Here is a 54,411-nt window from a genome sequence, read left to right on the forward strand (position 1 = left end):
TCGACCTCAATGCAAGCCAACGATAGGATGGCAAACTGTTCGCGATGTCCTCGCACAGCTGTTCGCGATGTCCCCGGTCCAAACAGGGGGAGGGGGACGTCCCGCCAATGGAACAACAGGCATGAGCACCATCACAGTACGCCGTTGCAATGCTGGCTCCCCCTTCTCCCCTTGTGGGGTCCGAAGGACGGGGCGAGACCAGTGGCTCGCCCCCGGGCGGTGTCGCCGAAGGCGACGGATGAGGGGTGCTCCAGCTTGGCACCCACGGCGATCCGTCCAACACCCCTCATCCGTCTCGGCGCTGCGCGCCGATCCACCTTCTCCCACAAGGGGAGAAGGGAAGGCGAGCGGCCAGCCATGACCACCATCGCAGCAATCTCCGCCCCGACGCGCCCGCGCAAACTCGTTGGCGCCGGCCGCCGGCAGTGGATCGGCCTGCTCTATGTCGCGCCGGCCGTTGCGCTTGTCGTCGTCTTCTTCATCGTGCCGCTTTGCATGACCGCCTGGATGTCGCTGCACAATTGGCCGCTGATGGGCGCGCACAGCTTTATCGGCCTCGACAATTACTGGGCGATCCTGCGCGACACCCGCTTCTGGAACGCGCTGCGGTTCACCGGCTACTACACGGTGGTGGTCACGATCGCGATCTTCGCCGTCGCTTTTCCGCTGGCGCTGTTCATCGAAAGGCCGCGGCAGCTGACGGGCTTCTACCGCACGTCATTCTTCATGCCGGCGGTCATCGGTTTTGCCTCGGCCAGCCTTTTGTGGTCTTGGCTGCTCAATGTCGATTCCGGCCTGTTCAGCCCGGCCGCCTTCGAGCTTGGCCTGACCGAGAAGAAATTCAATCTTTTGGCGACCTTCCAGCCGGCCTTCTGGTCGATCATCGCCATGGTGGTGTGGAAGGTGGCGGGCTTCACCATGATCATCCTGATGACCGGCCTGCAATCAATCCCGCCGGATCTGCAGGAAGCGGCGATGATCGACGGGGCAGGGCCATTCGCGCGGTTCCGGGCGATTACCTTGCCCTTGATGCGCCGCACGCTGGCGCTGGCGCTGATCCTGTCGGTGGCCGGCTCGATCCTCGCCTTCGACCAGTTCTACATCATCCTGCGCGGCGGCCCGCGCAACCAGACGCTGACCGCCGTCTACTGGATCTTCAACCAGTCCTTCGTGTCGTTCAAGCTCGGCTATGGCGCGGCACTTTCGATGGTCCTGCTGGTCATCCTGGTGGCGCTCAGCCTTATCCAGCTGCGGCTGCTGCGCCAGCCCGAGGGGGTCGACTGATGGCGCAGGCAAGGAGCCGCAAACGCCGCATCGGCATGCAGATTGCCGAGCACTCGACCGGCATCATCGCCTCCATTCTGTTCCTGGCGCCGATCGCCTGGACGGTGCTTTCGGCCTTCAAGCCGGCGCAGGAAGCGCGCCAGCCGCCGCTGCCGCCCTGGCCGACCAGCGGCATCTCGCTCGAGAACTACGCCACACTCAACACCTTCGGCGATGGCCTCTGGCTGCCGGCGCAAAACAGCATCTACGTCTCGGTCATGACCGTGGTGCTGTCGGTGATCGTCAGCGTGCTCGCCGGCTACGGTTTCTCGCGCTTCCGTTTTCCGCTGAAGAACCTGCTCTTCGCCGTCATCCTGTCGACGATCATGATCCCGTTCCAGTCGATTCTGACGCCGATCTTCTTGGTGCTGACAAAAATCGGCCTGCACAACACGCTGACCGGGCTGGTCTGCGTCTATGTCACGCTGCAGCTGCCGTTCTCGATCTTCATGATGCGCAACGCCTTCGACGCGGTGCCGCGCGAGATCGAGGAGGCCGCGCGCATGGACGGCGCCAACAATGTCACCATGCTGTTGAGGGTGATGCTGCCGCTGGTCTGGCCGGGCATCGTCACCATCGCGCTGTTCGCCTTCCTCGGCGCCTGGAACGAGTTTCTGGCGGCCCTCGTGCTGATGACAGACCAGTCCAAATTCACGCTGCCGATCATGATGACCGCACTCCAGTCCGGCCGCTTCGGCGCCATCGACTGGGGCGCGGTGCAGGCCGGCGTCACCGTGATGATGGTGCCGTGCCTCGTGCTCTTCCTGCTGCTGCAGCGCTTCTACATCCGCGGCCTGATGGCAGGGGCCGTGAAGTGACCAATCGAACCGAACCGGAGTGAATTGATGACCGCATCGCAATCCGCCAGTCAGGGCGCCAAGCCGAAACTCGCCTTCCGCCCGCTGCCGGTGCCGCAGGTCGACGTGCGCGGCTTCTGGGGCGACCGCGTCGATGCCGTCGCCTCGAAGACCGCCGGCATCCTTTACGATCGCTGCGTCGAGGCGCGCATGCTCGAGCAGATCGACCCGGACCGGCCCTCGCCCGGCGTCGTCATTCCGTTCCACTCACCCTCGCCGGACGAGGCCGCCACCGCCGGCAACGAGTTCACCGGCTCGACGGTGACGACGCAGATGTTCTGGGATTCGGATTGGGGCAAGACCATCGAGACCGCCGCCTATTCGCTCTACCGCCGCCGCAACGAGGAGCTGGAGAAGAAGATCGACGCCGTCATCGATATGTACGGCAAGCTGCAGCAGCCCGACGGCTATCTGTCGAGCTGGTACCAACGCATCCAGCCCGGCCGGCGCTGGACCAATCTGCGCGACTGCCACGAGCTCTATTGCGCCGGCCATCTGATCGAAGGCGCCGTCGCCTACTACCAGGCCACCGGCAAGCGCAAGCTGCTCGACATCATGTGCCGTTATGTCGACCATATCGCCGAGACGTTCGGTCCCGAGCCCGGTAAGAAGAAGGGCTATTGCGGCCACGAGGAGATCGAGCTGGCGCTGGTCAAGCTGGCGCGGGTGACGGGCGAGCGCAAATACATGGAGCTAGCCAGATATTTCATCGACCAGCGCGGACTTGAGCCGCATTATTTCGACGAGGAGGCGCGCGCCCGCGGCGCCGACCCGAAGGCGTATCATTTCAAGACCTACGAATACAACCAGTCGCACAAACCGGTGCGCGAGCAGGACAAGGTCGTCGGCCATGCGGTGCGGGCGATGTATCTCTATTCGGGCATGGCCGACATCGCCACCGAATATGGCGACGACACGCTGCGGGTGGCGCTCGACCGGCTGTGGGACGATCTCATGACCAAGAACCTCTACGTCACCGGCGGCCTTGGGCCGTCCTCGCACAATGAGGGTTTCACCGTCGACTACGACCTGCCCAACGACACCGCCTATGCCGAGACCTGTGCTTCGGTCGGCCTGGTGTTCTGGGCGAGCCGCATGCTCGGCATGGGTCCCAATGCGCGCTACGCCGACATCATGGAGCGGGCGCTCTACAACGGCTCGATCTCGGGCCTGTCGCTCGACGGCTCGCTGTTCTTCTACGAGAATCCGCTCGAAAGCCGCGGCGCCCACCACCGCTGGAAATGGCATCGCTGCCCGTGCTGCCCGCCCAATGTCGGGCGCATGGTCGCCTCGATCGGCAGCTATTTCTACGGCCTGTCGGACGACGCACTCGCCGTCCATCTCTATGGAAACGGCACGGCTCGTTTCGATATCGCGGGCCGGCAAATAGAGCTGACCCAGACCAGCAATTATCCGTGGGACGGCGCGGTCTCGATCTGCGTCGAACCGGAAGCGCCGACCGCGTTCACCTTGCACCTGCGCCTGCCGGGCTGGTGCCGCAAGGCAACGCTCAAGGTGAACGGCGCCGATGTCGATCTGGCTGCTGTCACGAGCGACGGTTATGCCGCGATCCGCCGCGAATGGCGCAAGGGCGACCGCGTCGAGCTCGATCTCGAGATGGCGGTCGACCGTCTATACGCCAACCCGCAGGTGCGGCAGGATATCGGCCGTGTCGCACTGGCGCGCGGGCCGCTGATCTATTGCGTCGAGGAGACCGACAACTCCAGCCAGTTGCACCGCATCGCTCTGCCGCGCACGGCCGACATCGAGGCGCATCAGCAGCCGAACCTTCTGGGCGGCGTCGTGACACTTTCGGCGATCGCCAAAAAGGAGGCTTTCGAAAACTGGGAAGAGGGGCTCTACCGCACCGAACCGCCGGCGGTCGAGGAGGCAAAAGTCACCGCCGTGCCGTATTTCGCCTGGGACAACCGCGACCCAGGCGAGATGCTGGTCTGGCTCAGGGGCGAATGAAGCCCGACGGCAGCGCCCGACCGATCTCCTCGGCCACAAGTTCCTGCAGCTGCCAGAGATTGCGGTCGCGGATGCCACAGGCGTCGAGATGGCGAATGGTCTCGAACAGATATTCGGCGCCCGAACCCCAATGGCCGACGGCGTTGGCCAGGGTCGCCGCTATCGCTCGCTTGTCGAGTTTGCCGGCATAGCGCGGATTGGCGCGATCGACAACGAAACCAAGCGCTTGGCCCATGCCGTCGGCTGTCCTGACCTGCAGCCAGCGCGGCAGGTTGACGGAGGGCAGGATGGTCATCTCGCGGCGCAGCAGCGCTTCGAGATTGGCCGCCACGGGCTCGGCGATCTCGAACACCATGCCCTGGCATTGGCCGCCGCGGTCGAGCGCCATCATCAGGCCGGGCTGCTCGACGGTGCCCCTGAAGCGCTGCACCGTAAAACAGAACGAACGGTGCCAGCCCGTCGCCACGGCCCGTTCGCCACCCCTGACCTCGCCGGCCGGCTTCCACAGCAGCGAGCCATAGGCGAACAGCTTCACCGGCCCGGCCGGCGCGCCGGCCACCACCTCGTCGCGAATGCGCGCGTAATCGGCATCGGTCATGTAGACCATGCCCGGTGTCGGCCCGGCATCCTCGACCGCACGCAAGGTGCGGGCGACCAGCGCCTCGGTCAGCGCCATCGGTGTCTTGCGTGGCGAACGCCGTGATGCGGCGGAAATGACCTTGCTCATCCTCATGCTCTCAGCCTTGCCGCCATGTTGCCGAAGGCTGAAAGATTCTCAAGGGCCGAGTACACCAGCGCGGTATCAGGATTCGAACTGTCGTGTACAACAGCTTGACTGCACAAATACCTACGCGACGGGTTAAACGCGTCGACTGAACCCATTTCAACGTGATGCAGCGAGATGCTGGTCTGGCTCAGGGACGCCGGATCGCTGGTATCACCAATTTGAGCCGCCAAATGCATGCCTTGAATTCGCCCGGGCGCGCGTCATCTAGCTTTGAGTGGCGCCAGTCACTTGAACGGGTGGAGGCAGATTGTGGCGCTCGAAGCTGTCGCGCGTCCCGGCGGTCGCTATATTGCGGTCGCCGTCGTGGCGGTGCCATTGCTGTTCGTCGTCGGTGGACTGGCCATTCGCTATGCGGCATTTGCCTCGATCTCGGCGGAACCAGGCTTCGCAGCCTATGCCCAGGCGCTCTGCCGGTGGGATTGCGCGTGGTATGTCGACATTTCCGAACACGGTTATGAGCGCTTTCCCATTCCAGGCCAGAGCAATGTCGGACGCTGGGGCTTCTTTCCGCTCTATCCGATGCTGGTGGCGGCAATCCGGTCTGTTTTCCCTTTGCCGACGATACTGCTCGCGTCGATCGCATCGATTGCGTGCAGCTACGCGGCCTGTCTGGTGGCGTGGCCGCTGCTCGAGAAGAACATGCGCGCTTATGTGCTGTATTGCGCCTTTCTGCTCAGCGGCCCGTTCTCCTTTCACTTCACGACTTTCCTGACCGAACCTCTTTTCGTGCTCCTGACGTCGTGCGTTTTTCTGGCACTCAAACGCTCCAGCTATCTGACCGCGGGGCTGTCATCGGCTCTGCTGTCGGCAACCAGGCTCGTCGGAGTGCTTGTTGTATTTGCGACCGTCATTCAGATGTTCAGGGATTACCGCGCAAAGGGCGGATCGGCGCTTTCGTTCCCACGTTGGGTGCTTGGCCGACCGGATCTGCTCGTTGCAATTCTCATCTCGCCTGCCGGCTTGTTCGCCTACATCCTGTTCCTCTATCTGACGGTCGGGGACGGCTTTGCCTTCCTGCACGTCCAGCGCGCGTTTGGACGGGTGGCGGGCAATCCGCTCGCCTTCATATGGGATGGACTCTCGGCCGTTCCGACGACTGGATGGCTGCCTACGGCGCCGCAATGGAGCGCGCTCGCCGCACTCATAGGACTGGCATTATCGGCGGTTCTGGCGGTTCGCAGGCAATATGGCGCCGCGCTGTTCTGCGCCTGCTGCATCATCCTGCCGCTGATCACGAACCTGGCCTCCATGGTCAGATACGTCATTGGGCTTGCGCCTCTGACAATGTTGCTGACCACGTTGTTGTCGGCGTCGAAGCTGACTTTTCTTTCGGCTCTGGGTCTCTTCCTTGGCGCCTGCTATTTCATGACGGTGGCATGGATCGGGGGCTATCTTGCCCTGGTCTAGCACTCCGGGCCCGCATCGGCGCGCGGCCTCGCTTGGCGGCTACACGCTGGCGGCGGTTCTGGCCGGGGCGGAAGTCATCATCCTTGCGCTTGCTGTCAATCCAAACGTCAATGCCGACTATCGCGCCTATTACATCGACTGGATGACAACCTGCCTCAATCGCGATGCGGTCGGCAGCTACACCCTTGGCCAGACGGTGTCGTTCCGGTCCGACGGAGCCAAAAAGGCAGCCGGCATGAGGGTCTGCGGCTGGTCGGGACCGGTAGCCGACGGCACCCATTCGCTGGGCGAGACCTCGCGGCTTCGCCTGAAGATACCGCCGCTCCGCGACGGCCTGACGGCTACGCTGCAAATGGCCGCCGTCATTCGCCCGCCACAGGTCACGCAAAGGGTCGTGATCTCGGTAAACCGCGTTCGGGCGCATGCGGTCACGCTGTCCGGCAAAGAGCCACGAACGGTCTCGTTCGTTATCCCACCGGCGGCTCTCGCCGAGGCTAAAACACTCGACATCGCTTTCGACTACCTCGACGGCATTCCGCCAAGTCCGGCCGCCAGCAACATCTACAAGCGCTCCATCAAATTGTTGTCGCTCCGGCTCGATCCCATTGAGGCGGATTAGGGCAGGCGATCACGCTGCTGGCCGCGTCTTCGCTGCGCGAAAACCCAGCGGTCGAGCATGAGAAGATTGACCGCCGGAACAAGCAAGCATGTAACCAGGATGGCGATGATCGGTGGAAGGCCGAATTTCGCGGTCAAAAGTGCCGGCGCCGCGTAGGCAACGGCGAAGCCTGTCGCCGTCAACAACAGAAAACGCGGAGCCTCCGATCGATGCGATCCGCTCGACGCGAAGGTCACGAACTTATGCGCGAGATAAGAAAACAGGGCGGCAGCGGTATAAGCCGCGAGCGAGGCACCGACCGGCGAGAGGCCGAACCGTTGCCATTTGACCAAAGCGGTGGCCATCACTGCATATAGGATCGTTGCAGCAATGCCGACCGACCCGAAGCGCGCCAGCAGCCTCAGCCCAGCGTCGCCGGTCGAACGGCGCTCAGACATGCGCACTGCACGCATACTGCGCTCCAAGCGGCAGGGCGGAAAGCAGGCGCTCGACCTTTTTGGCCAAGGGCGTTGCCGAGGGTAGCAGCAGAAAATGCTCGGAGCGGATGTCCCTGAAGCCTGTTTCCTGAAAAAGGGACCTTGCTTTAGCGGCGTTGAGCAGGACTGCCTCGTGATCGAACGGACACCGAAACACCGCAAGACGCGTCAGTGGATTGTAGGGATTGTGCTCGATGATGCAGGCGACGCCGCCCGGCCGCACGACGCGGCGCAGTTCCAGGAAGAAATCCAGCCAGACAGCGGGCGAGACATGATGGACGACGCAGCTGGCGAAAGCCAGATCGAACGTGCCGTCCTCATAAGGCAGCCGCTGCGTGCTGCAGGTCCTGTAGGCCACACGCGAATTGTCTTGGCTGGCACGCAAGATCGATTCTTGCGAGACGTCGCAGCCATCCAGGCTGTCGAAAGCACCTTCGAGGTAGGGGTGGAGCGAACCGACGCCGCAGCCGACATCCAGCGCCCTTACGGTCGCCCCACCCTGTCCAAGCTTTCGCTCGACGAGCAGACGCCGCAGCAGGTCCGCCTTGGCGACAAGGAAGAAGTCGTGCCTGAGTCCGGAAAACCGGATGGACCCTTCGACCGCCTCGCCATAGTTGGAATTATAGCTGTCGAAGAGTTCGCCCATTGGCGGGGACTCCACTCCTGGGCTTGTGAAACGATCGGCGGCGCTCACCAGAGACGGCACGCATCGCCTCGTCGAAGCCGGTGAGCCGATCGATCACATACAGCGGGCGGCGTTTCACCTCGGCGTGGATGCTGCCGACATAGAGTCCGACCACGCCGGTCATGAAAAGGTTGATGCCGCACAGGAGCGACACGATCACCACGGTTGATGTCCAGCCGGCAATGATGCCGGTTTCAAAAAACCAGGCAAAGATGGCGTAGGCACCAAAGACCACCGCAAGCGCGGAAATGGCCAATCCGCCCCAGAGGGCCAGGCGCAACGGCTTCTCGGAGAAACTAACGATGCCGTGAACCGCAAGGTGCATCATCTTCCAGAATGGGTATTTGGTCTGGCCCAGGGTTCGGGCGTGGCGCTCAAATGGCACTGCCGTCTGCTTGAAGCCCATCCAGCCGAACATGCCCCTGACGAAGCGGTCATGTTCGGGCATATGCTTGAAGGTTTCCAGCGCCTTGCGGCCGACCAGGCGGAAGTCGCCGACGTCGCGCGGAATATCGACCGACGTCATTTTCTCCAGCAGGCGATAAAAAAGACTTGCCGTAAAGCGCTTGAACCAGGATTCGCCCTCGCGCTTGACTCGGCGGGCATAGACGATCTCGAAGCCTTCCTTCCACTTTGCCACCAGGTCGAGAACGACTTCCGGCGGGTCCTGCAGGTCTGCATCCATGACGATGACGGCATCGCCCGCAGCGGCGTCCATACCGGCGGTAATCGCCACCTGGTGACCGAAATTGCGGGAAAATTCGATCAGCCGAAAGCGCGGCTCGGCGGCAACCACCTTTTGGAGGTATTCGACGCTTCCATCGAGGCTTCCGTCATCGACGAAGATGGCCTCCGTTTCGCCGTCCAGCCGGCCGATAAGCGAACTGATCCGCTCGATCAGCCGAGGAAGCACCTGTTCTTCATTGTATACGGGCAGGACCAGCGAGTAGCGAGGCGGTGACCTGTTCACCGTCATTCCAGGGTCGTGGACCACAGACTCTCGCATGCGGTTGAAAATGGAACGAAAGCTACAAAGTTCCAAAGGCACTTAAGAAACTGCTAATTTATCTAGTTCTGGAGGGAGTACCGGTTCTCGATAAGCACTTGGAGGATGTCGTCGTGAGGTCGGACGTCCACATCGAGGCGTAAACTATCGGTGGCTGCCGGCGCGATCGGGCTGGCGAGAAGCAGTCGTTGAGGCATAACGCGTTGACCGCGAGGCCTACTCTCCCGGACTTGTCGGTTAAAGCGGGGCTACGGGTGACCCTAAGGGTGCGGGCCGACCGCTTTTGACGCATGCCGGACATCGCTCATGGAACACGGTCGGCGAGCGCGGCCGAGTGTCCCGCTGGCAGGCCAGCGAGCGCCCTAACCGGCCGCCTTATCGTACCGGCCAAGCCTCAGCTGGCCCGCAGCCGGTACGACACTTGCCGGCCTGGCCGGTCGCCGCCGTCAAGCAGCCGGTCGAATGTTTTGGTTCACCCGGAAGAGGTTGTTCGGGTCGTATTTCTTCTTCAGCGTAGCCAGGCGCTCATAGTTGTCGCCATAAGCCGCCTTGAGCCTTGCATCGCCCTCGTCATCCATCATGAAGTTCAGGTAGGCGCCACCCAGATCGAATGGATGCACGGCCTCCCAGTAGGCCTTGGTCCAGCGCGTCACCGGGCCCGCTTTCTGTGGGTCCGGATCGATCCCGGCGATGACCATCGACCAGGTCGCATCACGGTAATTCCAGGGTGTCTCGTCTTTGCCGACGCGATGGACCGCACCATCGATCGGGTAGAGATGCATGAGCGATAGCTCGCTCGGCGTCTTCGCCGCCTGCTCGAGATGGGCGTCGATCGCCTCGTCGGACAGCGTCTTGACGAAATCGCCGCGCCAGTACCACTGCATTCCCTTCGGGTAGAGCCCATCGAACATGCTCTGCACCGCGGGATAGGGCATCGTTCCCATCCAGTTGAACCAGGGCGCGGGCAGCGCATCGAGCAGCGGGGCCAGCGCCTCTCTGCCCTTTTCCTCCGGGCCGTTGTAGCAGCACATCAGCAGACACATCCGCTGTCCCCAAAACTCTTCCGGGAAGGGTGCGCTCGACAGGACGGTCTTGAGCCCGAGGAAGATCCCGAGTTCTTCGGGCGCGTTCGGCAGGAACTCGCGATAATGCTGCATGATGGTGCGGGCGTGGCGCTGATCCCATGCGATCGGCCCCGCAAAGACCATGCTGACCCGGTGGAGCCTGAACACAAAGCTGGTAACGATGCCGAAATTGCCGCCGCCGCCGCGAAGCGCCCAGAACAGGTTGGGGTTCCGTTCCTTGCTGGCGGTGACGAAGCTTCCGTCGGCAAGCACGACATCGGCCTCGACCAGATTATCGATGGTCAGGCCATATTTGCGCGTCAGATAGCCATGGCCGCCGCTCAGCGTCAGTCCGGCGACCCCGGTGGTCGAGATGATGCCCGCCGGTACGGCCAGGCCAAAGGCATGGGTGGCATGGTCGAGGTCGCCCTGAGTGCAGCCCGGGCCTACCCGCGCCGTGCGGGCATCCGGATCGACGCGCACGCCGTTCATCGCCGACAGGTCGATCACCAGACCGTCGTCGCAGCTCCCCAATCCTGGTCCATTATGGCCGCCGCCACGTACCGCAACCAGCAAATTGTTGTCGCGGCCGAAATTCACCGCTGTGATTACGTCGGCGACGTCGACACAGCGGGCGATGATCAGCGGCCGCTTGTCGATCATGCCGTTGTAGAGCTTGCGGGCCTCGTCATAGCGGGCGTCGCCGGCGCGGATGACTTCGCCTCGCAGGCTTGCTGCGAATTTGGTGATGTCTTCATCGTTCATGACATTCCTCCCTGTTATTGGACCTGTCGGCCGGCCGATGAAACGCTAATCCCGTCCGCTGTTCCCGCAAATGTCACATCGTCCATTTCTGTTGCCCGATCGTTCAGAGTAGGATTAGACCGGATGGATAGTTGCTCGGGCGGCCATATTGCCGGATAGTTCGAGATGCCTGGCGGAAAAACTCGTTGTCAAAGGGAGTAGCCGATCGTTTCCGGAGGTGTAGTGCATGGATGTCCTTTCCGATGTGCTCCGAGCCGTTCGCCTCACCGGTGCGATCTATTTCGACGTTGACGCCAGCTCTCCCTGGGTTGGCGAGTCGCCGGGCACGGCCGACATTGCCGCCGCCATCATGCCGGAGGCAGAGCACATCATTTCTTTTCATGCCGTGATGTCGGGCTCGTGCTGGGCCGCGCTGGGAGACGATTCGGTGCCCCCGGTGCTCGTGAACGCCGGTGATGTCGTTGTCTTCCCCGGTGGTGTTCCGAACGTGTTGAGCTCCTCGCCGGGGGCGCGGGGCGAACCCAATATGGCGATGTATTATCGGCCGATAGACGAGAGCCTGCCGTTTGCGGTGATCCATGGTGGCGGGGGAGACGAGCGGACCCGGTTCATTTGCGGGTATCTTGGCTGCGATGCACGTCCCTTCAATCCTCTCCTGGCCGCATTGCCGGCCATCCTGTGCGCCCGCAAGCCCGCCGATGGAAGCAGCTGGGTTATCGACCTTTTTCGGCTGGCGCTGGCAGAAGGTGGCAGTGGGCGGGCGGGCTGTGAGACGATACTCGCCAAGCTGAGCGAGCTGATGTTTGTCGAGATCATCCGCCGCCATCTCGAGACCCTGCCCGACGATTCGCGCGGCTGGCTGTCAGGCCTACGGGATCCACATGTCGGCGAGGCGCTCCGGCTCATCCACGCTCGCCCCGGGGAGGAATGGACATTGGACCGGCTCGCCCGCGAAGTAGGGCTCTCGCGCACGGCGTTTGCGAGCCGCTTTACCCACTATGTCGGGGTTTCGCCCATGCACTATCTTGCTCGCTGGCGTCTACAACTGGCAGGACGCTTGCTCGAACGCCCTGAAATGAGCATCGCGCAAGCGGGTGCCGAGGTCGGCTACGAGTCGGAAGCCGCCTTCAATCGCGCCTTCAAAAAGTTCGTCGGCATTCCACCTGGCACCTGGCGAAAGGGACGGTCGGCGTTGCTCGAGGCTCAGAGATTGCCCGCTGGCGTCGTGCAATAGGAAAGAACTGGCAGGGCGTTGACGCTTCGGTCCGCGTAAAGCGTCCCAATGCTCGAAAGCCCCTGCCACAAAGCGGTTGACGATGACCGGCAGCCTCGACGCGTTCGGCGAGGCGTTTCAGGCCTCGCGCCTCAATCCTTCGCGCGCTCGACATAGGCGCCATCGGCGGTCATCACCACCACGCGGGTGCCAGCGCTGATGTGTGGCGGCACCAGGGTACGCACGCCGTTGGACAGCGTTGCCGGCTTGTAGGACGAGGACGCCGTCTGGCCCTTGGTCACCGGCTCGGTCTCGACCACCTCGAAAGTGGCGCGCTGCGGCAGTACCAGCGAGATGGCGATGTTGTTGTATTGCGAGATCTGCACCGGCATGCCTTCCACCAGATAGGGCGCCATGTCGCCGACCACGCTTTCCGGCACCGCGACCTGGTCGTAAGTCTCCGGATTCATGAAGTGAAAGCCTTCGCCGTCACGGTAGAGGAACGTGTGCTCGCGCTCCTCGACATAGGCGCGCTCGACCTGCTCTGTGGTGCGGTAACGCTCGGAAACCTTTACCCCGTCGGAGATACGCCGCATGTCGAGCTGGGTGACCGGCGTACCCTTGCCAGGATGAATGTTTTCGGCAAAGAGGATCACATAAAGCTTGCCGTCCTTTTCGACGACGTTGCCTTTGCGTAAGGAGCTGGCGATGACCTTCACGGGTTTCCATCCTGATAAAATTTGTTGGCGCAAATCGGCTGGAGAGGCCGTTGCGTGCGGCCTAGCGCATCTTGGCCGCAATCGCCAGCCCTCTGTGCAATTCCCCTGAAGCCGATGACCGCCGCCTCGCCGTGGTGGACGCCGCATGTCCACGCCGACCGCCGGCCGCGGCTGATCCTGCGCAATGCCATTGCCACCGGGATGCGCGACTGGTTCGCCCGCCGCGACTTCGTCGAGGTGGAGACATCGGCCCTGCAGGTCTCGCCCGGCAATGAAGCGCACCTGTCGGCCTTTGCCACCGAGGCGATCGGGCCGGACGGGCAGCGCCAGCCGCTCTACCTCCACACGTCGCCGGAATTCGCCTGCAAGAAGCTGCTTGCCGCCGGCGAAGAGCGCATCTTCAGCCTCGGGGCTGTCTGGCGCAACCGCGAGCGCGGCCCCTTGCACCATCCTGAGTTCACCATGCTCGAATGGTACCGCGTCGGCGAGACCTATGAGAGCCTGATGCGCGATTGCGCCGAGCTCGTAGCGCTGGCGGCCGAACGGGCCGCAGCGAAGCGTTTTAGCTTCCGCGGCCGTGAGGCCGATCCGTTCGCCGGGCCGGAACGGTTGAGCGTCGCCGAAGCCTTCATGCGCCATGCCGGCATCGATCTGCTGGCGACGGTTGCGGCCGATGGCAACACCGACCGCGCGGGGTTGCATGCCGCCCTGGTCCAGGCCGGATTGCGGACCGCGCCCGACGATAATTGGGCCGACCTGTTCAGCCGGGTGATGGTCGAAAAAATCGAGCCAGCGCTGGGGCAGGGGCGCGCTACCATTCTTTTCGGATATCCGATCTCGGAGGCGGCATTGGCCCGGCCGAGCGCCGACGATCCACGCACCGCCGAGCGTTTCGAGCTCTATTGCTGCGGCATCGAACTCGCCAACGCCTTTGGCGAATTGACCGATCCGGCCGAGCAGCGCCGACGCTTTGCCGCCGAAATGGATGAGAAGCAGCGCGTCTATGGCGAACGCTACCCGATCGACGAGGATTTCCTCGCCGCGCTCGCCATCATGCCGCAGGCGAGCGGCGCGGCGCTCGGCTTCGACCGGCTGGTGATGCTCGCCACCGGCGCGCTCAGGATCGACGACGTGATCTGGACGCCGGTGGCTGGTCCCTGAGGAAGGTTGGACAAGCCGATCTCGCCCGGCTTGAAAGCCAGGATCAGATGGTCGGTCCAGGCCGCCGCCGGCTCCGTCGAGCCAGAAGATTGGCGACGACCAGGAGGATTATCGACAGCCCCATCATCAGCGTGGCGGCGGCGCTATTGCCGGGGAGAGCTTTTCGCGCAAGCCGATGAACATTTCGAGCGGCATGGTGCGTTGGTTGGCGCTGGCCAGGAACTGCACCGCGACGACCTCGTCATGTGCGAGACGCTGCAACCGTTCCGTGTGTTGCCACGATCATGGTGGGCCGGCATAGTGCTGGCGGGGTTCTCGGCGCCGCGGAGCTATCGGCCGTCGTACTCAGAATGGCCTTCGGCACAATGCCAGACAAAAACGCGCTGAACGCAAAACATAGCAGCGAATGGACAATGTCCTGGCGCCTGGTCATACTTGCGGCCGTGGCGATTAATGTTGTGATGCTCTTGGCCGCGCTGTTCGTCGCGCAAACTCTTGGTCTGGACGCTACAATCTTCTATCGAGATCCATCTGCAGCCGCGGATGTCGGCTTCTATACGGGGTGGATTTCGTCCCTAGGTGCTTCACTGTGGATCGGCACCGGCGCGGCGACCCTGTTTGCCGGTCTGCTCACGCACCGATGGGATTGCACGTTTCTCGGCGGCCTTACCTTGGTCATGGGCCTCGATGACCTGTTGTTGATCCATGAGGACGTGCTGCCGTTTGTCGCGATACCAGAGATTGTTACGATGATTGCCTACGCCGTCGCCGGGTTGTTCTGGTTCTTTCGGCTGCGACGGAAGACATTCGACGGCTCGATCGTATTTGTGGCCGCAGGCTTCCTACTCGCGATGTCAGCAGCGATCGACCAGCTGGGAGAGCTGTTTCCTAGCCCGAGTTCGGCGGTCGACATCGCGGAAGACGCTGTCAAAGAGCTTGGCATCTTCCTTTGGGCGGCAGGTGCCGTCGGGTACGCGGCGATGGTGACACGGTTGGGCCGCCCGTGGGTGGATCCAGCCGATCCCAACTCTACAGGCTGACTGCCGCACATGCTATGAGCCAACGGCGGTGATCACCACCGGCACGATCAGGGGCGACAGCAGCAGCGGCATGACGATGCGGCGGCCGGGAAACTTTTCGTCGGAAAGCGCAATCGCTGCAAACGTGCCGAGTGTCGTTGCGATCAGCGTCGTCCCGAACGCAACGATCAGGCTGTTCCCGATCGCCGATTGCCAGCGTTGGGTGCCGAGCACGACCGCGTACCAGCGCGTCGAAATCCCCTCCAGCGGAAAGATGAAGAAGGCGCCGCTGTTGAACGACAAGGGGACCGGAACGAGGATCGGCACGAGGAGAAACAGGATCACCATGCGAGGCCCTTGGGCACGGAGGCGATGAGGCAGGCGAGGGGGAAGCCCAGTATCAGCGTGGCCAGCGTCTCCACCGCGGCGACGAAGAATGTGGGCATGAACACCTGCAGGAAGATCGCCTGCTCCGGCGGCACTCTTTCAATGCCTCCAATTCGTGCGGCAATCGCTTCCGGCGGCCACCCGCGCCAATGCGCTGGCGCTCGCCGGTCTGCTGGCCGAGGCCCTGACGGCCTGGGAGGAGGTGATGGCGGACGCTGACCTGGCAGACTTGCCGCGCTCCACGGCTGTCTCTACTTGTATCGTCGCGAGAGCGATTTCGCCAAGGCCGCTGGGGGCAGGGCACTGCGCGCCGGGTTTGGCGTCCATCAAGAGGTTGTGATGGCGGAAGCGGTGGCCGCGCTGGAGCCCGGCCTGCCCGCGACCGGGGCCAGCGGTCTGTACTTCCCGGACTCGATGAATGTCACCGATTCCCGGCCGGTCATCGGTCCGTCGCGCGGCAGCTCCAGGTGATCCATGCCTTCGGTCATGGTCATCTCGGCCTGACACTCGCGCCGATCGCCGCGCGCCTGGTCGCCGAACTGATCGCTGGACGCGGCGATCCAGCGCGTCTCGCGGCGTTTTCGGCTGATCGCTTCCGCGCCTGATCGATCGAACATTTCGCCGTCGGGTTGCGATCAGGAGTCGCGCCGACCTGGGCTGGATGCCCCCTGATTGTCCGCTTCTCCCATTGCAGAAGCCGCACCGGGACAATAGATGGTGCAGCAACGGCTGCCCTTCAGCCGGCCGGAAATAACAGGATCATGCGCATGACCGATACGCTCGACGCAGCGAAACTGACCGATCGCGTCGCAGCCCTGGTCGAGGCTGCCAAACGGGCCGGCGCCGATGCCGCCGATGCGGTTGCGGTGCGCGGCCGTTCGACCGGCGTGTCGGTGCGGCTCGGCAAGGTCGAAGGCACAGAGGCGTCCGAGAGCGAAGACGTCTCGCTGCGTGTCTTCGTCGGCAAGCGGGTAGCGAGCGTCTCGGCAACGGCGGCATCCGACCCCAATATGCTGGCCGAGCGTGCCGTCGCCATGGCCAAAGTGTCGCCCGAAGATCCCTATCAGGGTCTGGCCGATCCGGCCTTGCTGGTCAAGACGCCGCGCGACCTCGATCTGTTCGACGCCACTCAGGTATCGGCCCACCAGTTGAAGGAAGCAGCCCTTGCCGCCGAGGCGGCGGCGCTTGCCGTCAAGGGCGTCACCAATTCGGCCGGCAGTAGCGCCAGTGCCGGGCTGGGCGGCCTTGTGCTCGCCACTTCGCATGGCTTTGTCGGCCATTATGTCGCGTCGCGCTTTTCGCGTTCGACCAGCGTGATCGCCGGCGAGGGCACCGGCATGGAGCGCGATTACGAATTCTCCTCGCGCCAGCATTTTTCCGATCTCGACGCGCCGGAAGACATCGGCCGCAAGGCCGGCGAGCGCGCCGTACGCCGTATTGGCGCGCGCAAGGCGGCGACCGGGCCGGTCGACGTGGTGTTCGATCCGCGCGTGGCGCGCGGCATTGCCGGCCATCTCGCTGGTGCCATCAATGGCGCCGCAGTGGCGCGCAAGACCAGCTTTCTGCGCGACATGATGGGCAAGAAGGTGGCTTCGGCCGCAATTACCGTCACCGACGAGCCGCTCCGGCGCCGCGGCCAGGCCTCGCGCCCGTTCGACGGCGAAGGCGTCGAGGGCGAAAAACTGTTCATGGTCGACAAGGGCGTGCTCAACCACTGGTTCCTGTCGACTTCCGCGGCGCGGGAACTCGGCCTCGTCACCAATGGGCGCGGCTCGCGCAATGGCTCGTCCGTCTCGCCGTCATCGACCAATCTTGCAATCGAGCCTGGCGAACGGACGCCGGAAGAGCTGATCAAGTCGCTCAAGACCGGCTTCTACGTCACCGAAGTGTTCGGCCAGGGCGTCGACATGGTGACGGGCGAATATAGCCGCGGCGCTTCCGGCTTCTGGATCGATAACGGCGAGCTGGCCTATCCCGTCGCCGAGGTGACCATCGCCTCCAATTTGAAAACCATGTTCCTCAACATGGTTCCGGCGAGCGATCTCGACCGCAATTTCGGCACTGCCGCGCCCACGCTTTTGATCGAAGGAATGACCCTTGCCGGAGCTTGATCCGGCCGTCTCGGCCGGCGCTACTGAAGACCTGCAGCTGCTGCTCGACGCTGCCCGCGAGGCAGGGCTCATCGCCATGCAGTACTTCAACAACAATCCGCAGGTGTGGATGAAGGGCGGCACCTCGCCGGTCAGCGAAGCCGATCACGCCGCCGACAAATATCTGCGCGAAACCTTGCTGGCGGCCCGGCCGGACTACGGCTGGCTGTCGGAGGAAACCGTCGACGACCCGGTAAGGCTTATCGCGCGCCGCACCTTCGTCGTCGATCCGATCGACGGCACGCGCGGCTTCCTCGAGGGCTTGCCCACATGGTGCGTCAGCGTAGCGGTGGTCGAGAACGGCCGCACGCTTGCCGGCGTGCTCGACTGTCCGGCGAAGGGCGAGATCTATTGGGCGCTGCCCGGCGAGGGCGCGTTCCTGAATGGCAAGCGCATCAGCGTGCGTCCGCCGTCGGAAACGGCCGAAATCGCCGGACCGAAGCCGATGATCGACCTGCTGCCGGCGAAATGGCACAAACGGCTGAAGCGGGTGCCCTATATTCCTTCGCTCGCCTACCGGCTGGCGATGATCGCCGGCGGCCAGCTCGATGCCACCTTCGTCAAGGCCAACGCGCATGACTGGGACATCGCTGCGGCCGATCTCATCCTGCGCGAGGCAGGCGGCGCCGTGCTCGATCGGCACGGCCGCGCGCCGCTCTATGCCGGCGAAGTGATCCGTCACGGACCGCTCGCCGCCGGCAGCGGCGAACTCCTCGCCGTGCTCGCGGGCGTCATCGCCGGGCTGGACAATTGAGCGCTATCAATAGTTCCAAAGTCGGCGGCTTTGGTCTAGACCTGTCCCAAACTCACGATATGTGAAGGATCGACATGGCCGCTGAAGACGGAAAGAAACAGCTTTTGCACCTGGTGTTCGGCGGCGAACTCAAGAAGCTGGGCGGCACCGAATTCCGCGATCTCGACGCGCTCGACATCGTCGGCATTTATCCGGACTACCAATCGGCGCACGCCGTCTGGAAGGCCAAGGCGCAAGCTAGTGTCGACAATGCCCATATGCGCTATTTCGTCGTTCACCTGCACCGCCTGCTCGACCCCGAAAACAAGGCTGTCGGTTGACATCGATGAACCATGAAGCGGTCAAGCGTTCAGCCCCGCGGTCGGCGGTCAGACGTCGCAAGCCGAAGACGTTCTGGCGCAAGATCCGCGAACCGCTGGCGCAGTCGCGATTCGTCAAGAATGCGCTTGCCGCGCTGTTTGCGTATTTCGTCCGCCTTGTCCGCTTGACCAACCGCATGGTCGACGGATCGGCCAAGTTTTCCGGCGGCGCCTATGCGCAGCTCGAGCCTGGCATCATCGCCCTCTGGCACGGCCAGCATTTGCTGACCCCGGCCTATTATCCCAAGGGACGGCCGCTGGTTGCCATGGTGTCGCGCAGCGCCGATGCCGAGCTCAACGCGCTGATGGTCGAGAAATTCGGCATCGAGGCGGTGCGCGGCTCTGGCGGGCGCCAAAGCGCAAGGCATCTCGACAAGGGCGGGGCCAAGGCGCTCATCGCCCTCAAAAAGTCGCTCGCCACCGGCAAGAATGTCGCCATGATAGCTGATATTCCCCACGGAACGCCACGCGATGCGGGGCTGGGTGTCGTCCTCCTGGCGCGGCTGTCCGGCCGGCCGATCCTGCCTGCCGCGATAGCCACCAGCCGCCGCAAGGTGATCGAGGGCAGCTGGGACAAGACGACGATCAACCTGCCCTTCGGCCGCTCCTCGATTGTCGTCGGCACGCCCGTCTTCGTGCCGGCCAACGCCGACGCCGCGGAAATGGAACGCAAGCGCCAGGAGGTCACGGCCTCGCTCAATGCCGCGACCGCCGAGGCCTATCGGCTTGTGGACGGTTCGAAATGAGTATGCGCTGGGCGCGCGCCTTCCTGACGGCATACCGTTTCGCCGGGGCCGCCGCCTACCCGCTGGTCGGACCTTACGTCGCCTGGCGCACTTCCAGAGGCAAGGAGGACCGCATTCGCCGGCGTGAACGCTACGGCGTCGCCGGACGCGAGCGCCCCGAAGGCCCGGTGATCTGGATCCATGCAGCCAGCGTCGGCGAGACCATCGCCGTCGTGCCGCTGGTCGAGAGCATTCTCGATTACGGCGTCAACATCGTGCTGACCACAGGCACCGTCACCTCGGCGCAGGTCGCCGAAGAACGGCTGGGCGACCGCATCATCCACCAATATGTGCCGCTCGACCTCAAGCCGGCGGTCAGCCGCTTCCTCGACCATTGGCAGCCGGACCTGGCGATCATCGCCGAATCGGAGATCTGGCCGATGACCATCCTGGAACTCGGCGCCCGCCGCGTGCCGCAGGTTCTGGTCAATGGCAGGCTGTCCGACCGCTCTTTCAAATCCTGGAAGAAGCGCGCCAACATTGCCGAAGCATTGTTCGAGAATCTCGCCCATGTCGTTGCCCAATCGGATCTCGATGGCGAGCGCTTCCTTTCGCTCGGCGCCCGGCCGGTCACCGTGTCCGGCAATCTCAAGGTCGACACCGCGCCGCCGCCGGCCGACGAGCGAGCACTGGCGGCGCTGAAACGCCAGATCGGCGGTCGCCCGACCTGGGCGGCGATCTCGACCCATGATGGCGAAGAGGCGGTCGCCGCCGAAGTTCACGCCATGCTGCACAAGCGCCACCACGGGCTTTTGACGATCATCGTGCCGCGCCATCCCGATCGCGCCGGGCAGCTGGCCGCCCAGATTTCCGGCATGGGCCTGAAGCTGGCGCAGCGCAGCAAGGGCGACAGGATCACTGCCGACACCGATATTCTGCTCGGCGACACGATCGGCGAGATGGGGCTTTATCTGAGACTGACGGAAATCGCCTTTGTCGGCCGTTCGCTGACTTCCGAAGGCGGCCAGAACCCGCTGGAACCGGCCATGCTGGAGACGGCGGTGCTTGCCGGCCGCAATGTCCAGAATTTTCGCGAGGCCTATCAGCGCCTGCTCGATAGCGGCGGCGCCAAGCTGGTGCGCGACCGCGATATGCTGGCCGGCGCCGTCAATTTCCTTTTGACCAACGAGGCGGCCCGCCATGAGATGATGGCGGCGGGCGCGGCGACGGTCGACGAGATGCGCGGTGCGCTGGCACATACCCTCAGGTCGCTCGAGCCCTATATCCAGCCGCTGGTCGTCAAGTCGCGCCTGAAGGGCGCGAACGGGCGCTGACGTGACCTCGGAAGCGCCGCCCTTCTGGTGGGAAGAGCCCGACTGGCGGGTCACGGCGCTGTCGCCGCTCTCCGCCATCTATGCGCTTGTCGCCGGTCGCCGCATGCGGCATGCGCCGCGCGAAAAGGTAGAGGCGCCGGTGCTCTGCGTCGGCAACTTCACCGTCGGCGGCACCGGCAAGACGCCGGTGGCGATCGCATTGGCCGAGCAGGCCCGGCGCATGCAGCTCAATCCGGGTTTCCTGTCACGCGGCCATGGCGGCTCCTTCGCGCAGCCGCATATCGTCGATCCGCACCACGACGCCGCCAAGCATGTCGGCGATGAGCCGCTGCTTCTGGCCGGACACGCGCCGGTCGCGGTGACGCCGAACCGGGCCGCCGGCGCCAGGCTTCTGCTGGAGAAGCTCGGCTGCGATTTCCTGATCATGGATGACGGTTTTCAGAGCGCGCGCATCCACATCGACTATGCGCTGGTCGTCGTCGACGCGCGCCATGGCATCGGCAATGGCCGCGTCATCCCTGGCGGACCGCTGCGGGCAAACATCGTCGACCAATTGGTCTTCACCAGCGCCTTGCTGAAGATGGGCGAGGGCACCGCGGCCGATACGGTCGTGCGCCAGGCAGCGCGCGCCGGCAGGCCGATCTTCGAGGCGCATACCGCGCCGAGCAGCAAGGTGACGCTGGCCGGCAGGCGGTTCCTGGCGTTCGCCGGCATCGGTCATCCCGACAGGTTTTTCGACACCGTAAGCGAGGCCGGGGGCGAGCTTGCGCTGACCCGACCATTTCCTGACCATCATTTCTACAGTGCGGACGAGCTTGCCGAATTGGCGGCGACAGCACGTAAAGCCGGACTTGGCCTCATTACCACCGCCAAGGACGCTGCCCGCCTGCGTCACGGCGCAGCACCGCCGGAATTCCTCGACGGGCTCGATGTGCTGAAGATCGACACTGTGTTCGAGCTTGACCACGTGCCGCAGCGCATTATCGACGAGACGCTGGATGCCTGGCGGCAGCGCAGGCTGAGGGGCTGACCAGCAGCTTGAGCACCGAGGCGATGTAGGACTGGAATTTGCAGCTTTCCGCCGGTCGAGCGTATTTTGTTCTTGCTTTGTGCCGGCAGCTATGCTACTAATCTGAGTATGGTGATGATTCGCCGGTGACCCGCCCTCGAGCCCGAGGCGGGTTTTTTATTTCAAGATAACCTCTAAGGTTTCGGTGTTGCCGGCCTGACGCCGCGGCAGAGGGCGCAGGATCGCAACGGGGCGACTCCCATTTGCGCTGAACTAGCGTCGGCGGCGCAGTTCCGGATGCGCTTCGATCTCGCGGCGCAGCGAGGCGGCGGCATTCACATAGGGTTCCTGCCTGGCGACACTCCAGTATTTGAGCTCGTCGAGCGGGATGCTCTCGCCGGTCACCGCGCAGCGCACGAAGGCGCCGGGGCTGGTCACCTGGAAGTCGCCATCGAGATAGCGGATGCGGGCTTCCTTGCCGCCGGGTCCTTCGAAACGGTTCATCATGGGGTGGTGCCGAAATTCATGACGATGTCATCGCCACAAATTGCGGCGAGGTCAAGCTTGGTTGGCCTTGCCTGGTTCTGTTTCTGGTGACACCTGCTCAAACAAGCCGGCAAAGCGAATGCCAATGCATGTCGCGCAAAAGTGTGCGGCGGTTTTGCGCGACATGCATAAACACAAGAACCTGAAGCACGTCGCATGAGGCCGGTCGAACGCGACGCGTCTTAGGCATCTCATTCCTCGGCCGTGATAAACTGCTCGATCTTCTCCGCTGGCAGCCCTGCCTGGACGGCGATGCGCCGGGCGAGTTCGGCGGCGGCTGCGCGCGGCCGCCCCAGCGGCCGGTCGAGCCAGTAAGATATCGGGCTTAGCGCACTGCGCTCGTCGACGGCGACGATGCGGCCCGATTTCAATTGGTCCACCGTCAACGGCGGACGTGCCAGCGCAATACCGAGCCCGTGCGCGGCGGCGTCGAGCACGAGGTTGTAGTCCTCGAAACGGCGGTCGTGCGGCCGCGGCCGATAGTCCATCTCCTGCGCCGCAAACCAGGCGCGCCAGGCCGAAGCGTCGGAATCATTGATCACCGGAAATTCGAGCAGTCGGGCGGGATCTCCGCGACCGATCTCTCTGGCCAATTCCGGCGAGGCGACAGGGAACACATATTCTTCGAAAAGCTGCACCGAGATCCGGCCCGGAATGCGACCGCGCCCGCAGCGGATCGACAGGTCGATGCCCTCGTCGGCAAGATCGCCCTGGCGGATGTCGACGTCGAGCACGATACGCAGCTTGGACGGGTGGTTCTCCAGCGCCGCTATGCGCGGCATCAGCCACAGCCCGCTGACCGAGGGGATCGAGGTCAGCCGCACCACCGCCGTGCCGCGCGGCTCGACCCAACGGTCCGAATTGCTGGCGATCAGGGCAAAGGCTTCGGTGGTGCGCAGATGCAGGCGATTGCCTTCGACGGTCAGAGAGACGCCGCGCGCGCCGCGATCGAAGACTTTCAGCCCAAGCCAGCCCTCGAGCTTGGCGATCTGCCGGCTGACGGCGCCGTGGGTGATGTTGAGCTTCTCGGCCGCCGCCGAAAAGCTGCCGGTCCGAGCCGCGGCGTCGAAGGCGCGCAGCGTTTCGAGCGGCAGCATCGGGTCTAAGCTGTGATCCATAGTCACAGGTGATCCTTGATTTGTTCGTTTGTCAACCGACCCGCAATAGCGTTTCTCTACTTCATGGCATTGGATCGCGAGGACACCCAGATGAGCGCTTACACCGGCACGTTGAATACGACACAGCGCATGGATGCCACGGCTGCCATCGCGGTGGCGCTGACGGTGGTCGGCTGGGCCTCCGCCTTTCCGGCGATCCGCGCCGGCCTTGCCGCTTTCGGGCCGCTGGAACTTGGCGCGCTGCGCTTTGCCATCGCCGCGGTTCCGGCGGCGATCTTCCTCGCGGTCAAGCGGCCGGCACTGCCCAGGCTCGATGAACTCTGGCGCTTTATCTTCGGTGGTGCCGTCTTCGTCGCACTCTACACGGTGATGCTCAATTTCGGCGAGCTGACCGTTTCGGCCGGTGCGGCGGGCTTCATCATCAATGTCAGCCCGATCTTCACCGCCATCATGGCCATGGCGCTGCTCGGCGAACGCTTCTCGGGCCTCGCCTGGGCCGGCACATTCCTGTCCTTCGCCGGTATCGGGATCATCGCCATGGGCGAGGGGCAAGGGCTGCATTTCAACAATGGTGCGCTGCTTGTCCTCGGCTCGGCGCTGTGCTCGGCCGTCAACACCATCGTCCAGAAGCCGCTGTTTGCCCGCCACCACCCGCTGACCATCTCGGGCTCGAACATGGTGCTTGGCGCGCTCTGCCTGTCGCCGTTCCTGTCGAGCGGTCTGGCACAGGCGGCGGTCGCCGACACCGCCGGGCTCGGCGCCGTCATCTTTCTCGGCATCGTGCCCAGCCTGATCGCCTATGCCGCCTGGGCAACAGCACTTTCCCGCCTGCCCGCGGCGCGTGCCTCGAACTTCCTCTATCTGGTGTCGCCGGTGGCGACGCTGATCGGCTTCTTCTGGCTGGGCGAGGTGCCGACGCTGCTCGGCATCTTCGGCGGCGCGCTGGCGCTGGGCGGCGTCATCGTGGTGAATTTGAAGAGATGAGAGCTTTAGTGCTTGACTGCTGGTGGCGTACGCGGCTGATTTAACTAGAAGTACGGTTGCCACCAGTGAGCTTTGAATGCCTAAGACGTTTTTCAGGGATGGTTCGACGTTTCGCCCAATAGCAGTTGGTTACGGCAGGTGTATTGCGACCGACCGCATCACCGTGGATGGCGCGCAAGTAGGCTATCTTTACCGCGAAACGCCAGATCATCCGGTTGATAGCGGATGGTGCTTTTTTGCAGGCGATGAATCTGACGAATACATCAATGACCCCAACAATTCCGGCTTGTACGATGTCAATACAATTGCGAATTACGACCCGCTCATTACCTCTTGTTTAGAGGCGCCTTGTGGAAGTGCGTTTTTGAGAATCGAGGGGAAGTTTGTCCGTCAGAAGTTCGAACCCCCAGACGATGATTAAAGCCGCCTGTGGAACCAGCCTTGCTAGCGAGTTATAGACAGCGCCAGCGCGAGCGACCTTCTCACCGCCTCCCAAACAGCCTCTCAATATCCGCGAGCTTGAGCTCGATATAGGTCGGGCGGCCGTGGTTGCAGGTGCCGGAGCCCGGCGTCGCCTCCATCTGGCGTAGCAGCGCATTCATCTCTTCGGGCTTGAGCAGCCGGCCGGAGCGCACCGAGCCGTGGCAGGCCATGGTCGCGGCTATTTTGTCCAGCCGCCCTTTCAGCGTGTCGACCGTATCGTTGTCGGCGATCTCGTCGGCGAGGTCGCGCACCAGCTGCTGGACGTTGGTCTCACCAAGCATCGACGGCGTCTCGCGCACCGCGACGGCACCGGGGCCGAAGCGCTCGATGCCAAGGCCGAAGCGGGCCAGCGTCTCGGAGTGTATGGCGAGCCGTTCGGCGTCTTCCTCTGACAGATCGACGATCTCGGGCAGCAGCAACATCTGTGACGGCACCGCGCGTGAGTGCAGCGCATTTTTCAAGGCCTCATAGACCAGCCGCTCATGCGCCGCATGCTGGTCGACGATGACGAGCGAATCCCTGGTCTGGGCGACGATGTAGTTCTCATGCACTTGTGCGCGCGCCGCGCCCAATGCCGTGCCGAGCAGCGTCTCTGCCGCCTGGTCCTGTCCGGCGCGCGCGTCGGCACTGTGCGGCGGCCCGGCATCGAACGCCGCCTGCTCGTCCTCGCCAAAGCCGCCGCCCATATCGAGCGGCCGCTGCGGCGAACGGGCCGGATCGAACCCGGCAAAGCCTGAGGCCCGATAGGCGGCCTCGTAGCTGCGATGGCCGTTGGCCGGCCCGCCATGCGCATAGGATGCCGCGCCGGGCCGGAACGCTGCCATCATGCCGGCTGCCCCCGTGGTGGCGGCGCGGATGCCGGCATTGGCCAGCGCTTCGCGGATGGCGCCGACGATCAGCCCGCGCACCAGCCCCGGGTCGCGGAAGCGCACGTCTGCCTTGGCCGGGTGGACGTTGACGTCGACGATCGCCGGATCGAGCGTCAGGAACAGCACGGTGGCGGCATGGCGGTCGCGCGGCAGCACGTCGGCGAAGGCGCCGCGAATGGCGCCGGCGATCAATTTGTCACGCACCGGGCGGCCGTTGACATAGGCGTATTGCTGTAGCGCGTTGGCGCGGGTGAAAGAGGGGACCGAGACATGGCCGGCGAGATGCACGCCGTCCCGCATCGCGTCGATGGCGATCGCATTGTCCGGAAAGTCGGCGCCCATCACTTGTGCCACCCGGCGCAGCCGGCCTTCCGGGCTGTCGTCGGTCGCCGGCAGTTCCAGCGTCGAGCGGTCCGGGCCGGCCAGGGTGAAGCGCACGGCGGGGAAGGCGATGGCGATGCGCTTGACCACGTCGCCGATGGCCGAGCTTTCGGCGCGCTCGCCCTTCATGAATTTGAGCCGCGCCGGCGTGGCGAAGAACAGGTCGCGCACCTCGACCGTGGTGCCGCGATTGGCAGCCGCCGGCCTGACGGCGGAGACGCGGCCGCCGTCGATGCCGATCTCGGCGGCGTTTTCACTGGACGCGGTGCGCGAGCGGATCGACAGCCGCGCCACCGAGCCGATCGAGGGCAAGGCCTCGCCGCGAAAGCCGAGTGAGCGGATGTCGTGAATGTCGTCGGCGAGCTTGGAGGTGCAATGGCGCGCGATCGCCAGCGCCAGTTCCTTTTCCGGAATGCCCGAGCCGTCATCGCTGACGCGGATCAGGTTCAGCCCGCCGCCGGCGGTGACGATCTCGACTCTGGTAGCGCCGGCATCGAGCGCGTTCTCGACCAGTTCCTTGACCACGCTTGCCGGACGCTCGATGACTTCGCCGGCGGCGATCTGGTTGATCATCGTTTCGGAAAGCTGGCGGATGGGCATGGCAGCACTATAGGCGGATTCGTGGCCGATGCGGGAGGGGGAGAATAGCGTTGATTGTTGCAAGGCAGGGAGACTGCTCCGTTGCGCTCCGTCCCACCCCCCTCTGGCCTGCCGGCCATCTCCCCCGCAAGGGGGGAGATCGGATGTCGCCTCGGCCTCCGCCAGTCTCCAATGTCTCAAAGGTTGGCGGGACGCATGAACCGCCAATCTCCCCCCTTGCGGGGGAGATGGCCGGCAGGCCAGAGGGGGGTGCTGTCCCGCCACGATGTAGAGATAGGAATATTGTTGAAGTGAATGGGCTTGGCCCCCAATTGACTTAGTGGATTTAGTCGGGCGAAGGCCAAAATCTGAAGCGAATGGCCGTTGGAGGCGACATTTGGACGTCATCCTAGATTACTTAATGGTAAAGTTCGCTCGATGGATACAGCGTCGAAAGAGTCGTATTGCAAGAGTAATTTTGTTCACTATTTGGACAATTATTTCAATATCGCTAACAGTTGTTCTGGTTTACCTCCTGTATATTCGAAATCTTACCATATAGATTATTGTTCAATCGTCGGGTCGTTCTCGAGGAAATCCGCGCAGCTGACCGCGAGCGTGCCTTCAACTCATGAGCTTGGGCAGCGCTGCCGCCAGTGCATCGACGGCAAGGCGGACTTTCATCGGCAGATGAGGCGTCTGCAACCAAAGGGCATGAACGTCGTAGAGAAACCGGGATTGTTCCGCCAATAGCAGGACAAGCGCGCCCGCCTGGATGCGCCGGCGAACCAGCCAGTACGGCAGCCAGGCGAGCCCCATGCCGGCGGCCGCGGCATCGGCGATGGCATCGAGATCGTCGAGCCGCAATCTGCTGACGGGCCGGATCTCCATCGCGGGCTGGCCGTTGCGCGGAAACAGCCACGGCTGAACGGCGCGCCCGGAACGGCGGTAGATGATCGCGTGATGGCGGCCCAGGTCATCTATTTCCTGCGGCTGGCCGTGGCGGTCGAGATAGGACGGCGACGCGCAGACGACCATGTGCTGGCGCGCGATGCGACGCGCCATTACCCCGGCCTGGTCCTCCAGGTCGCCCGTTCTAATGGCAAGATCGCAGCCGTCCTCGGCGAGGTCGGCGAGGGCGTCGCTGAACGACAGGTCAAGTTCCAGCGCCGGATATTGCTGCGCAAGCCCGAACAGGATCGGGGCAACGCAGCGCCGGCCGAAATGCACCGGCATGAGCACGCGCAGCTTTCCGCGCGGTTCGGCAAGCTGGTCGGCGGCGAGTGCATCCGCGGCCTCCGCTTCGGCAAGCACCAGCCGGCAGCGTTCGTAATAGGCGCGCCCGAAATCCGTCAGGCTTTGGCGGCGCGTGGTCCGGTTGATGAGGCGCACGCTCAGGCGCTCCTCGAGAAACCGGACATGCTTGCCGACCATCGGCCCGGACAGATCGAGAGCGGCCGCCGCGGCCGCGAACGAGCCCAGATCGACGGCTTTGACGAACACGGCCATGCTCGTAAGGCGATCCATATTCAAAACCTATAGTTTCTGCTGATCTACTCAAGCGGCTATTTATCCGCCTGATCGCCGCTGGCATAGGTGATTCAGTTCAAATATTTTGGAGTTGTGACCGATGACGCGTGTCGTTCGTTTTCATGAGCTTGGTGGTCCCGAGGTTCTGCGCATCGAGAATGTCGACATGCCTGCGCCCGGGCGAGGCGAGGTCCAGATCCGTGTCAAGGCGTTGGGTCTCAACCGGGCCGAGGCGCTGCTCCGTTCAGGCAGATATATCCAGACTGCGCCGTTGCCTTCCGGTCTTGGGCTTGAGGCCGCTGGCCTCGTCGAGATGGTGGGCGAAGGCGTGAGCGGTTTTGCGCCGGGCGATGCCGTCAGCATCGTGCCGCCATTGTCGATGGTCCGCTGGCCTGCCTATGGTGAGATTGCCACATACCCCGCCGAGCTCGTCGTCAAGCACCCGCCGGCGCTGAGCTGGGAAGAGGCCGCCGCCGCGTGGATGCAATATCTCACGGCCTATGGTGCGCTGATCGACATTGCCAAACTTGGCAGGGAGGACGTTGTCGTCATCACCGCGGCATCGAGCAGCGTCGGACTTGCGGCGACCCAGATTGCCAACCTGATTGGCGCGACCCCGATCGCGGTCACACGGACGTCCGCCAAGAAGCGGGCTTTGGTTGCGTTCGGCGCGGCCCACGTCATCGCTTCGGCAGAGGAGGATCTGGAAGCCAGGCTGAAGCAAATCGCCGGCCCGGACGGCGTGCGCGTGGTGTTCGACGCCGTCGGCGGTCCGATTTTCGAGCCTCTGACGGCAGCGATGGCACCGGGTGGCATTCTCATCGAATATGGCGGATTGAGCCTCGACCGGACACCCTTTCCGCTACCTGCAGTGCTGGCGAAGACACTGACGCTGCGCGGTTATCTCATGCATGAGATCGTGCGCGATCCGGTCCGGCTGCAGGCCGCCAAGGCGTTCATCCTTGACGGACTAAGCTCGGGTTCGCTGAAGCCGGCAATCGCCAGAACCTTTCCGTTCGACCAGATCGTCGAGGCGCATCGTTATCTAGAAGCGAACGAACAATTCGGCAAGATCGTCGTGACGGTTTGACCGGGCATTTATCGGCATCACGCCTGCGCTGCCAGCCAGTCCCGCACCTTGCGGGCGTTGTCGCTGAGCTCGCGGTTCCTCGACCAGATGACATGAAAGCCCTTGCCGGTCGTCATCGCGTGGCCGGTGACGCGCACCAGCAGCCCTGATGCCAGCAGCCGCTCGGCGAGGTGACCCCAGCCGAGCGCGATGCCTTGCCCTTCCATGACTGCCTGGATCACCAGCGCATAGTCGTTGATGCGCAAGCCACGTCCGGCATCGGCGATGTCGACACCGGCCGAGGCGAACCACTCGTCCCAGCTCGCGGCCTCGCGAAACGGCTCTTCGAGATGGATGAGGCGGTGCGATTGAAGGTCCGCGACACGCTCCGGCAGCCCGAACCGGGCCACATAACTCGCGCCGGCAACGGGGAATATCACTTCATCGGCCAGCGGCAGCGAATGATAATCCGGCCATTCCCTGGGCTCGCCGCCGCGGACGCCGAGCGGGATGTCCTCGGCGATGATGTCGAGATCGCGGTCGGCGGTCTGGATGCGCAGGTCGATGCCCGGTAATTCGTCGCGAAACTGCTGCAGGCGCGGCATCATCCAGAATGAGGCGAAGGCCGTCGAGGCGGCGAGCGTCACATGCGCGCCGACGGCGATCTGGCGCAGATCCTCCGCCGACTTGCGGATGTGCGACAGGCCGAGCGAGACGTCGGCATGGAAGCGGTCGCCGGCCTCTGTAAGGCTGACTTGCCGATGGCGGCGCTGGAAGAGTTTGGCGCCGAGCTGTTCTTCGAGCCCGCGGATCGCATAGGAGACGGCAGCCTGCGTCATGCCGAGCTCCCGTCCGGCGGCGGTAAAGCTCGACAGCCGCCCGGCGGCCTCAAAAACGATCAGGCTGCCCGCCGACGGCAGCAGGTGGCGCAAGCTTCGCATAAGCTGACCTTATACAAGAGATCAGGATTTTCCAGCGTCACAGCTGCATTTTGTCTGGCTAGATTGGTCGAGACAGGAAGATGGAGCCTCCATGAACGCACCGGCCGTTGAAGTGAGCGAACATACCAATCGTCGCGCGGGTGGCCGCCTGGGGCGCAAGGCGCTGCGAGGCGCACCCGTTGCGTCATTTCCGACCCTGGTCCGCAAGATTCCGGTGTATCAGATGGTTCCGGACGAGGCGGTGGAGCTGATCCACCAGGAATCGCTCTCGATCCTCGAAGAGGTGGGATGCGAGTTCCGCGACGACGAGGCGATCGCACTGTGGAAGGCGGCGGGCGCCGATGTCTCGGAGACAAGGGTCCGCATCGACCGCGCCCTGCTGATGGAGCTCATCTCGAAGGTCCCGTCGGAATTTACGCTCAATGCGAGGAATCCCCAGCGTTCCGTACGTGTGGGTGGCAACAACTCCATCTTCGTGCCGATGTATGGGGCGCCATACGTGCGCGACCTCGACAACAACAGGCGCTACGGCACACTCGCCGACCTCAACAATTTCCACAAGCTCGCCTACATGGCGCCGGCGCTGCACTCGTCGAGCTCGATCATCTGCGAGCCGATGGAAATTCCAGTGCCGAAACGTCACCTCCACATCATCCATTCGGCGCTGAAGCACTCCGACAAGCCGTTCATGGGTATCGTGACGTCCAGGGATCGAGCCGAAGACACGATGGCGATGGCGGGCATCGTGTTCGGCAAGGACTATGTCCGCGACAACCCGGTCCTGGTGGCGATCACCAACTGCAATTCGCCGCTGGTCTGGGATGCCACCATGCTGGACGCGATGAAAGTCTATGCGCGCCACAACCAGCCGCTGATTCTCGCGCCCTTCGCCCTTTGCGGCGCCTCGACTTCGGCCTCTGCCGTCGGTGCGGTCGCGCAGGTCAACGCCGAAGCGCTGGCGGGCGTCGCGTTCACACAGCTGTTGCGTCCGGGTTCGCCGCAGATCTACGGACAGTTCATGGTGACGGTCGACATGAAGACCGGCGCTCCCATGGGCGGCACGCCGGAGGCGGCCCAGATGATGTATCTCATGGGCGCGCTGGCGCGGAAGTATCGGCTGCCGTGGCGCACGTCCGGTTTCCATGTCGGCTCGAAGCTGAACGACGCCCAGGCGGGCTACGAGGCGAACATGCTGATGCATGCCGCCATCCTTGCCGGCGCCAACTACATCTGGCACTCCGCCGGTTGGCTCGAGGCCGGCCTGACCTGCGGCTATTCGAAATTTGCCACCGACTGCGAGCAGCTTGTCGGCTGGTACAAATATGCTGGCGGGTTGCCATTCGACGATTTCAAGGAGGCTATGGCGGCTATCCGCGAGGTCGGACCGCAGGGCCATTTCCTCGGCACCCAGCACACGCTCGAACATTTCGAGTCCGCCTTCTTCATACCGAGCATCATGGACTTCAATTCGTTCGAACAGTGGAAGGCGGAAGGAGCAAAGGACCACGACACCCGCGGCCGCGAGAAAGCGCGCAACATGCTCGCCGATTACGAGGAGCCGAAGCTCGACGAGGGCATCGCCGATGGTCTCAAAGATTTGATTGCGCGGCGCGAGGAGAAACTGCCGGACAGCGTTAGTTGATAACGGGCGAAGACCCGATGGGAACCATAACGGAGGAAAAAATGACACTCTTCAGAAGCAACGGTGATCGCGTACCGAGCGCCATCGAAGCGATGGCCAGCGAGGCTCGTGCAGGTCGTGTCGACCGGCGCGAGTTTCTGGCGCTGGCAAGCGCCTTCGGCGCATCGACGGCCTTTGCCTACGGCATGATCGGCCTTGCCGTCCCGCAGCGGGCTTTGGCTGAAGAGCCGAAGAAAGGCGGCACGCTCCACGTTTCGATGTCGGTGAAGGCACAAAAGGATCCGCGCACCTACGACTGGGTGGAACTCGCGAACATTTCACGCTGCTGGCTGGAGCCGCTTGTCCGCTACACCCGCCAGTTCACTTTCGAGCCGGTTCTGCTCGAAAGTTGGGAGGTCAACGACGACGCCACCGAATATGTGCTGCATGTTCGCAAGGGCATCGCCTGGAACAACGGCGATGCTTTTAGTGCCGAAGATGTGGTCTACAATCTGACGCGCTGGTGCGAGAAGGCTGCCGCCGGCAATTCGATGGCCGCGCGCGTCGGTGCGCTGATTGATGCAAAGACCGGCAAGGCCAGGGAAGGAGCGATCACCAAGGTCGACGACAACACGGTGAAGCTGAAGCTGAACGAACCGGACATCTCGCTGATCCCGAACTTCACCGACTATCCGGCGCTGGTGGTCCATCGCAACTTCGACGCCGACGGCGCCAATCCGATCGAGAAGCCGATTGGCACCGGGCCGTTCGAACTGGTGTCTTATGCGGTCGGCCAGAAAGCGGTCGTCAAACGTCGTGAGACTGGCAAATGGTGGGGTGGTGAAGCGCTTCTCGACGGCGTCGAATTCATCGACTACGGAACCGATTTCAACGCCTCGATAAATGCATTCGACTCCGGCGAAATCGATCTCAACTTCGAGACGCCTGCCGACTTCATTGACATCCTCGACAAGATGGGGCTGGTGAAATCGGAGGTCGCGACAGCGACCACGCTCGTTGCCCGCACCAACATCACGCACAAACCCTACGATGACAAGCGGGTCCGCAACGCCCTCCAGATGGCCGTCGACAACAATGCGGTGCTCGAACTTGGCTATGCCGGGCGAGGCACCGTGGGTGAAAATCACCACGTCAGCCCGATTCATCCGGAATACTACGCGCTGCCCAAGAAGACACGCGACGCCGCGGGCGCCAAGAAGCTGATGGCGGAGGCCGGGCGGGCCGACTTCGAGCATGAACTGATCACCGTCGAGGACGATTGGCAAAAGAACACCGGCGACGCGATTGCCGGCCAGTTGCGCGATGCCGGGATCAAAGTGAAACGCACGGTGCTGCCGGGTTCGACCTTCTGGAACGACTGGACGAAATATCCTTATTCCATGACCATCTGGTACATGCGCCCGCTTGGCGTCCAGGTGTTGGCGCTCGGCTATCGCACCGGCGAGGCCTGGAACGAAACCGGCTACTCGAACCCTGATTTTGACGCCAAGCTCAAGCAGGCTCTCTCGCTCATCGACGTCGAGAAGCGCCGCGAGGTCATGAAGGACATCGAGCAGATCCTGCAGGATTCGGGCGTCATCATTCAGCCGTTTTGGCAGAAGCTGTTCAGCCACATGAACGAGAAGGTGAAGAACTACGGTGTCCACCAAACCTTCGAGATGGATCTCCAGAACGTCTGGCTGAACGCCTGAGTTGCCAGCAAAGGACGCGTTGCAGGATTTCATGGACCGCAAGAAAGCCGACGGGCAAGATGCGTGGTACTGATAGCTTCCGTCAGTGAACAATCGGGGACACGCATGAAACTGCCACTTTTTGTTGCCGCGCTTTCGATGGCCTTGCCGGCGGCCGCGTTTGCCGGCCCCGCTGCCAACGCCGTGAAGTTCTTCTATGTCCCGTCGGTCAAATTCGAGGCCGATGCACAATATCGCGACCGCTTCACCGCGCCAGTGACGAAACTGTTCGAACTGAACGACAATGCGGCAAAGAACCATCCGGATGAAGTTCCCTGCATCGACTTCGCCCCTGGTCTCGATGCGCAGGACTATGACGAAAAGACCGTGGCCAAGACGCTGACGCTGGCCGAAACGCTGGATGGCGACAGCGCCGAGGTGACGGCGACCTTCAACCTTTTTCCGGAAGGGGATGATTCCAAACGCGAAATGGTCTGGTCGTTGAAGAAGATCCACGGCCAGTGGAAGGTCGCCGACATCACCTCGAAGACCAGCGGCTGGACGCTGAGTGCGCTCGAATGCCTGGCCGGGCAGTCGCCGGAGTGATGCCGTGCTCCGCTGCCATTCCTGGCTTTTGGCGACTGCGTGCCTGCTGACCGGATTGAGCAGCGCCGCCGCTCAGGGCCTGTTCGGCGCGCCGCCCGCAAACGCTCCGGCCGACAGTGCGGCACCTCCGCCGGCAGTGTTGCCGCCGCCAGAAAACGCGCCGGCCACACCCGTGCAGCCGGGCTCGCCGACCGCGGTGGTGAAGCCGTTCTACGAGCATGCCGGGCTCGAGGTCGATCCGGCTCAGCGGGGCCATTTCACCGACCCGGCAAAGTCGGTGCTCGACAAGAGCGACGCGCTGCGGAAGTCGGGGCAGGGCGAATGCCTCGATCCCAACATGGCGCTCGACAATTCCGAATACGACAAGGCGGAGATCGACAAAAGCCTGAAGACCATCGAAGCGATCAAGGGCGACGAGGCCAAGGTCGTCGTCGCCTTCGTCGTCGCCGGCAACCCGCACCGGCTGGAGTGGAAATTCAGGAAAGTCGATGGCGACTGGAAGATATCGGACCTTCTCTCGGTGACCGGCGAATGGGCGCTAAGCCAATACCAGTGTGAGTGAGAACGGAACCGATGAAGATCACCAACATCCGCGTCACCCACGTCAACGTCCCGCTCGATGCTCCGTTCTGGTGGACGGCTGGTCTCTACGGCGGCGCCTCGAAATCGATCATCGAGGTCGAGACGGACGAAGGCGTGGTCGGACTGGGCGAGGCGCCATGGTGGCATTTCGGCGAGGTGATCAAGGCCGAGATCGCGCCGGCGCTGATTGGCGCCGATCCGCTCGACATCGCCGACTGCGAGGCGCGCAGTGTGCCGCCCTGGCAGATCACCGCCAACACCGGCGAGAACGCAGCCACGGTGGCGTTCGGCGCCGTCGACCTGGCGCTGTGGGATATAAGAGGCAAGGTCTTCGGTATGCCGCTCTATAAGCTGCTCGGCGGCGCGGTGCGCAAGGACATTCCGTTTTCGGAATATTTCGCCTTTCGCCCCGCTCAAGGCGGAGCCGGCGGCGAGATGACCGCCGAAGCGATCGTCGACTACTGTCTCGGCATGCGAGAACAGCACGGCTCGACGATCTTCGAGGGCAAGCTGATCATGGGCGATCCCGAGCTCGAGATCAGGACAGTGCGCATGCTGCGCGAGGCGCTTGGCGACAAGGCGCAGATCAAACTCGATTCCAACATGCAGTGGTCGCTAACCACAGCGCGCTGGGTACTGCGCGAGATCGAGCCGTTCAACATCCGCAATTACGAGGATCCGGTCGCGACCTTCGAGGAGATGGCGGCGCTGCGCCAGCATTCGCGCATTCCGTTCTCCACGCACATCCCGGATCTCAGGCGGGCAGTCGCGCTCGGTGCGCCGGATTACTTCGTCTGCAATTTCGCAGCACTCGGCGGATTGTCGAAAACTCTGAAATTCATCGCCGCCTGTGAGGCGATGGGCAAGGGGTTCTGGTGCTATTCGAACGATCTCGGCATCATGACATCGGCTTATTTGCACGTCGTGGCGGCGACACCGTGGATCACCGAAGCATCGCAGTCGCTGTTTCGCTGGCAGATCGGCGATGTCATCAAGGACGGCCCATTCCGGCAGACCGGCAATACGGTGCGCGTGCCGGAGGGGCATGGCCTGGGCGTCGAACTCGATCCGGCTTCGATGAAGCGCTGGGCGGGCCACTTCGCCGAACACGGGCCGATGGGCCATTTCAGCGACCCGAATAATCCCAGCCGCTACCGGCGGCTGCCGCTCAACTGATGCGAAGTGCACGTGACCGATCGATGAGAAGAGGTCCTGTCGTGGTTGCTTTATTCGCGGCGGTTTGCGTCCTGGCCTGCGCTGTCAGCTGGGAGGCAGGAAGCCGCGCGGTGGCCCGCGTGCCTCGGCAAAGCTTCACGCTGCCTGTGGGGTTACCGGTGGAGCGCAGCGTTCTGAAGCAGGAGGGCGCGCCCGACCTTGCCGGTTGGGTGGCGGATCGGCAGGACAGTTGCGGAACAATCGTGCTGTTACACGGACGCGGTTCAAACAAGCTGGCCATGGTTCCAAGAGCGAACCTGCTTTTCGAAAGCGGCTACTCGATCGTGCTGTTCGATCTGTCGGGACATGGCGAAAGCGGCGGCGATATCAGAGGCTTTGGTTACATCGAACGGCAGGACGCCAGTCGCATCCTCGCCTTTGCGCGGCAACGCTTCGCTGGTCGCAAGGTGGCGGCCATCGGTTCGTCGCTCGGTGCGGCTGCTTTTGTGTTTGGCGCTCAGCAGGAGCATGCCGATGCCTATGTCCTGGAGCAGCTCTACGCGACTTTGCTGGAAACCACGGCGTTGCGAGCGCCCTTGCCTATATTGCGCGACGTACAGGCGACCGTCCTCTTGGCGCAGATGCAGCTCCGCCTTGGCTTCGGGGTAGAGGATGTCAGGCCGGTCGATCGCATCGGCACGATTGATCGGCCGATCTTGCTGCTAGCAGGCAATTCGGATCCGTTTGTCGCTCGCAGCCAGACACTGGCGTTGAAAGATGCGGCGGGCGCTCACGCAAAGCTGGTGTGGTTCGACGGCGCGCCGCATGTCGATCTCTATCGCTATGACCAACAGCGGTACCGCGACGCGGTGATGCCTTTCCTGGAGACCAACCTGTGCCGGACCGGGATCAGATGAGCCGCTCCGTCCGATTAGCCGCGCCCGCGATAGGGGGCGACGCCGGTGTCGGGCAGCCACACACCTTCCGGCGGTGCGCCGGTTTGCCAGAACACGTCGATCGGAATGCCGCCCCGCGGATACCAATAGCCGCCGATGCGCAACCACAATGGCTTTGTCGCGGCGATGATACGGCGACCGATCATGACGGTGCATTCTTCATGGAAGGCGCCGTGGTTGCGAAACGAGGTCATGAACAGCTTGAGCGACTTCGATTCCACCAGCAGCGCATCGGGTGCGTAGTCGATGACGATATGGGCGAAGTCCGGCTGGCCGGTGACCGGGCAGAGCGAGGTGAATTCCGGGCAGGTGAAGCGAACGATGGCCGGCGGGCCGTCGCCGCGCGAAAACGGCACGGTTTCCAGGACGGCCGCTTCAGGGCTCTGTGGCGCCTCGACGTTGGTGCCGAGCTGGGTGAGGTTTTTCGTATCGGTCATGAGCAGGTTCCTTGCTGCATGTCGCCCAAAACTGCGCAGCGATTTTGGGACAGCGACATGCGTAAAAACAAAAATTTGCCGCTCATTAGCACAATTTGAAACAGCAGGAAGACGATGACTAGCAACGACCCGCTCCTCCAGCCCTATCAGCTCAAGCATCTGACGCTGAAGAACCGGGTGATGTCGACCAGCCATGAGCCGGCCTATTCAGAGGACGGCATGCCGAAGGAGCGGTACCGGCTCTACCATGCCGAAAAGGCCAAGGGCGGCATGGCGCTGACCATGACCGCCGGTTCGGCGATCGTCTCGCGCGACAGCCCGGCCGCTTTTGGCAATCTGCATGTCTATGACGACCGCATCGTGCCTTGGCTCGCCGAGCTGACCGACGCCTGCCACGAGCATGATTGCAAGGTGATGATCCAGATCACCCATCTCGGCCGCCGTACCGGCTGGAACAAGGCCGACTGGCTGCCGGTGCTGTCGGCCTCGCCGGTGCGCGAACCGGCGCATCGCGCCTTCCCCAAGACCATCGAGGACTGGGACATCGAGCGCATCGTCGCCGACTACGCGGCGGCCGCCCAGCGCTGCCAGGCTGCCGGCCTCGACGGCATCGAATTCGAGGCCTACGGCCATCTGATGGACGGTTTCTGGTCGCCGGCCACCAACCAGCGCGACGATGATTTCGGCGGCTCGCTCGACAACCGCTTGCGCTTCACCGGCATGGTGCTCGACGCGGTGCGGGCGGCGGTCGGCCAAAAATTCGTCGTCGGCATCCGCATGGTCGCCGACGAGGATTTCGAGAAAGGCCTGTCGAAACAGGAGGGCGTCGAAATCGCCAGGCGGCTGGCCGGATCCGGCAAGGTCGATTTCCTCAACATCATCCGTGGCTCGATCGAGACCGATGCCGCGCTGACCAAGGTCATCCCGGTGACCGGCATGCGCTCGTCACCACACCTCGACTTCGCAGGGGAGGTGAGAGCGGCGACGAAATTCCCGACCTTCCATGCGGCGCGGATTTCCGACGTCGCCACCGCGCGCCACGCCATCGCCACTGGCAAGCTCGACATGGTCGGCATGACGCGTGCCCACATTGCCGACCCGCATATCGTCAAAAAAGTGATGGAGGGCCGCGAGCACGAGATCCGCCCTTGCGTCGGCGCCACCTATTGCCTCGACCGCATCTATGAGGGCGGTGAGGCACTGTGCATCCACAATGCGGCGACGGGCCGCGAGGCGTCGATACCGCATACTATTCCGAAAACCGAGGGACCGAAGCGGAAGGTGGTCGTCGTCGGCGCCGGCGCCGGCGGACTGGAGGCGGCGCGCGTCGCCGCCGAACGTGGGCACCAGGTGACGGTGCTGGAAGCATCGAGCCAGGCCGGCGGCCAGGTGCGGCTGGCAACGCAGAACCCGCGCCGCAAGGAATTGATCGGCATCATCGACTGGCGTCTGGCCGAACTCGACCGGCTCCGTGTCGAGATCCGCTACGATACCTGGGCGGAGAAGGACGACGTGCTGGCGCTGTCGCCCGACGTGGTGGTGATCGCCACCGGCGGGCTGCCGCAGAACCCGCCTCTGACGGCGGGCGACGATCTCGTCACTTCGAGCTGGGACATCATGGCCGGCAGCGTCAAGCCGGCCGAGAATGTGCTGCTCTATGACGACAATGGCGGCCATCAGGGCATGGGTGCTGCCGAACTGATCGCCAATAGCGGCGCCAAGCTGGAGCTGGTCTCACCGGAACGCTTCTTCGCCCCGGAAATGGGCGGGATGAACCATGTGCCCTACATGCGCGCCTTTCAGGAAAAGGGTGTCACGGTGACCATCAACACACGGCTGCGTTCTGTGCGGCGCGAGGGCAACCAGCTGATCGCCGAGCTCGCCTCCGACTTCGCCTATGGCTGGCGCGGCGAGCGGCGGGTCGACCAGGTGGTGGTCGAGCATGGCACGCTGCCGCTCGACGATCTCTATCTGGCGCTGAAGCCGCTGTCGAAGAACGCCGGCGCGATCGATTACGAAAAACTGGTCAATGGCGGCGACATCTTCCCCGTGCGCAATCCGCAAAGTGGCTTCGTGCTCTTCCGCATCGGCGACGCAGTTGCCTCGCGTAACATCCATGCCGCAATCTATGACGGCATCAGGTTCGGCTTGCGGATCTGAGGAATATTTTGGATTATTGGTGGCGCGCAGCCGAACCTCCGTACGGAGAGCCACCACGGTACTTTGGTCCGGGCTGCGCGCCGCGCACGCCGCCGGCCATCGCCGGGCACCGTACGATCTTGCGATTGCGGCAGGACGTTCAAAACATCCTGGCGGTGGCCATGCAGAACACGGTGATGACCAGCAGGCCGCCGGCGATGCGTTCGCCTTTTGTCATCTTGGCGCGCAACTGGGTTTGCTTCGCCGCATCGGCGCCGGCCAACTGCCTGCTGGCGGAACCCACCAGTGCGCCCTGAACCCCGCCGGCAATCAAGGCAGTCAAGATGCCGAGCGCCAACACCCTCTCCATCGAGCCGAAAGAGCCGTTGTGGAAGAAATACCACAGCAGCAAGCCTGTGAGGAAAACCACGCCGGCCGCGCCCATTTGCGGCCGGAAGAAACGTTCCGCCCTGATCTCCGGTTCGCGGGCAACCGCGATGGTGGTGCCGGCCCAGAACACACCCGCCATGACGTGAAGGCCGAGGACGATGATGTAGACATATTGCATGACCGCATTTCCTATCTTGCCCACCGCTAGGCATATTGATAGATATCAAATGATTAGATGTCAACGCATAAGCTCGAGCCGGTTCCATCGGCTTTGCCCTTGTTCTAGTGTCGGATCATGACGCCCTTTCACCGCCCGCCGATCGGGATGAATCTCGCCCGCACCGCCAAGCTGGTCGCGCAGGCTTTCGACGCTGCCTTGGTCGAAGCCGGCGGCACGCTGCCGGTCTGGGTCACTTTGCTGTCGGTCAAGTCGCGGGAGCTGGCCAACCAACGCGAGCTCGCCGGCATGATCGGCATTCGGGGCGCAACGCTGACCCACCATCTCAACGCCATGGAGACGCAGGGCCTGCTGATGCGCCGCCGCGATCCCGAGAACCGCCGGGTTCACCAGGTGGAGCTGACCCAGGCCGGAGAGGCGTTGTTCCTGAAATTGCGCACGGCCGCGTTAGCCTTCGACAAACGGCTGCGGAAAGGGCTGTCCGACGACAGGCTGGCGGAGTTTGCACAGGTGCTGGCTGCGCTGCGGGCCAATGTCGAGAGCTAGAAATTAGGCTAGGAAGACGCCATGCGCGAAATTTCGCTGAAGGATGCCAGGGCTAAACTCTCGGCGGTGCTCGATCAGGTCATCGCGGGAGAACCGGCCGTCATCACCCGGCGTGGCCGCAAGCAGGCGGTCATTCTGTCGTTCCAGGACTATGAAAAGCTGGCGCGTGTGCCCAGCTTTGGACAATTGCTGGCAGCATTTCCCGGTAATGAGGATGACCTTCCGCCTCGGCCCATCAGGTCGGTTCGCAAGGCCGAACCATGACGGATCTACGCCCGGCTGCCCTGCAGCACTGTCAGCCTGGCCTTTTTCGGCGTCCGTGCCACCAGCCATTCACGCACCCTGTCCGGCGGCATCGGGAAAGCGATGGAATAGCCTTGCACCTGGTCGCAGCCGATCGCCATCAGCGAGTCGAGCTCGGCTTCGGTTTCGGGGCCCTCGGCGACGATCGAGATGCCGAGACCGCGGGCGAGCTCGGTCAGGGCACGCACGATCTTGTTGTTGCCGCTGTTCTCGTTGATGTTCTGGACGAAGCGGCGGTCGATCTTCAGCCGGTCGATCTCGTTTGGATTGACATGGCTGAGCGATGCGTAGCCGGTGCCGAAATCATCGAGCTCAAGATGGATGCCGGCGGCGCGGATGTGCCGCAGCTTTGCCGCGATACCGGTCTTCTCGTCGTCGAGAATGACGGATTCGACGATCTCCAGCGATAGTTTGTGCGCGGGCAGGCCGGTCCTTTCCAGCGTCCCGAACAGGAAGACTTCGAAATCTGTCTCGCGCAGCTCCGAACCGGACACGTTGACGGCGATCCGGCCGAAGCCGATGCCTGCGCGGTTCCATTCGGCTGCTTCGTTGATCGCCTTGGCAATGACGATGCGGCCAATCTCGGACATCAAGCCGCATTTTTCCGCGATTGAAATGAACTCGCCCGGCGCGATCATGCCGCGTTCGGCATGCCTCCAGCGAGCCAAAGCTTCGATGCCACTGATGGTGCCGTCCGACAGCGACACCTGCGGCTGGAAATAGACTTCGAACGCCTTCTCCGAGATGGCGACCCTGATGTCGAGCTCGAGCTGCTTTCGGTTGTCGAGTTCGCGCCTCAGCTCATCGGAGAAGAACGACAAACTGCCGCCGCCCTGCTTCTTGGCGGAATACAACGCCAGATCGGCATGGACGAGCAGATCCTGCGCATTGTCGGCGTCGACAGGATAGACCGCAATCCCCGCACTTACGCCCGGATGGATCGTCGTGCCTCGGAATATGACCGGTTCATTGAGTTTGGCCAGCATGCGTCTGGCGACGATATCGATGTCCTCGGTGCTGCCGTCGTTGAGGACGACGACGAATTCATCGCCTCCGAGACGCACGTTGAGATCCGACGTACGGCACGAACCACGCATGCGTTGCGCAGCCGTCACCAGCACATAATCGCCGGCGGCGTGGCCGAACGTGTCGTTGATCTGCTTGAACCGGTCGAGATCGAACTGCACCACGGCAACCCGTTCACGCCGTCGCTGCGCGGCATTGATCAACGTATCGAAATGCTCGGTCAGGAAGGTGCGGTTGTGCAGGCCGGTCAGCCCGTCATGCACGGCAATAAAGGCCATGGAATTGCGCGCATCGACCAGCTCACGCGTCCTGCGCAGGATGGCGTTCGACATCGGCCTGAAAATGAAAAGCGCCACCAGCACGATGACGCCCATGGTCGAGTAGAACAATGTGCGGTTAAGCTCGAGAAGTGTTTCGGATCGGCGGTCTGCAAAGGCGCTGATGCGCTGGCCAAGTGCGGCATAGCCCGACAATGTTGCGTTGGCAACGGAAGCGTTCAGGTTGACGCGCTCCTCTCCGCCCTTGTAGCCACCATTGCCGGCCATGTTGAGCCGCGATTCGAATGACGAGATCAGGCGTTCGCCGTTGGCGATAAGCCCGACCGAGAAATAGTCGAGATGGAACGGCTTGGCGAAAAGCACGCTCTCGATCGATTTGGGATCGAACCTTGCCGGCGACGCCGGATCGGCGGCGGTCCGCTCGAGCAGCAGATCGTAGTTCTTCTCGAACTCTACCGTCGCTTGCTTGAGCGCGCTGATCAGGGCCGGCTGCTGGTCGCGTGAGGCGGTACCGGTCGCGCCGGCAAGGAAGACGATGCGTTGCGACAGGGCTTTTTGTGTGCTGACCACATCGAGCAGCGCCTGGTTGTGTTGCTGGGCCGCCATCATCTGTTGCAGCAGGATGAAGGAGGCCACGACCATGGCGGCGATGATCAGCAGAGCCAGCCAGTAGCCCGATTTGATGAGGAGTATGAGCCTGCCTGAAACGGCGTGCACCGGCTGCTGCGACATTTTCTGAGTCGGCCCTCTCGCCAACGAATTCTTGTGCGACAACCTTTGGCTTCAAAGTGTTAACAGGTTAGGACAGCAACAGGCCGACAGCGGCGACCGTGGCGGGAAATCCGCAAAGTGGTTATTGCAATCTTTCGCAGCACCTCCGCATTTGAACATCGCGGCCTCTGCCGTGCCATTGCCGCCACCGAAGCGGTCGCTTTTGCGATGGATTTTTCGTCCGCGCGGCGCGACAGTCCTCATCGATCTCAACAGGGCCTGATCATGACCGCAGCATTCCTCTCCCACATCGACAGCGAGCTTGAAGGGCTGAAATCGGCAGGTCTCTATAAATCCGAGCGGGTGATAACCTCGACCCAATCGGCCGAGATCGAGGTGGACGGCGAGAAGGTGCTGAATTTCTGCGCCAATAATTATCTCGGCCTCGCCGACAGCGCCGAACTGCGCGAGGCGGCCAAGCAGGCGCTCGATCGTTACGGCTATGGCATGGCGTCGGTGCGCTTCATCTGCGGCACACAGGAGGAACACAAGCAGCTCGAGGCGACCATTTCTGATTTCCTCGGCATGGAGGACACTATCCTCTATGGCTCCTGCTTCGACGCCAATGGCGGCCTGTTCGAGACGCTGCTCGGCGAAGAGGATGCGGTCATCTCCGATGCGCTGAACCACGCCTCGATCATCGACGGGGTACGGCTGTCGAAGGCAAAGCGCTTCCGCTATGCCAACAACGACATGGCCGATCTCGAAGCGCGGCTGAAAGAGGCGCGCGATTGTCGGTTCCGGCTGATCGCCACCGACGGCGTCTTCTCGATGGACGGCATCATCGCCAATCTTCGGGGCGTGTGCGATCTCGCCGAGAAATACGATGCGATGGTCATGGTCGACGACAGCCACGCGGTCGGCTTCGTCGGCAAGAACGGTCGCGGCTCGGCCGAGCATTGCGGCGTCGAGGGCAGGGTGGACATCATCACCGGTACGCTCGGCAAGGCGCTTGGCGGCGCTTCCGGGGGCTACACCTCTGGTAAGAGGCAGGTGGTCGACTGGCTGCGCCAGCGCTCGCGTCCTTACCTCTTCTCAAACACACTGATGCCGGCGATCGCGGGCGCCTCGATCCGGGTGTTCGAGCTGATTCGCAATGGCGATGCATTGCGTCAGCGCCTATATGCAAACGCAGCGCGGTTTCGCTCCGAGATGGGCAAGCTGGGCTTTACGCTGGCCGGCGCCGACCATCCGATCATCCCGGTGATGCTGGGCGACGCGACGCTGGCGCAGGAAATGGCCGCGCGCATGCTCAAGCGCGGCATCTATGTCATCGGCTTCTCCTTCCCGGTGGTGCCGAAGGGCCAGGCGCGCATCCGCACGCAGATGTCTGCCGCCCATTCCAGCGCCGACATTGACCGTGCGGTTGAGGCGTTCGCCGCAGTCGGTCGCGAACTCGGCGTGATTTCCTGAATGACCGGCAGTCGAAAAGCGATTCCGGATCAAGACCTTCAAGGGACTGCAGAATGTCGAACATGATGAAGGCGCTGGTGAAGGCCAAGGCCGAGCCGGGCATGTGGATGGAAGAGGTGCCGGTGCCGGAGATCGGCCCCAACGACGTGCTGATCAAGATCAGGAAGACCGCGATCTGCGGGACCGACGTCCACATCTACAATTGGGACCAGTGGGCGCAAAAGACCGTGCCGGTGCCGATGGTGACCGGGCATGAATTCGTTGGTACGGTCGCCGATTTCGGCGCGGCGGTGACCGAATACAAAGTCGGCCAGCGCGTTTCGGGCGAGGGTCACATCGTCTGCGGCCATTGCCGCAACTGCCGGGCGGGCAGGGGGCATCTTTGCCGCAACACGCTCGGCGTCGGCGTCAATCGCCCCGGCGCCTTCGGCGAATATCTGGCTATCCCGCAGCACAATGTCGTGCCGATCCCCGACGACGTGCCGGACGAGATCGCCGCGATCTTCGATCCCCTGGGCAATGCGGTTCACACCGCACTATCTTTCGACCTCGTCGGCGAGGACGTGCTGGTCACCGGCGCCGGGCCGATCGGCATCATGGGCGCATTGGTGGCGCAATGCGTCGGCGCGCGAAAAGTGGTCATCACCGACATCAACCCGGTGCGCCTGGCACTGGCAAAAAAGCTCGGCGTCCAGCATGTCGTTGACGCCTCGAAAGAAAAGCTGCGCGATATCATGCCGGCGCTCGGCATGACCGAGGGTTTTGACGTCGGTCTTGAAATGTCCGGTGCCGCACCGGCATTCCGCGACATGATCGATACCATGAACAATGGCGGCAAGATCGCCATTCTCGGCATCGCGCCGACCGGCTTCGAGATCGACTGGAACAAGGTCATCTTCAAGATGCTGCATCTGAAGGGCATCTACGGCCGCGAGATGTTCGAGACCTGGTACAAGATGATTGCGCTGGTGCAGGGTCCTCTCAATGTCAGCGGCCTGATCACCCACCGCATCGGCATCGACGACTATATTTTCGGCTTCGAAGCGATGAAGAGCGGCAATTCCGGCAAGGTGGTCATGGACTGGTGAAGGCCCGAAGGAACACGGTGCGAACTGAAAGCTGTTCCGCCAAGGTGCCTGTAATTCTGGCAGGAACCTAGCTTTTCCCCAATGCCGCCTCCAGTGCTGCCACTCCGCCGACAATGGCCACACGCTCGGCGGGGCTCAATCTTGCCAGCAATTCCCGTTCGAACTCCTTCGCCAGCGGCACCATCTCGCGATAGGCGGCAACGCCAGCCTTGGTCAGCGCCAGATGCTCGACACGGCGGTCTTTTTCGTCAGGCGTCCGGCTGAGCCAGCGGCGCCGTTCGAGCTCGGCGACCGCGCGCGAAATCTTGGTCTTGTGCATGGCCGATTGCTCGCCGAGCGCCGTCGCCGTCATGGTGCCGTGCTGTCCAAGCCCGGCCAGCGTGCGCCATTCGGGCCGGGTCAGTCCGTGACGGTCCTTGTATATCCTTGAGAATTCGCGGCTGACGGCATCGGCAAGCCGATAGAGCCGGTAAGGCAGGAAGGATTCCAGCTCAAGGATTTCCATGGTTGGCCCTGACTGGGGATGCTGGCGGCTCATGGCGAAATCACCGTTGATGGTTACATTTTCAATGGTTACAAATGAAACCGGTATGGTCAACCCGGAGCATCTTTGCGGATGCGCAAACGATGCTCCGAGACCATGAATTCGGGAGGGTTCCATGGCCTACTCCTACATGCCGGGTTTCGGCAATGACTTCGAAACCGAGACTTTGCCGGGCTCGCTGCCGCAAGGGCGAAACTCGCCGCAGCGGCCGGCCTACGGCCTCTATGCCGAGCAGCTTTCGGGCTCTCCTTTCACCGCGCCGCGCGGCACCAATGAGCGCTCCTGGCTTTATCGGATAAGGCCGAGCGTGAGGCACACCGGTCGCTTCAAAGCGGCGAATTATCCGCTTTGGAAAAGCGCGCCGAACGTCGGCGACCACCAGCTCGCACTCGGCCAGTATCGCTGGAGCCCGGTGCCGATGCCCAAGGAGCCGACCGATTTCATTGCCGGCATGCGCTCGATCACCACCGCCGGCGACGTGCTCGGCCAGACCGGCATGGCGGCACACGTCTACGTCGCCAACCGCTCGATGGTCGACGATCATTTCTTCAACGCCGACGGCGAGTTGCTGGTCGTGCCGCAGGTTGGAGCCTTGCGCTTCGTCACCGAGATGGGGGTCATCGAACTCAGGCCGGGCGAGATCGCCGTGCTGCCGCGTGGTCTGGTGTTCAAGGTCGAACTGGTGGATGCCGAAGTGCGCGGCTATGTCTGCGAGAATTACGGCGCCAAGCTGACGCTGCCGGATCGTGGCCCCATCGGCGCCAATTGCCTGGCCAATCCGCGCGATTTCAAGACGCCCTGTGCTTGGTTCGAGGACAAGGAGACACCGTGCCGGCTGATCGCGAAATGGTGTGGCCAGTTCCATGTCACCGAGATCGACCATTCGCCGCTGGATGTCGTGGCGTGGCACGGCAATTATTCGCCCTACAAATATGATCTTGCGACCTTCTCGCCGGTCGGCGCAATCCTGTTCGACCACCCCGATCCGTCGATCTTCACCGTGCTGACCGCGCCGAGCGGCGAGGAAGGCACCGCCAATATCGATTTCGTCATCTTCCCGCCGCGCTGGCTTGTGGCGGAAAACACTTTCCGGCCGCCCTGGTATCACCGCAACATCATGAGCGAGTTCATGGGCCTCATACATGGTCAGTACGATGCCAAGGAAGAGGGCTTCGTGCCCGGCGGCATCAGTCTGCACAACATGATGCTGGCTCACGGACCCGATGCGTCTGGCTTCGAAAAAGCCTCGCGCGCGGAGCTGAAACCGGTCAAGCTCGACAACACCATGGCCTTCATGTTCGAGACACGCTTTCCGCAGATGGTGACCCGCTATGGCGCCGAGCTCGAAACCCGGCAGGACAATTACATCGACTGCTGGGCCGGCCTGAAGAAGCGCTTCAACGGCACGCCCGAGGGCGACTGGTCTTGAGCGCCGTCGCGTGACGGATCGTCTGGTCCTTCTTGGCTCGAAGGGTGGTCCCGCGCTGCGGCCGGGCGGGCCGTGGCCGAGTTCGTCACTGCTGGAGATTGGCGGCCGCACCCTTGTCGTCGATTGCGGGCTGGGCGTAACGCGCGGGCTGACCGATGCCGGCATCAGCCTGAAGGCGCTCGACCTGATCTTCATCACGCATTTGCATTCCGACCATGTGCTCGAACTCGGACCATTGATCCACACCGCGTGGACGGCCGGCCTGGCAACAAAGGCCACCGTATTCGGCCCGCCCGGCACCGCCTATTATTGGCAACGCTTTTGCCAGGCGATGGAGTTCGACATCGAGATCCGCATCGCCGATGAAGGGCGGCCGGATCTCCGCGACCTGGTCTCGATCGTCGAGTTTGGTGAAGGCCAGGTGGCGGAAGAGCGCGGCCTCAAAATATCGGCCTTGCGCGTCGACCACCCGCCGGTGACGGACTGCTTTGCGCTGCGCTTCGACCATGCGGGGCAAAGCATCGTCTTCTCGTCGGATACGGCGTTCTTTCCGCCATTGGCGGATTTCGCCCAAGGCGCCGACGTCCTGGTCCACGAGGCCATGCTGGAAGAGGGTATCGAGCGGCTGGTCGCGAAGACCGGCAACGGCGCAAGGCTGAGGGAACACCTGCTTGCCAGCCATAGCTTTGCCGAGGAAGCGGGCCGCATCGCCAGTGATGCAGGCGTCAAAAGACTCGTCCTCAACCATCTCATTCCCGCCGACGATCCCGAGATCGGCGAGGCCGACTGGATTGCCGCCGTCAGGAAAACATGGGCCGGCGACTTGACGATCGCACGCGACGGCCTTGTTGTGGAGCTGGAGCATGATCCCGAAAAGTGGAAACCGGTTTTCGGAAGAGATCATGCGTAGAACAAAAAATCAAAGCAGCACCAAAGCTGCGCCAGGAGAGGAAACCGCATGAAGCTTGCCACATTGAAGGATGGGACGCGCGACGGAAAGCTTGTCGTCGTCTCGCGCGACCTGACACGGTTCACCGATGCTTCGTTTCTGGTGCAGACGCTGCAGGCCGCGCTTGACGACTGGCTTCGGATCGCGCCGCATCTCGCTGCCATGGCTGAATCGCTAGAGAATAATGCGGTGCCGTCGGCTCGCTTTCACGAGCACGACGCCCATTCGCCGCTGCCGCGCGCCTACCAATGGGCCGATGGCTCGGCCTATGTGAACCATGTCGAACTGGTGCGGAAAGCGCGCGGCGCCGAGATGCCGGCAAGCTTCTGGACCGATCCGCTGATCTACCAGGGCGGCTCGGACGCTTTCCTCGCACCGCGGGACCCAATCCGCATGACCGACGAGACCCTTGGCATCGACATGGAAGGAGAGGTCGCGGTCATAGTTGACGATGTGCCGATGGGCGCAAGCCTCGAAGAGGCGCGGGCAGCGATCCGCTTGGTCATGCTGGTCAACGATGTGACGCTGCGCGGCCTGACCGGACCCGAGCTTGCCAAGGGGTTCGGCTTCTACCAGTCGAAACCGTCATCGGCCTTTTCGCCGGTAGCGGTGACGCCGGAAGAGCTGGGCGATGCCTGGGACGGCGGCAAGGTCAGCCTGCCGCTGCTGGTCGATCTCAACAGCAAGCCGTTCGGCCGGGCGAACGCCGGCATCGACATGACCTTCGACTTTCCGGCGCTGATTGTTCACGCCGCAAAAACGCGACCGTTGGCCGCCGGCACCATCGTCGGTTCGGGCACCGTCTCCAACAAGCTCGACGGCGGGCCGGGCAAGCCTGTCTCGGCAGGCGGCGCCGGCTATTCCTGTATCGCCGAGTTGCGGATGATCGAGACTATTGAGGCCGGCGGACCGAAAACGCCCTTCCTGCGCTTTGGCGATACCGTGCGCATCGAGATGAAGGACAGAGGCGGGCATTCGATCTTCGGCGCCATCGAGCAGAAGGTCGAGAAATACGACGGGGCAAGAGAATGACGGGCGAGACGTTCTACCTGCTGTGCGGTGTCTGGGCCCTTGTCATGCTGGCGATCTTCATCCTGGCGGTCCGCCTGAGCTACCGCATCGAGGCGCGCTCGCCCGGCCTGACCAACCGCAGCGGCTTTCCGCGCAAGGCGATGATGTTCCATACCGTCACCAACACCAACGTCGCACGGGACCAGGAAACGCAAGCCATGCGGCGGCACATGATCCGGCTTCTGCTGATCGTCATCGCCGGATTCGTGCTCATGTGGGCGGGCCTGTCTTTGGTCCGGTCAGCGGCGTGAAGTCATGGACCTGCTGAACCATTTCCGCCGCATGGCAGCTAACAATCTGTGGTCCAACGACCGGCTCTATCGTGCCGTGCTGCAGCTTGAGCCCGGCGAATTCGAAGCTGAAAGGATAAGCTTCTTCCCATCGATCAAGGCAACGCTGAACCACATTCTCGCGGTCGATCACCTCTATCTCGATTTTCTCGAAGAGAGCGGCGTCGGCGCCGCCGCCCATGACGATTTTGTGCCGTTCAATGATGCCAAGGCGCTTTTTGTTGAACAGGCGGAGGCCGATCGGCGGCTGATCGCCTTTTGCGACCGCCTGTCGGCGGACGATCTCGGGCGCCGCGTTCTCACCGACCGGCGCGAGGACGGCATGCTACCGGAGCGGATCGGCGATTTGCTCGCCCATCTCTTCATCCACGACATCCATCATCGCGGCCAGGTGCACGCGATGCTGTCCGGCACCTCGGTGAAACCGCCGCAACTCGACGAGTTCTTCCTCGATTACGATGTGAAACTCAGGAAAGCGGAGGTTGAGCGGCTGGGCTTGCGAGACCAACTGCTTGGATAATCATGCCAAAGCCACATCGTAACGGGCGAAATGCGGGTCGGATGTCAGGATGGTGAGGTTCTCCACTTGCGCCTGCGCAATCAGAAGCCTGTCGAACGGATCACCATGGTGGTGGGGTAGGCCGCCGACGGCGTTCGCGTGCTGGAAGGTTACGGCGAGCGGCTGAAATTGCATCCTTGGAAGCAGCGTTGGCAGATCGTCCGGCGCATTAAGTTTTCTGATCGAACGTTTGATGGCAATTTCCCAGATGCTTGCCGCGCTCGCGAACACCACCGCTTCCGAAGCCAGAATAACGCGGTGGTGCTCGCTGAGACGTCGATCGTCCGAAATCGACCAGAGGATGATGTGTGTGTCGGCGAGAAACGGGCCGACCGTCATTTCACGTACTCATCCCACTCGGGACCGAGTTCATCAAAATCGTCCGCAATCCAGATCTTGCCCTTCAATGCGCCGATACGCGGCAGGGGTTCGGCCACTGCCGGAGCTACGATACGCGCCGCCACCTTGCCGTGGCGTGTGAGCACGATCTCCTCGCCGGCTTCCGCGCGGCTGACGAGTTCCGACAATTTGGCCTTGGCTTCGGCAATAGAAACATTCATGACTCGATCCTTATGACCATAATTTAGGTCATAATTGATCAAACCACAAGACACCTCGGCCGAGCTGGCTACGCTGCCTTGCCGTCCACCCTCAGCACGCCGCGCTTGATCTGGTCCTGCTCGATCGATTCGAACAAAGCGCGGAAATTGCCCTCGCCAAAGCCTTCGTCGCCCTTTCTCTGGATGAATTCGAAGAAGATCGGCCCGATGACGGTTTTCGAAAAAATCTGCAGCAGGATCTTGGTCGTGCCGCCGTCGACCACGCCTTCGCCGTCGATCAGGATGCCGTGCTTCTTCATACGCTCGATCGGCTCATCGTGGCCGTTCACGCGAGCATGGGACATGTCGTAATAGGTCTCCGGCGGACCCGGCATGAACTTCAGGCCGTTTTCGGCCAGCCGGTCGGTGGCGTCGTAAATGTTGTCGGTACCGACGGCGATGTGCTGGATGCCCTCGCCATTATACTTTTTCAGATATTCGGCGATCTGGCTGGTCTCGTCCTTGGACTCGTTGAGCGGGATGCGGATCTTGCCGCACGGCGAGGTGATGGCGCGGCTGACCAGGCCGGTGATCTTGCCGTCGATGTCGAAGAAATGGATCTGCTTAAAGCCGAACAGGTCGCGGTAGAAATCCCACCATTTGTCCATCTGGCCGCGATAGACATTGTGGGTGAGGTGGTCGAGATAGTAGAAGCCGACGCCTTCCGGCCTGGGGTTGCGCTCGCCCAGCCAGTCGAACTCGGCGTCGTAAGCCGACCCCTTCTCGCCGTAGGCTTCGATGAAATAGAGCAGCGATCCGCCGATCCCGACGATCGCCGGCACATCGAGCGTCTTGTCGTTGCCTTCATAGGGCGTCGCGCCCCTGGCTACCGCATGGTCGAAGGCATGCCTGGCATCGACCACCCGCCACGCCATTGAGGCGGCGCAAGGGCCGTGCTTGTCGACGAATTTCATGGCATGCGAGCCGGGTTCGGCATTGACGACATAATTGATGTCGCCTTGCCGCCAGACGGTAATGTTCTTGCTGCGGTGCCTGGCGACCGGCACATAGCCCATACGGGTGAACAGTTCGGCGAGCTTTTCTGGCTCGGCATGCGCGAATTCGACGAATTCGAAGCCGTCGGTGCCGGCGGGATTGGTTTTGCTGATCTTGGCGGGCGGTGCGTCGTGCGGGAAGGGACCCATGGCATTGCTCCGAAATCTGGCCTGAAATCTGGCCTTGGCCGCGTCGGCCATATCTGAGCGCAATCATAGCGCGGAGCGAGTGCAAATTGCTTGCATTCAAACGCTTAAAATGGTCTGATTATGCGCGAGTTGTGCACTGCGGAGCCGAAATTCATGGATGAGGCGCGCATCGACCAGTTTGACCGCAAGATAATGGCTCTGCTGCAGGGCGATGCACGCCTGACCAACAACGACCTCTCGGAACGGGTGAACCTGTCCGCTTCGCAATGCTCGCGCCGTCGCCAGCGGCTGGAGGAGGACGGCTATATCAAAGGCTACCGGGCGGTGCTCGACCGCGACAAGCTCGGCTTTTCCCTTGTCAACGTCATCTCGGTGACGCTTGCCACTCACAACCGCGACAATGCGCGGCGTTTCGGCGAATTGGTGGCGCGGCTGCCGCAAGTGCAGGAAGCGCACGCGCTGACGGGCGAGATGGACTATATATTGAAAGTGGTGACGCCCGACCTGAAGTCGCTGTCGGAATTCGTCAACAGCGTGCTGCTGCCGCACGAATCCGTGCAGCACGTGAAGACGGCGATCGTGCTGGAGACGCTGAAGGAAACCGGCGCGCTACCGATCTGAGGGCGAATGTCACCCCTTCGACTGCTGGATCAGCCCATAAAGATTGGTGCAGCGGGCGCCGGAACGGCAGTAAGCGAAGACCGGGCCTTCAAGTTCCTCAAGCGCCTCGGCCTGGTCCTCGACATTCTCGGCCGTGATCTGGCCGCTGATGACGGGGATGTAGCGGAAGGCGAGCCCGGCGCCCTCGACCGCCGCCTTGACGGTGTCGGCCGATGGCTGGCCGGGCTGCTCATCGTCCGGCCGGTTGCAGATCACGCTTCTGAAGCCGGCGGCCTTGATGGTCGCGACGTCCTCGGGCTGGATCTGGCCCGAGACCGAATAGTCCTCGCTGATCTGTCGGTATTCCATGGCGGTGTCCTCGCAATCTGGTTAGCGGCAGTCTTGCCACTCCCTGACCCGGTCGGCAATCCGCGCGAAAAGAAATCCATCCGCGCAGATAGAGATTTCGATGCCGGAAATCCAGCCGGACAGCGCCGCGTGTGCTTGGATGCGCCATACGCCAGCCCGGCTGGATGTACGAGGTCGATCGCTCAGCTGCCGAGGATCGCGCCTTTGATCTGGGCGATGTTGTTGCGCATCAGGTCGATATAGGTCGCGGCCGGGCCGTCGGGCTGCGACAGCGCATCGGAATAGAGCGTGCCGCCCACCTTGATGCCGGTCTCGCTGGCGATCTGCTCGATCAGCCGCGGATTGGTGATGTTCTCGACGAAGATCGCCGCCGCCTTGTCCTGCTTCACCTGGCTGACCAGCTTGGCCACGTCGGCGGCGGAAGGCTCCGACTCGGTCGACACGCCTTCCGGGGCCAGGAAGGTCAAGCCATAGGCCTTCTCGAAATAGCCGAAGGCATCATGCGAGGTGATGACGACGCGCTTCTCTTGCGGGATCGACTGGATCGCCGCCTGCACTTCGCCCTCGAGCGCATCGAGCTTTTGCGTATAGGCGGCTGCATTGGCCTTGTAGCTGTCGCAACCCGCAGCGTCGGCCGTGCAAAAGGCGTCGGCGATGTTCTTCACATAGATCTTGGCGTTGGCGATCGACTGGAAGGCGTGCGGATCGGTGACCGTCTTGCCGCCATCGGTTTCCGCGCCTTCGGCGGCGTCGGCCTCGGCGAATTCGGGTTTGAAATTGATGGGCGTGACCCCCTTGGTCAGCACGGCAATCGAAGCCTTGGTAGCGCTGGCGTCGACCAGGCGCTGCAGAAAACCTTCGAAATGCAGGCCGTTGACCAGCACGATGTCGGCCTTGGCCATGGCCACCGCATCGGCAGGGCTCGGCTCGTAGACGTGGGCGTCGCCGTCCGGCCCGACGATGGTGGTCAGATCGATGCGGTCGCCGCCGACATTCTTGGCGAAATCGGCGATGATGGTGAAGCTGGCGACCACTTTCAACGGCTCAGCAAAGGCCGACGAAGCGCCAAGGGCGGTTAATGTTATAACGCTCACGGCCAACGCGGTGCGGATCGATTTCAGCATGGACAGTTTCTCCTTGTTGGGATCAGGCAGTTCTGTGGCGGTGATGGACGATGCGGGCGCGCAGGATGCCGCGCGTGCCGAACAGGATCGAGGCGAAATAGACGACGCCGGCGGACAGGATGATGGCCGGGCCGGAGGGCAGTGACGCATGGTAGGACAACAGCAGCCCGGCAATGCAGGAGGCAAAGCCGATCACTGTGGCCAACACGCACATCGGCTCGACGCGCGACGTCCAGAAGCGGGCCGCCGCCGCCGGCAGCAT

General features: G+C 62.9%; 59 protein-coding genes (1 of these 59 only partly in view). 34 read left to right on the forward strand and 25 right to left on the reverse strand.

Going from position 1 to position 54,411, the window contains the following annotated elements; genetic code table 11:
* Window positions 1-357: 357 nt before the first annotated feature.
* Genes NKI63_RS06010 through NKI63_RS06020 form a run of 3 tightly spaced genes read left to right on the forward strand, consistent with a single transcriptional unit; the run spans window position 358 to window position 4,151 of the window.
* Window positions 358-1,284, forward strand: a complete 927-nt coding sequence (locus NKI63_RS06010; RefSeq protein WP_352820735.1) for a carbohydrate ABC transporter permease — start codon at window positions 358-360, stop codon at window positions 1,282-1,284.
* Complete coding sequence (locus NKI63_RS06015) at window positions 1,284-2,141, forward strand: carbohydrate ABC transporter permease (protein ID WP_352820737.1); 858 nt, start codon at window positions 1,284-1,286, stop codon at window positions 2,139-2,141. Before NKI63_RS06010 ends, NKI63_RS06015 begins: the two co-directional genes overlap by 1 nt.
* Before the next feature lie 27 nt (window positions 2,142-2,168).
* On the forward strand, window positions 2,169-4,151 hold the full coding sequence (locus tag NKI63_RS06020; protein ID WP_352820738.1) for a glycoside hydrolase family 127 protein: 1,983 nt from the start codon (window positions 2,169-2,171) through the stop codon (window positions 4,149-4,151).
* On the opposite strand, the gene NKI63_RS06025 is transcribed toward NKI63_RS06020, so the two are convergent.
* Window positions 4,138-4,878, reverse strand: coding sequence for a gamma-glutamylcyclotransferase (locus NKI63_RS06025; protein WP_352820740.1), 741 nt, complete (start codon window positions 4,876-4,878; stop codon window positions 4,138-4,140). The two genes, NKI63_RS06020 and NKI63_RS06025, sit on opposite strands and share 14 nt — an antisense overlap.
* A gap of 309 nt (window positions 4,879-5,187) precedes the next feature.
* Between NKI63_RS06025 and NKI63_RS06030 the strand changes: the two genes are divergently transcribed.
* Together NKI63_RS06030 and NKI63_RS06035 are read left to right on the forward strand one after the other, a co-directional pair.
* A complete protein-coding gene (locus tag NKI63_RS06030; RefSeq protein WP_352509451.1) occupies window positions 5,188-6,345 on the forward strand; it encodes a putative hexosyltransferase in 1,158 nt (385 codons plus the stop codon).
* Complete coding sequence (locus NKI63_RS06035) at window positions 6,332-6,964, forward strand: hypothetical protein (RefSeq protein WP_352509452.1); 633 nt, start codon at window positions 6,332-6,334, stop codon at window positions 6,962-6,964. The genes NKI63_RS06030 and NKI63_RS06035 overlap by 14 nt, the downstream gene beginning before the upstream one ends.
* Here NKI63_RS06035 and NKI63_RS06040 read toward each other — a convergent pair.
* From NKI63_RS06040 to NKI63_RS06055, 4 genes are all read right to left on the reverse strand, one after another.
* A complete protein-coding gene (locus NKI63_RS06040) occupies window positions 6,961-7,401 on the reverse strand; it encodes a GtrA family protein (RefSeq protein ID WP_352509454.1) in 441 nt (146 codons plus the stop codon). The genes NKI63_RS06035 and NKI63_RS06040 overlap by 4 nt on opposite strands.
* Window positions 7,394-8,086 carry a class I SAM-dependent methyltransferase gene (locus tag NKI63_RS06045; protein ID WP_352509455.1) on the reverse strand — a complete coding sequence of 231 codons (693 nt, stop codon included), beginning with the start codon at window positions 8,084-8,086 and terminating at the stop codon, window positions 7,394-7,396. Before NKI63_RS06045 ends, NKI63_RS06040 begins: the two co-directional genes overlap by 8 nt.
* Window positions 8,061-9,101 carry a glycosyltransferase family 2 protein gene (locus NKI63_RS06050; protein ID WP_352509473.1) on the reverse strand — a complete coding sequence of 347 codons (1,041 nt, stop codon included), beginning with the start codon at window positions 9,099-9,101 and terminating at the stop codon, window positions 8,061-8,063. Before NKI63_RS06050 ends, NKI63_RS06045 begins: the two co-directional genes overlap by 26 nt.
* 476 nt (window positions 9,102-9,577) lie before the next feature.
* Window positions 9,578-10,960 (reverse strand): FAD-binding oxidoreductase, encoded by a 1,383-nt coding sequence (locus tag NKI63_RS06055; protein ID WP_352509456.1) that lies wholly within the window; start codon window positions 10,958-10,960, stop codon window positions 9,578-9,580.
* 226 nt (window positions 10,961-11,186) lie between these two features.
* On the opposite strand from NKI63_RS06055, the gene NKI63_RS06060 reads away from it, so the two are divergent.
* Complete coding sequence (locus NKI63_RS06060; protein WP_352751669.1) at window positions 11,187-12,194, forward strand: AraC family transcriptional regulator; 1,008 nt, start codon at window positions 11,187-11,189, stop codon at window positions 12,192-12,194.
* A gap of 131 nt (window positions 12,195-12,325) precedes the next feature.
* On the opposite strand, the gene efp is transcribed toward NKI63_RS06060, so the two are convergent.
* Window positions 12,326-12,892, reverse strand: coding sequence for an elongation factor P (gene efp / locus NKI63_RS06065; protein WP_023674374.1), 567 nt, complete (start codon window positions 12,890-12,892; stop codon window positions 12,326-12,328).
* 114 nt (window positions 12,893-13,006) lie between these two features.
* Here efp and epmA point away from each other — a divergent pair, with 114 nt between their 5' ends.
* A complete protein-coding gene (epmA, locus tag NKI63_RS06070) occupies window positions 13,007-14,053 on the forward strand; it encodes an EF-P lysine aminoacylase EpmA (protein WP_352509458.1) in 1,047 nt (348 codons plus the stop codon).
* A 126-nt stretch (window positions 14,054-14,179) separates the two neighbouring features.
* Here epmA and NKI63_RS06075 read toward each other — a convergent pair whose 3' ends face one another.
* Window positions 14,180-14,314 (reverse strand): hypothetical protein, encoded by a 135-nt coding sequence (locus NKI63_RS06075; protein ID WP_352474393.1) that lies wholly within the window; start codon window positions 14,312-14,314, stop codon window positions 14,180-14,182.
* 89 nt (window positions 14,315-14,403) lie between these two features.
* On the opposite strand from NKI63_RS06075, the gene NKI63_RS06080 reads away from it, so the two are divergent.
* Window positions 14,404-15,093, forward strand: a complete 690-nt coding sequence (locus NKI63_RS06080; RefSeq protein WP_352690755.1) for a DUF8692 domain-containing protein — start codon at window positions 14,404-14,406, stop codon at window positions 15,091-15,093.
* Window positions 15,094-15,105: 12 nt separating this feature from the next.
* Here NKI63_RS06080 and NKI63_RS06085 read toward each other — a convergent pair whose 3' ends face one another.
* The 3 genes from NKI63_RS06085 to NKI63_RS06095 all read right to left on the reverse strand — a co-directional run bounded on the left by NKI63_RS06085 (window position 15,106) and on the right by NKI63_RS06095 (window position 16,076).
* Window positions 15,106-15,420: an ABC transporter permease gene (locus tag NKI63_RS06085; RefSeq protein ID WP_352509460.1), complete on the reverse strand. Its 315-nt coding sequence runs from the start codon at window positions 15,418-15,420 to the stop codon at window positions 15,106-15,108.
* Window positions 15,414-15,554, reverse strand: coding sequence for a hypothetical protein (locus tag NKI63_RS06090; RefSeq protein ID WP_352509461.1), 141 nt, complete (start codon window positions 15,552-15,554; stop codon window positions 15,414-15,416). Before NKI63_RS06090 ends, NKI63_RS06085 begins: the two co-directional genes overlap by 7 nt.
* Before the next feature lie 231 nt (window positions 15,555-15,785).
* Window positions 15,786-16,076 carry a hypothetical protein gene (locus NKI63_RS06095; RefSeq protein ID WP_352509463.1) on the reverse strand — a complete coding sequence of 97 codons (291 nt, stop codon included), beginning with the start codon at window positions 16,074-16,076 and terminating at the stop codon, window positions 15,786-15,788.
* A gap of 150 nt (window positions 16,077-16,226) precedes the next feature.
* Between NKI63_RS06095 and NKI63_RS06100 the strand changes: the two genes are divergently transcribed.
* The 6 genes from NKI63_RS06100 to lpxK all read left to right on the forward strand — a co-directional run bounded on the left by NKI63_RS06100 (window position 16,227) and on the right by lpxK (window position 21,811).
* Window positions 16,227-17,570, forward strand: a complete 1,344-nt coding sequence (locus tag NKI63_RS06100; protein ID WP_352751667.1) for a TldD/PmbA family protein — start codon at window positions 16,227-16,229, stop codon at window positions 17,568-17,570.
* Window positions 17,557-18,363, forward strand: coding sequence for a 3'(2'),5'-bisphosphate nucleotidase CysQ (locus NKI63_RS06105; RefSeq protein ID WP_352509466.1), 807 nt, complete (start codon window positions 17,557-17,559; stop codon window positions 18,361-18,363). Before NKI63_RS06100 ends, NKI63_RS06105 begins: the two co-directional genes overlap by 14 nt.
* Before the next feature lie 74 nt (window positions 18,364-18,437).
* Window positions 18,438-18,683, forward strand: a complete 246-nt coding sequence (locus NKI63_RS06110; RefSeq protein WP_023674378.1) for a DUF4170 domain-containing protein — start codon at window positions 18,438-18,440, stop codon at window positions 18,681-18,683.
* A 5-nt stretch (window positions 18,684-18,688) separates the two neighbouring features.
* Complete coding sequence (locus NKI63_RS06115; protein ID WP_352509467.1) at window positions 18,689-19,468, forward strand: lysophospholipid acyltransferase family protein; 780 nt, start codon at window positions 18,689-18,691, stop codon at window positions 19,466-19,468.
* Window positions 19,465-20,781: a lipid IV(A) 3-deoxy-D-manno-octulosonic acid transferase gene (gene waaA, locus NKI63_RS06120; protein ID WP_254817457.1), complete on the forward strand. Its 1,317-nt coding sequence runs from the start codon at window positions 19,465-19,467 to the stop codon at window positions 20,779-20,781. Before NKI63_RS06115 ends, waaA begins: the two co-directional genes overlap by 4 nt.
* A 1-nt stretch (window position 20,782) precedes the next feature.
* Window positions 20,783-21,811, forward strand: coding sequence for a tetraacyldisaccharide 4'-kinase (gene lpxK / locus NKI63_RS06125; RefSeq protein ID WP_352509468.1), 1,029 nt, complete (start codon window positions 20,783-20,785; stop codon window positions 21,809-21,811).
* A gap of 252 nt (window positions 21,812-22,063) precedes the next feature.
* On the opposite strand, the gene NKI63_RS06130 is transcribed toward lpxK, so the two are convergent.
* Both NKI63_RS06130 and NKI63_RS06135 read right to left on the reverse strand, forming a co-directional pair.
* Complete coding sequence (locus tag NKI63_RS06130; protein ID WP_031211156.1) at window positions 22,064-22,297, reverse strand: DUF2093 domain-containing protein; 234 nt, start codon at window positions 22,295-22,297, stop codon at window positions 22,064-22,066.
* A gap of 230 nt (window positions 22,298-22,527) precedes the next feature.
* On the reverse strand, window positions 22,528-23,454 hold the full coding sequence (locus NKI63_RS06135; RefSeq protein WP_352690774.1) for a LysR family transcriptional regulator: 927 nt from the start codon (window positions 23,452-23,454) through the stop codon (window positions 22,528-22,530).
* Between the two features lie 90 nt (window positions 23,455-23,544).
* Here NKI63_RS06135 and NKI63_RS06140 point away from each other — a divergent pair, with 90 nt between their 5' ends.
* Both NKI63_RS06140 and NKI63_RS06145 read left to right on the forward strand, forming a co-directional pair.
* Window positions 23,545-24,438: a DMT family transporter gene (locus NKI63_RS06140; protein ID WP_352690775.1), complete on the forward strand. Its 894-nt coding sequence runs from the start codon at window positions 23,545-23,547 to the stop codon at window positions 24,436-24,438.
* Window positions 24,439-24,514: 76 nt separating this feature from the next.
* Window positions 24,515-24,859 carry a DUF2185 domain-containing protein gene (locus NKI63_RS06145; protein ID WP_352690779.1) on the forward strand — a complete coding sequence of 115 codons (345 nt, stop codon included), beginning with the start codon at window positions 24,515-24,517 and terminating at the stop codon, window positions 24,857-24,859.
* A gap of 61 nt (window positions 24,860-24,920) precedes the next feature.
* On the opposite strand, the gene mutL is transcribed toward NKI63_RS06145, so the two are convergent.
* Window positions 24,921-26,771, reverse strand: coding sequence for a DNA mismatch repair endonuclease MutL (gene mutL, locus NKI63_RS06150; protein WP_352690837.1), 1,851 nt, complete (start codon window positions 26,769-26,771; stop codon window positions 24,921-24,923).
* A gap of 603 nt (window positions 26,772-27,374) precedes the next feature.
* Window positions 27,375-28,277 (reverse strand): LysR family transcriptional regulator, encoded by a 903-nt coding sequence (locus NKI63_RS06155; protein ID WP_352751665.1) that lies wholly within the window; start codon window positions 28,275-28,277, stop codon window positions 27,375-27,377.
* Window positions 28,278-28,380: 103 nt separating this feature from the next.
* Here NKI63_RS06155 and NKI63_RS06160 point away from each other — a divergent pair, with 103 nt between their 5' ends.
* Window positions 28,381-29,370 (forward strand): zinc-dependent alcohol dehydrogenase family protein, encoded by a 990-nt coding sequence (locus NKI63_RS06160; protein WP_352509568.1) that lies wholly within the window; start codon window positions 28,381-28,383, stop codon window positions 29,368-29,370.
* A gap of 17 nt (window positions 29,371-29,387) precedes the next feature.
* Here the strand turns inward: NKI63_RS06160 and NKI63_RS06165 are convergent, their stop codons facing one another.
* Window positions 29,388-30,290, reverse strand: a complete 903-nt coding sequence (locus tag NKI63_RS06165) for a LysR substrate-binding domain-containing protein (protein ID WP_352509569.1) — start codon at window positions 30,288-30,290, stop codon at window positions 29,388-29,390.
* Window positions 30,291-30,381: 91 nt separating this feature from the next.
* On the opposite strand from NKI63_RS06165, the gene NKI63_RS06170 reads away from it, so the two are divergent.
* From NKI63_RS06170 to NKI63_RS06195, 6 genes are all read left to right on the forward strand, one after another.
* On the forward strand, window positions 30,382-31,932 hold the full coding sequence (locus NKI63_RS06170; RefSeq protein ID WP_352690781.1) for a trimethylamine methyltransferase family protein: 1,551 nt from the start codon (window positions 30,382-30,384) through the stop codon (window positions 31,930-31,932).
* A gap of 41 nt (window positions 31,933-31,973) precedes the next feature.
* Window positions 31,974-33,623, forward strand: a complete 1,650-nt coding sequence (locus NKI63_RS06175) for an ABC transporter substrate-binding protein (RefSeq protein WP_352690786.1) — start codon at window positions 31,974-31,976, stop codon at window positions 33,621-33,623.
* A 105-nt stretch (window positions 33,624-33,728) separates the two neighbouring features.
* Entirely contained in the window at window positions 33,729-34,208 is a 480-nt protein-coding gene (locus NKI63_RS06180) for a DUF3828 domain-containing protein (protein WP_352690791.1), read from the forward strand.
* 4 nt (window positions 34,209-34,212) lie between these two features.
* Window positions 34,213-34,770 (forward strand): hypothetical protein, encoded by a 558-nt coding sequence (locus NKI63_RS06185; protein WP_352690796.1) that lies wholly within the window; start codon window positions 34,213-34,215, stop codon window positions 34,768-34,770.
* Window positions 34,771-34,781: 11 nt separating this feature from the next.
* Window positions 34,782-35,966, forward strand: a complete 1,185-nt coding sequence (locus NKI63_RS06190; protein WP_352820747.1) for a mandelate racemase/muconate lactonizing enzyme family protein — start codon at window positions 34,782-34,784, stop codon at window positions 35,964-35,966.
* A 23-nt stretch (window positions 35,967-35,989) separates the two neighbouring features.
* Complete coding sequence (locus NKI63_RS06195) at window positions 35,990-36,862, forward strand: alpha/beta hydrolase (protein WP_352690805.1); 873 nt, start codon at window positions 35,990-35,992, stop codon at window positions 36,860-36,862.
* A gap of 14 nt (window positions 36,863-36,876) precedes the next feature.
* Here the strand turns inward: NKI63_RS06195 and queF are convergent, their stop codons facing one another.
* Window positions 36,877-37,338 (reverse strand): preQ(1) synthase, encoded by a 462-nt coding sequence (gene queF / locus NKI63_RS06200; protein ID WP_023674394.1) that lies wholly within the window; start codon window positions 37,336-37,338, stop codon window positions 36,877-36,879.
* Window positions 37,339-37,452: 114 nt separating this feature from the next.
* On the opposite strand from queF, the gene NKI63_RS06205 reads away from it, so the two are divergent.
* Window positions 37,453-39,498, forward strand: coding sequence for an oxidoreductase (locus tag NKI63_RS06205; protein ID WP_352751661.1), 2,046 nt, complete (start codon window positions 37,453-37,455; stop codon window positions 39,496-39,498).
* A 139-nt stretch (window positions 39,499-39,637) separates the two neighbouring features.
* Here NKI63_RS06205 and NKI63_RS06210 read toward each other — a convergent pair whose 3' ends face one another.
* A complete protein-coding gene (locus NKI63_RS06210) occupies window positions 39,638-40,045 on the reverse strand; it encodes a hypothetical protein (RefSeq protein WP_352509581.1) in 408 nt (135 codons plus the stop codon).
* Window positions 40,046-40,162: 117 nt separating this feature from the next.
* Between NKI63_RS06210 and NKI63_RS06215 the strand changes: the two genes are divergently transcribed.
* Both NKI63_RS06215 and NKI63_RS06220 read left to right on the forward strand, forming a co-directional pair.
* Entirely contained in the window at window positions 40,163-40,591 is a 429-nt protein-coding gene (locus NKI63_RS06215) for a MarR family winged helix-turn-helix transcriptional regulator (protein ID WP_352509583.1), read from the forward strand.
* 21 nt (window positions 40,592-40,612) lie between these two features.
* Window positions 40,613-40,855 (forward strand): type II toxin-antitoxin system Phd/YefM family antitoxin, encoded by a 243-nt coding sequence (locus NKI63_RS06220; protein WP_352509585.1) that lies wholly within the window; start codon window positions 40,613-40,615, stop codon window positions 40,853-40,855.
* 5 nt (window positions 40,856-40,860) lie between these two features.
* On the opposite strand, the gene NKI63_RS06225 is transcribed toward NKI63_RS06220, so the two are convergent.
* Complete coding sequence (locus NKI63_RS06225) at window positions 40,861-42,930, reverse strand: putative bifunctional diguanylate cyclase/phosphodiesterase (RefSeq protein WP_352820750.1); 2,070 nt, start codon at window positions 42,928-42,930, stop codon at window positions 40,861-40,863.
* A gap of 264 nt (window positions 42,931-43,194) precedes the next feature.
* Here NKI63_RS06225 and NKI63_RS06230 point away from each other — a divergent pair, with 264 nt between their 5' ends.
* Both NKI63_RS06230 and tdh read left to right on the forward strand, forming a co-directional pair.
* Complete coding sequence (locus NKI63_RS06230) at window positions 43,195-44,382, forward strand: glycine C-acetyltransferase (protein ID WP_352509587.1); 1,188 nt, start codon at window positions 43,195-43,197, stop codon at window positions 44,380-44,382.
* A 53-nt stretch (window positions 44,383-44,435) separates the two neighbouring features.
* A complete protein-coding gene (tdh, locus tag NKI63_RS06235; RefSeq protein ID WP_352509588.1) occupies window positions 44,436-45,470 on the forward strand; it encodes an L-threonine 3-dehydrogenase in 1,035 nt (344 codons plus the stop codon).
* A 67-nt stretch (window positions 45,471-45,537) separates the two neighbouring features.
* On the opposite strand, the gene NKI63_RS06240 is transcribed toward tdh, so the two are convergent.
* The gene (locus NKI63_RS06240) at window positions 45,538-45,975 is read right to left on the reverse strand and encodes a MarR family winged helix-turn-helix transcriptional regulator (RefSeq protein WP_352509589.1); all 438 of its coding nucleotides are present in this window, start codon (window positions 45,973-45,975) and stop codon (window positions 45,538-45,540) included.
* Between the two features lie 154 nt (window positions 45,976-46,129).
* On the opposite strand from NKI63_RS06240, the gene hmgA reads away from it, so the two are divergent.
* Genes hmgA through NKI63_RS06265 form a run of 5 tightly spaced genes read left to right on the forward strand, consistent with a single transcriptional unit; the run spans window position 46,130 to window position 50,273 of the window.
* A complete protein-coding gene (hmgA, locus tag NKI63_RS06245) occupies window positions 46,130-47,443 on the forward strand; it encodes a homogentisate 1,2-dioxygenase (RefSeq protein ID WP_352509591.1) in 1,314 nt (437 codons plus the stop codon).
* 10 nt (window positions 47,444-47,453) lie between these two features.
* Entirely contained in the window at window positions 47,454-48,353 is a 900-nt protein-coding gene (locus tag NKI63_RS06250) for an MBL fold metallo-hydrolase (RefSeq protein ID WP_352690828.1), read from the forward strand.
* Between the two features lie 48 nt (window positions 48,354-48,401).
* Window positions 48,402-49,424: a fumarylacetoacetate hydrolase family protein gene (locus NKI63_RS06255; protein ID WP_352509910.1), complete on the forward strand. Its 1,023-nt coding sequence runs from the start codon at window positions 48,402-48,404 to the stop codon at window positions 49,422-49,424.
* Window positions 49,421-49,714 (forward strand): hypothetical protein, encoded by a 294-nt coding sequence (locus NKI63_RS06260; protein WP_352690829.1) that lies wholly within the window; start codon window positions 49,421-49,423, stop codon window positions 49,712-49,714. The genes NKI63_RS06255 and NKI63_RS06260 overlap by 4 nt, the downstream gene beginning before the upstream one ends.
* A gap of 4 nt (window positions 49,715-49,718) precedes the next feature.
* Window positions 49,719-50,273 carry a DinB family protein gene (locus NKI63_RS06265; RefSeq protein ID WP_352690831.1) on the forward strand — a complete coding sequence of 185 codons (555 nt, stop codon included), beginning with the start codon at window positions 49,719-49,721 and terminating at the stop codon, window positions 50,271-50,273.
* Here the strand turns inward: NKI63_RS06265 and NKI63_RS06270 are convergent, their stop codons facing one another.
* The 3 genes from NKI63_RS06270 to hppD form a co-directional block, all read right to left on the reverse strand.
* Window positions 50,274-50,651, reverse strand: a complete 378-nt coding sequence (locus NKI63_RS06270; RefSeq protein ID WP_352509908.1) for a type II toxin-antitoxin system VapC family toxin — start codon at window positions 50,649-50,651, stop codon at window positions 50,274-50,276.
* Entirely contained in the window at window positions 50,648-50,872 is a 225-nt protein-coding gene (locus tag NKI63_RS06275; RefSeq protein ID WP_254817725.1) for a type II toxin-antitoxin system Phd/YefM family antitoxin, read from the reverse strand. The genes NKI63_RS06270 and NKI63_RS06275 overlap by 4 nt, the downstream gene beginning before the upstream one ends.
* A gap of 68 nt (window positions 50,873-50,940) precedes the next feature.
* Complete coding sequence (gene hppD, locus NKI63_RS06280) at window positions 50,941-52,056, reverse strand: 4-hydroxyphenylpyruvate dioxygenase (protein WP_352509906.1); 1,116 nt, start codon at window positions 52,054-52,056, stop codon at window positions 50,941-50,943.
* A 153-nt stretch (window positions 52,057-52,209) separates the two neighbouring features.
* Here hppD and NKI63_RS06285 point away from each other — a divergent pair, with 153 nt between their 5' ends.
* Entirely contained in the window at window positions 52,210-52,677 is a 468-nt protein-coding gene (locus tag NKI63_RS06285) for an Lrp/AsnC family transcriptional regulator (RefSeq protein WP_254817488.1), read from the forward strand.
* A 9-nt stretch (window positions 52,678-52,686) separates the two neighbouring features.
* Here NKI63_RS06285 and NKI63_RS06290 read toward each other — a convergent pair whose 3' ends face one another.
* The 3 genes from NKI63_RS06290 to aztB form a co-directional block, all read right to left on the reverse strand.
* On the reverse strand, window positions 52,687-53,025 hold the full coding sequence (locus tag NKI63_RS06290) for a protein tyrosine phosphatase family protein (RefSeq protein ID WP_352509905.1): 339 nt from the start codon (window positions 53,023-53,025) through the stop codon (window positions 52,687-52,689).
* Window positions 53,026-53,207: 182 nt separating this feature from the next.
* Complete coding sequence (aztC, locus tag NKI63_RS06295; RefSeq protein ID WP_352509903.1) at window positions 53,208-54,149, reverse strand: zinc ABC transporter substrate-binding protein AztC; 942 nt, start codon at window positions 54,147-54,149, stop codon at window positions 53,208-53,210.
* Window positions 54,150-54,171: 22 nt separating this feature from the next.
* On the reverse strand, window positions 54,172-54,411 hold the 3' portion of the coding sequence (gene aztB / locus NKI63_RS06300; RefSeq protein WP_254817491.1) for a zinc ABC transporter permease AztB. Its footprint extends 636 nt past the window's final position; 240 of the gene's 876 nt are visible here — the last part of the coding sequence; its start codon lies off the right edge, out of view; it ends in the stop codon at window positions 54,172-54,174.

The organism is Mesorhizobium sp. M0410, from assembly GCF_040321435.1.
GTDB lineage: Bacteria > Pseudomonadota > Alphaproteobacteria > Rhizobiales > Rhizobiaceae > Mesorhizobium.

Excerpts from the sequence above, each read along its gene's own strand:
- NKI63_RS06260 (WP_352690829.1), top strand. The coding sequence starts at position 49,421 with ATGACGGGCGAGACGTTCTACCTGCTGTGCGGTGTCTGGGCCCTTGTC.
- NKI63_RS06015 (WP_352820737.1), top strand. The coding sequence starts at position 1,284 with ATGGCGCAGGCAAGGAGCCGCAAACGCCGCATCGGCATGCAGATTGCC.
- NKI63_RS06060 (WP_352751669.1), top strand. The coding sequence starts at position 11,187 with ATGGATGTCCTTTCCGATGTGCTCCGAGCCGTTCGCCTCACCGGTGCG.
- NKI63_RS06025 (WP_352820740.1), bottom strand. The coding sequence starts at position 4,878 with ATGAGCAAGGTCATTTCCGCCGCATCACGGCGTTCGCCACGCAAGACA.
- waaA (WP_254817457.1), top strand. The coding sequence starts at position 19,465 with ATGAGTATGCGCTGGGCGCGCGCCTTCCTGACGGCATACCGTTTCGCC.
- NKI63_RS06040 (WP_352509454.1), bottom strand. The coding sequence starts at position 7,401 with ATGTCTGAGCGCCGTTCGACCGGCGACGCTGGGCTGAGGCTGCTGGCG.
- epmA (WP_352509458.1), top strand. The coding sequence starts at position 13,007 with ATGACCGCCGCCTCGCCGTGGTGGACGCCGCATGTCCACGCCGACCGC.
- NKI63_RS06045 (WP_352509455.1), bottom strand. The coding sequence starts at position 8,086 with ATGGGCGAACTCTTCGACAGCTATAATTCCAACTATGGCGAGGCGGTC.
- NKI63_RS06160 (WP_352509568.1), top strand. The coding sequence starts at position 28,381 with ATGACGCGTGTCGTTCGTTTTCATGAGCTTGGTGGTCCCGAGGTTCTG.
- queF (WP_023674394.1), bottom strand. The coding sequence starts at position 37,338 with ATGACCGATACGAAAAACCTCACCCAGCTCGGCACCAACGTCGAGGCG.
- NKI63_RS06255 (WP_352509910.1), top strand. The coding sequence starts at position 48,402 with ATGAAGCTTGCCACATTGAAGGATGGGACGCGCGACGGAAAGCTTGTC.
- NKI63_RS06140 (WP_352690775.1), top strand. The coding sequence starts at position 23,545 with ATGAGCGCTTACACCGGCACGTTGAATACGACACAGCGCATGGATGCC.
- NKI63_RS06085 (WP_352509460.1), bottom strand. The coding sequence starts at position 15,420 with ATGGTGATCCTGTTTCTCCTCGTGCCGATCCTCGTTCCGGTCCCCTTG.
- NKI63_RS06010 (WP_352820735.1), top strand. The coding sequence starts at position 358 with ATGACCACCATCGCAGCAATCTCCGCCCCGACGCGCCCGCGCAAACTC.
- NKI63_RS06135 (WP_352690774.1), bottom strand. The coding sequence starts at position 23,454 with ATGGATCACAGCTTAGACCCGATGCTGCCGCTCGAAACGCTGCGCGCC.
- NKI63_RS06020 (WP_352820738.1), top strand. The coding sequence starts at position 2,169 with ATGACCGCATCGCAATCCGCCAGTCAGGGCGCCAAGCCGAAACTCGCC.
- hppD (WP_352509906.1), bottom strand. The coding sequence starts at position 52,056 with ATGGGTCCCTTCCCGCACGACGCACCGCCCGCCAAGATCAGCAAAACC.
- NKI63_RS06215 (WP_352509583.1), top strand. The coding sequence starts at position 40,163 with ATGACGCCCTTTCACCGCCCGCCGATCGGGATGAATCTCGCCCGCACC.
- NKI63_RS06275 (WP_254817725.1), bottom strand. The coding sequence starts at position 50,872 with ATGAATGTTTCTATTGCCGAAGCCAAGGCCAAATTGTCGGAACTCGTC.
- NKI63_RS06285 (WP_254817488.1), top strand. The coding sequence starts at position 52,210 with ATGGATGAGGCGCGCATCGACCAGTTTGACCGCAAGATAATGGCTCTG.
- NKI63_RS06175 (WP_352690786.1), top strand. The coding sequence starts at position 31,974 with ATGACACTCTTCAGAAGCAACGGTGATCGCGTACCGAGCGCCATCGAA.
- NKI63_RS06230 (WP_352509587.1), top strand. The coding sequence starts at position 43,195 with ATGACCGCAGCATTCCTCTCCCACATCGACAGCGAGCTTGAAGGGCTG.
- NKI63_RS06115 (WP_352509467.1), top strand. The coding sequence starts at position 18,689 with ATGAACCATGAAGCGGTCAAGCGTTCAGCCCCGCGGTCGGCGGTCAGA.
- tdh (WP_352509588.1), top strand. The coding sequence starts at position 44,436 with ATGTCGAACATGATGAAGGCGCTGGTGAAGGCCAAGGCCGAGCCGGGC.
- aztC (WP_352509903.1), bottom strand. The coding sequence starts at position 54,149 with ATGCTGAAATCGATCCGCACCGCGTTGGCCGTGAGCGTTATAACATTA.
- NKI63_RS06180 (WP_352690791.1), top strand. The coding sequence starts at position 33,729 with ATGAAACTGCCACTTTTTGTTGCCGCGCTTTCGATGGCCTTGCCGGCG.
- NKI63_RS06130 (WP_031211156.1), bottom strand. The coding sequence starts at position 22,297 with ATGATGAACCGTTTCGAAGGACCCGGCGGCAAGGAAGCCCGCATCCGC.
- NKI63_RS06100 (WP_352751667.1), top strand. The coding sequence starts at position 16,227 with ATGACCGATACGCTCGACGCAGCGAAACTGACCGATCGCGTCGCAGCC.
- NKI63_RS06110 (WP_023674378.1), top strand. The coding sequence starts at position 18,438 with ATGGCCGCTGAAGACGGAAAGAAACAGCTTTTGCACCTGGTGTTCGGC.
- NKI63_RS06240 (WP_352509589.1), bottom strand. The coding sequence starts at position 45,975 with ATGGAAATCCTTGAGCTGGAATCCTTCCTGCCTTACCGGCTCTATCGG.
- NKI63_RS06080 (WP_352690755.1), top strand. The coding sequence starts at position 14,404 with ATGGCCTTCGGCACAATGCCAGACAAAAACGCGCTGAACGCAAAACAT.
- NKI63_RS06050 (WP_352509473.1), bottom strand. The coding sequence starts at position 9,101 with ATGACGGTGAACAGGTCACCGCCTCGCTACTCGCTGGTCCTGCCCGTA.
- NKI63_RS06190 (WP_352820747.1), top strand. The coding sequence starts at position 34,782 with ATGAAGATCACCAACATCCGCGTCACCCACGTCAACGTCCCGCTCGAT.
- NKI63_RS06265 (WP_352690831.1), top strand. The coding sequence starts at position 49,719 with ATGGACCTGCTGAACCATTTCCGCCGCATGGCAGCTAACAATCTGTGG.
- NKI63_RS06205 (WP_352751661.1), top strand. The coding sequence starts at position 37,453 with ATGACTAGCAACGACCCGCTCCTCCAGCCCTATCAGCTCAAGCATCTG.
- NKI63_RS06055 (WP_352509456.1), bottom strand. The coding sequence starts at position 10,960 with ATGAACGATGAAGACATCACCAAATTCGCAGCAAGCCTGCGAGGCGAA.
- mutL (WP_352690837.1), bottom strand. The coding sequence starts at position 26,771 with ATGCCCATCCGCCAGCTTTCCGAAACGATGATCAACCAGATCGCCGCC.
- NKI63_RS06270 (WP_352509908.1), bottom strand. The coding sequence starts at position 50,651 with ATGACGGTCGGCCCGTTTCTCGCCGACACACACATCATCCTCTGGTCG.
- NKI63_RS06155 (WP_352751665.1), bottom strand. The coding sequence starts at position 28,277 with ATGGATCGCCTTACGAGCATGGCCGTGTTCGTCAAAGCCGTCGATCTG.
- NKI63_RS06210 (WP_352509581.1), bottom strand. The coding sequence starts at position 40,045 with ATGCAATATGTCTACATCATCGTCCTCGGCCTTCACGTCATGGCGGGT.
- NKI63_RS06220 (WP_352509585.1), top strand. The coding sequence starts at position 40,613 with ATGCGCGAAATTTCGCTGAAGGATGCCAGGGCTAAACTCTCGGCGGTG.
- hmgA (WP_352509591.1), top strand. The coding sequence starts at position 46,130 with ATGGCCTACTCCTACATGCCGGGTTTCGGCAATGACTTCGAAACCGAG.
- NKI63_RS06290 (WP_352509905.1), bottom strand. The coding sequence starts at position 53,025 with ATGGAATACCGACAGATCAGCGAGGACTATTCGGTCTCGGGCCAGATC.
- NKI63_RS06225 (WP_352820750.1), bottom strand. The coding sequence starts at position 42,930 with ATGTCGCAGCAGCCGGTGCACGCCGTTTCAGGCAGGCTCATACTCCTC.
- NKI63_RS06195 (WP_352690805.1), top strand. The coding sequence starts at position 35,990 with ATGAGAAGAGGTCCTGTCGTGGTTGCTTTATTCGCGGCGGTTTGCGTC.
- NKI63_RS06095 (WP_352509463.1), bottom strand. The coding sequence starts at position 16,076 with ATGTTCGATCGATCAGGCGCGGAAGCGATCAGCCGAAAACGCCGCGAG.
- NKI63_RS06170 (WP_352690781.1), top strand. The coding sequence starts at position 30,382 with ATGAACGCACCGGCCGTTGAAGTGAGCGAACATACCAATCGTCGCGCG.
- NKI63_RS06165 (WP_352509569.1), bottom strand. The coding sequence starts at position 30,290 with ATGCGAAGCTTGCGCCACCTGCTGCCGTCGGCGGGCAGCCTGATCGTT.
- NKI63_RS06145 (WP_352690779.1), top strand. The coding sequence starts at position 24,515 with ATGCCTAAGACGTTTTTCAGGGATGGTTCGACGTTTCGCCCAATAGCA.